The organism is Nonomuraea sp. NPDC004702, from assembly GCF_053601695.1.
In genome coordinates, this window is sequence record NZ_JBSGCE010000001.1 from 499986 (window position 1) to 542792 (window position 42807).

A 42807-nucleotide genomic window follows, 5' to 3' on the forward strand; every position below is an offset into this window, starting at 1 on the left:
GTGTCGGAGCCGACGCCGTTCCGTTGACGCATCGTTAAACGCGGGATGACGGACCGCAGCTAAACCCCATTTAAACTGCACAAAACGCAAGTTACGTGGCATAACTCTTTCGAGGAGGCCGTACATGGCCCTCAGCCCCAAGGGCCGCCGTGGCTACGCTGTCGGCGCGCTCGCCCTGACCGCCGCTCTCGCCCTCAGCGCCTGTGGCAGCGACACCGGAGGCTCCTCCGGCAGCACGACCGGCGCGAGCGCCTCCGCGGCCGGCGGCGTGAAGCTCGTCCAGCCCGGCAAGCTCACGGTCTGCACGAACATCCCGTACGAGCCGTTCCAGTTCAAGGACGACAGCGGCAAGATCGTCGGGTTCGACGTGGACATCGTCGACCTCGCCGCGAAGAAACTCGGCGTGACCCAGAACATCGTGGACATCGACTTCGCGGTGATCAAGAGTGGCGCCGCCATGGCCGCGGGCAAGTGCGACGTGGCCGCCGCCGGTATGACGATCACCGACGAGCGCAAGCAGAACATCGACTTCTCCGAGCCCTACTTCGATGCCACCCAGGCGCTGCTGGCCAAGAAGGGCTCGGGCGCCAAGTCCCTTGAGGACGTCAAGGCCAAGAACCTCAAGCTGGGCGCGCAGGCCAGCACGACCGGCCTCGACTACGTCAAGAAGCAGGGCCTCAACCCCACCGAGTACGCCGACTCGGCCAAGGAGCTGCTGGCCCTGCAGGCCGGGCAGGCCGACGTGATCGTCCAGGACCTTCCCGTGGTGCTGACCTGGCTGAAGAAGCCCGAGATCGCCGAGAAGTTCGAGCTGATCGCCAGCCTGGACACCGGCGAGCAGTACGGCATCGGCCTGAAGAAGGGCGCCGACCCGACCCTGCTCAAGACGATCAACGAAGAGATCACCAAGGCCAAGCAGGACGGGAACTACGAGAAGATCTACGTGAAGTGGTTCGGCAAGAAGCCCGGCGAGCTGGGCTGATCCATGGCCGACCAGCCGAAGACCGCTGAGCCCGGCCGGGCCGGGCTCAGCCCTCGGAAGAAACAGCGGATCACGCGGGCCGTCCAGTACGTCGTGCTGGCCGCCGTGCTCGTCGCTGTCGTCCTGTACGCCGACTGGGCCAGCCTCGCCCAGAACTTCGCCAAGGTCGACGTGGCCAAGCAGGCGCTGCCCGACCTGTTCACGATCGCGCTGCGCAACACGATCATCTACACGGTGGGCGGTTTCGTCTTCGCGTTCGTGCTCGGGCTGCTGCTCGCGCTCATGCGGTTGTCGCAGGTGCGGCCGTACCGGTGGATCGCGACCGTCTACATCGAGATCTTCCGCGGCCTGCCGGCGCTGCTCATCTTCCTGATGATCACCTTCCTGCCGCTCGCGCTGCCCGGGTTCGAGGTGCCGTTCGGCACGTACGGACAGGGCATCCTGGGCCTCGGCCTGGTCGGCGCCGCCTACCAGGCGGAGGTCTTCCGGGCGGGCCTGCAGGCGGTCCCCAAGGGCCAGACGGAGGCCGCCAGGTCGCTCGGCATGTCCGCGACCCGGGCGCAGGTGACGGTGGTCATCCCGCAGGCCATCCGCATGGTGATCCCGCCGACCACCAACCAGTTCGTGTCCCTGCTCAAGGACTCCTCGCTGGTGCTGTTCCTGGGCGTCTCCGGCGAGTACGTCGAGCTGGCCAAGTTCGGCAACGACCTGGCCTCCCAGTACGCCAACGCCACGCCCATCATGGTCGCCGGCGTGACGTACCTGATCGTCACGATCCCGCTGGGCTACCTCGCGTCCCGGCTTGAGGGGCGTAAGCGGAGGAGCCAATGACGCACGCCATCGAGCTACGAGAGCTGCACAAGTACTTCGGCCAGAACGAAGTGCTCAAGGGCATCGACATGACGGTCGAGCCGGGCCAGGTGGTGTGCGTCATCGGGCCGTCCGGCTCGGGCAAGTCCACGCTGCTGCGCTGCGTGAACCTGCTGGAGGAGCCCACCAAGGGCAAGGTCTTCGTGCAGGGCGTGGAGGTGACCGACCCCGACGTGGACATCGACGCCGTACGACGCCGCATCGGGATGGTCTTCCAGCAGTTCAACCTGTTCCCGCACATGACCGCGCTGCAGAACGTCATGATCGCCCAGCAGCGCGTGCTGAAGCGCGGCAGGCGGGAGGCCGAGGTCGTGGCCCGGGAGAACCTGGAGAAGGTGGGCGTCGGCGCCAAGTGCGACTCCTACCCCACCCAGCTCTCCGGCGGTCAGCAGCAGCGGGTGGCCATCGCCAGGGCGCTGGCCATGAACCCCGACCTGATGCTGTTCGACGAGCCCACCTCGGCGCTCGACCCCGAGCTGGTCGGCGACGTGCTCACGGTCATGCGCAAGCTGGCCGAGGAGGGCATGACCATGCTCGTGGTCACCCACGAGATGGGCTTCGCCCGCCAGGTGGCCGACCGGGTGGTCTTCATGGACGGCGGCGTCGTCGTCGAGGACGGCGACCCCGCCCAGGTGATCGGCGACCCGCGGCACGAGCGCACCCGCGCGTTCCTGCACCGGGTGCTGCACCCGGAGGAGTGAGCCGTCCGGGCCCCCGGAGGTGCCGGGGGCCCGGCGACTCGTGTAATACTCCCGCATGGACCTGACCTCTTACGCAGAGTGGGCGGTCCGACTGATCAACGATCCCGCCCCTCCCCCGGAGCTGACCGCCCTGCGCGCCGAGCTGGCCGCCGTGTTCGACGTCGCGGGCGACGCGCGCGCCGTGGCCGAGCGCCTCAACGCCCTGCTCGTGCGCTATCCGGTGCACCCGCGGCTGTCGGACCACGACGGCCAGGGCTGGCACCTCCACCTGGCCGATGACTCCGCCGCCAGCGCGGTGATGGGGCTGGCGGCCGTCGTCGCCGAGGTGGGCGCCGACCGGCTGGGCCGCTGCCACGAGCCGCGCTGCGCCCGCGCCTTCCTCGACACCTCCTCCAACCGCTCCCGCCGCTACTGCTCCCCCCGCTGCGCCACGCGCGCCAACGTGGCGGCCTACCGGCGCCGCAGGAGCGCCCAGGAAGGCTGAGGGGCCTCTGAGGGGTCACCTGCGGCGCACCAGCGGCCAGTAGCGCAGCACGACGCGCCCGACGATCTCCTCGACCGGCCCGAAGTCCCAGCTGTCGCGGCGCCCGCCGGCGCGCTGGTTGTCGCTCTCCAGCCACCAGCCGCCCTCGCCGTGCCACTGGGCGCGTTTCACGATGAGCTGATCGGGGTCCCCGGGCAGCCGGGCCACGACGAGGTCACCCGGACGGACGGCGGCCCCCCGGCGGACGAGGAGCCAGTCCCCAGGGACCAGCGCCGGACGCATCGAATCGCCCTCGACACGCACTCTCATGGGCAGAGACCCCCTACTCCACAGGCGTTGGGACCCGAGTAAGGTCGGTTGTGGACCAAGCTGATTCAGCATCAAGGAAGGACTTTCTGATGCTCGCACGACTGCTACGACCCAAGCATGTCGCTTCCGCCCACTGCGACCTGCCCTGTGGGGTCTACGACCCCGCCCAGGCCCGGATCGAGGCCGAGTCGGTCAAGGCGATCATGGAGAAGTACGAGGCCAGCGACGACCCGGTCTTCCGCACCCGCGCGCTCATCATCAAGGAGCAGCGGGCCGAGCTGGTCAAGCACCACCTGTGGGTGCTCTGGACCGACTACTTCAAGCCGCCGCACCTGGAGCAGTACCCCCAGCTGCACCAGCTCTTCTGGGAGGCCACCAAGCTGGCGGGCGCCGCGGCAGCCAAGGGCACCGTCGACGGCGGCAAGGCCGACGAGCTCCTGGCCAAGATCGACGAGATCTCCAAGATCTTCTGGGAGACCAAGGCCGCCTAAACGGCATAAAAGGCTCTGTGCGGTCCAGACCGCACAGAGCCTTTTCCGTTGATGGCGAGTCTGAATCCGCCAAGGACCTCCCGGGGGCGGTAAGTTGCAGTTGGCGTCGGAAACGCGAGGAGGAACGTGACCGAGGAAACCGAGACGCGTGCGGAGGGTGTAGCGGGCATCCGCGACGTGGTGAGCATCAGGCTCCCCGCCGCGAGTGCTTACCTGTCGGTGCTGCGCACGGCCACCGCCGGCCTGGCCGCCCGGCTTGACTTCACCCTGGACGAGATCGAAGATCTGCGCATCGCGGTCGACGAGGCGTGCGCCATGTTGCTGAGCGAGGCGGTTCCGGGCACCGACCTGACCGCCGAGTTCGAGCTGACCGGCGACGTGATGAAGGTCAGCGTCGAGGTGGCCACCGTCGGCAGCTCCGCCCCCAAGCGCGACGACTTCGCCTGGATGGTGCTGACCGCCCTGGCCGACGACGTCGACGCCGTGACCGACTCCCCCGACCGCATGGCGATCGTCCTGCGTAAGCGCCGAGGCGCAGCGAGGCCGGCGTGACGGAAAGGACTGGAGCCATGGCCACCAGCGAACACGCCGTGCCCGACAGGGTTCGCGCCCGCTTGCTCTTCGCCGAGCTGGCCGAGCTGGGTCCCGAGGAACCGCGACGCCAGCGCATCAGGGACGAGCTGGTCGAGCTTCACCTTCCGCTGGTCGAATACCTGGCCCGCCGCTTCCGCAACCGCGGCGAGTGGCTCGACGACCTCACCCAGGTCGCCACGATCGGCCTGATCAAGTCGATCGACCGGTTCGATCTCAAGCGCGGGGTGGAGTTCTCCACCTACGCCACGCCCACCATCGTCGGCGAGATCAAGCGGCACTTCCGCGACAAGGGCTGGGCGGTCCGGGTGCCGCGCCGCCTGCAGGAGCTGAAGCTCTCGCTGACCAAGGCGATCAGCGACCTGTCGCAGCGCGAGGGCCGCGCGCCCACGGTCGCCGAGCTGGCCGCCTACCTCAAGATGACCGAGGAGGAGGTGCTGGAGGGCCTGGAGTCGGCCAACGCCTACTCCACGGTGTCCCTCGACGCGCCCGACTCCGGCGACGACGACGCCCCCGCGGTGTCCGACTCACTGGGCATCGTGGACGAGTCGCTGGAGGGCGTCGAGTACCGCGAGTCGCTCAAGCCGCTGCTCGAACGGCTGCCGCCGCGCGAGAAGCGCATCCTGCTGCTGCGGTTCTTCGGGAACATGACGCAGTCGCAGATCGCGACCGAGCTCGGCATCTCGCAGATGCACGTGTCCCGGTTGCTGGCCCGTACCCTCGCCCAGTTGCGCGAGGGGCTGACCGCGGAGGACTAACCGTCCCCGTAGAGCGCATGGGTGGTGGGGGGCGCGAACAGCGCCCCCAGCCCGGTCAGGGCCAGCACGACCAGCGGCACGCCGATCAGCGGCTGACCTGACTGGATGAGCGTGCCCCCGACGGGCAGCAGGAAGATCTGCGTCACCACGCCGGGCGACCTCCCCCACCGCTCCGCCCGCAGCAGGCCGCCCCAGGCGACCCAGAGCAGCCCGGCCCCGATCAGCAGCCCGAAGGCCGACTCCGCGATGGCCGTGGTGAGACTGTCAGGGGTGCTCACCACCGTCTCCACCGCGACGTAGATCCCGAGCCCGAGCGCGATGAGCCCCTCCAGGGCCACGACGACGGCGGCGACGAGCAAACTCCACGGACGCTTCGACACAGCCAAACCCTATCCGCCCCCGGGTCCGGTCCCGCCGGGGATGTTCCCCCACCCCGAGCGGTTCGGCGATCAGCGACTACGCTGGCGATATGCGCGCAATGTTGCTGGTCAATCCCAAGGCCACCACCACCAACGCCCGCACGAGGGACGTGTTGATCCGCGCGCTGGGCGCGGCCGTGGAGCTGTCGGTGGAGGAGACCGGCTATCGGGGGCACGCCGCGACGCTGGCGGCCACGGCCCGCGCCAAGGGCTTCGACGTGGTCGCGGTGCTCGGCGGCGACGGCACGATCAATGAGACCGTCAACGGCCTGCTCAACCCGGTCGACGGCCACGACGTCCCGCCGGCCGACGATCCGAGCACCGGCCGCCCCGGCCTCATCGTGATCCCCGGCGGCAGCGCGAACGTGTTCGCCCGTTCCCTCGGGCTGCCGAACGACCCCGTCGAAGCCACCGGCGCGGTCCTGGAGGCGCTGAGAGAGGGCCGGCGCCGGACCGTGGGCCTGGGCCACGCGCTCTGGGAGGGAGAGAGCCGGTACTTCACGTTCTGCGCGGGCATGGGGTACGACGCCGAGGTCGTACGGGCCGTGGAGGGCCTGCGCGGCACCGGGAGGAAGGCCACTCCCGCCCGGTATGTGAACACCGCTCTGCGGCACTATCTGGCCACGGACAAACGGCACGCTCCGATGACCCTGACGGGGCCGGGCATCCCGGCGGCCGACGGCGTGTTCATGGCGATCATCTCCAACACCTCGCCGTGGACGTACCTGGGGGCCAAGCCGGTGACGCCGACGCCGTGGGCGAGCTTCGAGACCGGGCTCGACCTGCTCGGGCTGAGGCGGATGGGGCCCGTCCAGATCGCCGGGCTGATCCGGCAGATCCTCACGGAGAGTGACGCCGTCCCGTCCGGCAAGCACCTCGTCCAGCTGCACGACGAGGCCGAGTTCACCCTCGCCGCCGACCGTCCCGTGGCCTTCCAGCTGGACGGGGACTACCTGGGCGAACGCGAATCCGTAACGTTCCGGTCTACCCCGAACGCGTTACAAGTTCTGGTCTAGCTGGTTACATTCGGTCATTGTGTGACGCATCCGACATCCATAACCGCCAAAACTTCGCCCCAACCCCCTTGCGTGCACTCTGCGTGGCTGGAAGGCTCAAGACTGACGTCGGAACGTAGGACCTTTAACAACCCCAAGGCCCTCCGGCCGTCAGGCGGACAACCCCGGTCCAACACCTGGATCCGGGTAATTGTTCGCGCGAGTTAGTGAAACTCTTCACAAAGTAGTAGCCGCACGGAGCCGACCAAAGGTTCCATCTACTAAGGAGTGGACGCATGGACTGGCGCCACCGAGCTGCCTGCCGTGACGTGGACCCCGAGCTGTTCTTCCCGATCGGCAACACCGGCCCTGCCCTGATGCAGATCGAAGAGGCCAAGCAGGTCTGCCGGTCCTGCCCGGCCGTCGACGCCTGCCTGAAGTGGGCGCTGGAGTCCGGACAGGACGCCGGCGTCTGGGGCGGTCTGAGCGAGGACGAGCGCCGCGCCCTCAAGCGCCGCACCGCCCGCGCCCGCGCCCGCGCCTCGGCCTGATCTGCCCCGCCTGATCTGCTCAGCCTGATCTGCCTCACCTGATCTACCCCGGCCTGATCCACCTCCGATCGACCCTGCCTTCCCCGCAGGATCCGCCCAGCTTGGCGTGATCGACGTTTCCGCCAAGACCCCGTCGCGTCGTGCACGCGGCGGCCAGGCTCGCACGGACCGGGCGCCGCCCTCGACGACGGTCGCCCGGCCCGGCGGACTCTTCAGGCGGACGGCAACGGGATCGACAACCCGACGTGCGTGCCGCCGCCCTCCCGCGGCTCGATCGTCAGCTTGCCCGACAGCTCCCCCTCCACCAGCGTGCGGACGATCTGCAGCCCCAGACTGGTGGACTTGTCGAGGTCGAAGTCCGCGGGAAGGCCGCGCCCGTCGTCCCAGACGGTGACGTTCAGCCGGTCGGGGGCGGGCTCGACCAGCACCTCCATCCGCTTGGGACGCCCGTGCTGCAACGCGTTCTGCAGCAGCTCGGTCAGCGCCATGGCCAGCGGCGTGGCGATGAGCGAGGGCAGCACGCCGAACGCGCCCACCCGGCGCGGCGTGACCGCCGCCTCGGCCGCCGACACCTCGCCCGCCATCGCGATCACCCGGTCGGCGATCTCGTCGAAGTCGACGAACTCCTCCGGCGCGTGCGACAGCGTCTCGTGCACGATGGCGATCGAGCCGACGCGGCGCACGGCCTCCTCCAGCGCCTCACGGCCCTCGGGCACCTGCAGGCGCCGCGCCTGGAGCCGCAGCAGCGCGGCGACCGTCTGGAGGTTGTTCTTCACGCGGTGGTGGATCTCGCGGATCGTGGCGTCCTTGGTCATCAGCTCGCGCTCGCGCCGCCGCAGCTCGGTGACGTCCCTTATGAGGACGAGCGCGCCGATGCGACCGCCGCCGACGATCAGCGGGATGGCTCTGAGCTGCACGATCGTGCCGCCCGACTCGACCTCGGTCTCCTTGGCCGCCCGCCCGCTGGCCACGATCATCAGGTCTTCGTTGATCGGCTCGTCGGAGTAGCACAGCGTCGCCGTCACCCGGCCCAGCTCGGCGCCGACCAGGTCGGCGTGCAGGCCCAGCCGCCGGTAGGCCGACAACGCGTTGGGCGAGGCGTACGTGACCCGCCCGGCCCGGTCGAGCCGCAGCAGGCCGTCGCCGACGCGCGGCGAGCGCACCAGGATCGGCTCCTCCCCCGAGAACGGGAAACGCCCCTCGGCCACCATCTGCGCCAGGTCCGACGCGCTCTGCAGGTAGGTCAGCTCCAGCCGGGACGGGGTGCGCGCCGAGGACAGGTTCGTGGAGCGCTGGATCACCCCGAGGAAGCGGCCCTCGCCGTTGTCGACCGCCCGGCGCACCGGGATCGTCTCCTCGCGCACCGGGACGCCCGTGGACCAGTCGGGATCGCCCTCGCGGCAGATGCGGCGCTCGTTCCAGGCGGTGTCGATGAGGTGGCGCTCGCCCTTGGCGGCCACGCTGCCGACGATGTCGTCGTGGTAGACAGTGGGGCCGGTGGTGGGGCGCATCTGGGCGATGGCGATCCAGCCGTTCCCACCGAGCAGCGGCGCCCACAGGATGAGGTCGGCGAAGGACAGGTCGGCCAGCAGCTGCCAGTCGGAGACCAGCGAGTGCAGCCAGTCGAGGTCCGCCTCGTCGAGTGCGGTGTGGCGGGCGACGAGGTCGCTGAGAGTCGGCACGAGTGCATCATGCGTGCTTTCGCCGCCAACAGCCAAACCGACCCCCTGATCGAATGCGCAGCTCCTGCCCGGTGAGGACGCCGCAGGCGGGCGGCACGGGTGCGTCGCCGTGCACCCGGCGCGACTTTCGGGGAATCTCGTACTGTGAGAACCGTCACACGGCGGGATCGCCCGATCCCCATGACGGGGCTTCGCGGGCATTGCCGGAGGTGATCGACACGGGCGGGTGGCTCCTCGACGACGCGGGCCTGACACCGGCCTCGGTTGCGATCGCGCACGCAGCTGTGGATATCCTTCACAATCAGTCTGAGCTGCCCGGATTCGCGCGTACTTGGCGGTGTGCGCGCTCCGTGCGGATATGCCGTCCTCCCAGGTGGTTGACCGCTCGGGCCGATATGAGTTCCGATGATCTCGCGGTGATCAGACACGCCCTCACCGCCGTGCCAGAAGTGAAGGTGAGAGCGTGACCGACGACGGCCCCCGCGTTCCCAAGTACTACGACGTGAAACGCAGTCTTCTGGAGCTCACCAAGAGCCTGCCCGCGGGCACCGCCCTGCCTCCCGAGCGCACGCTGGCCGTGCGGTTCGAGACCTCGCGCACCACCGTCCGCCAGGCGCTGACCGAGCTGGTCGTGGAGGGCAGGCTGCTGCGCATCCAGGGCAAGGGCACGTTCGTGGCCCAGCCGAAGGTGGCGCAGGTGCTCCAGCTCACCTCCTACATCGGCGACCTGCGCACGGCCGGCCTGGAGCCGGACACGAAAATCCTGGAGATCGGCTACATCACCGCGGACGAGGCCCTGGCGCGGCGGCTGGCCATCAACCCCGGCGGCCGGGTGCTGCGCATCCACCGGCTCCGGCTGGCCAACGGCGAGCCGGTCTCGATCGACACCACCCACCTGTCCGCGCGGCGCTTCCCCCGCCTGCGGCGGGAGCTGGAGGTGCACGCCTCCCTGTACGAGACGCTGCACAACGCCTACAACGTACGGCTCACGGACGCCGAGGAGATCATCGAGACCGTGCTCGCCACCCCGTACGACGCCAAGGCCCTGGGCGTGGACGTCGGCCTGCCGATGCTGCTGCTGACCCGGCACGCCTTCGACGCCGACGGCCACCCGGTGGAGTGGGCGCAGTCCCTCTACCGCGGCGACCGGTACAAGTTCGTCACGCGCCTGCGGCGTCCCTGACCGGGATGGCGGGCGGCGGCTTCTAGGCTGGGACGATGAGCGTTCTCGTCGTGTCCGGCACCGACTTCGGCGTGGGCAAGACCGTCGTGACGGCCGCCGTGGCCGCCCTGGCCAGGGAGCGGGGGGCGTCCGTCGCCGTGGTGAAGCCGGCGCAGACCGGCGGCGGGCGCGACCTCGACGAGGTGATCCGGCTCTCCGGGGTGAGCACCACCTTCGAGCTGGCGCGCTTCGGCGAGCCGCTCTCGCCGGCCGCCGCCGCGCGGGTGGCCGGGGCGCCGCCGGTGTCGCTGACGGCCGCCGCCCGGTTCGTCGAGGAGCTGGCCGAGAGCAACCGGCTGGTCGTCGTGGAGGGCACCGGCGGCCTGCTCGTGCGCTTCGACGAGGACGGCGCGACGATCGCCGACCTGGCCCGGCTGGTGGGCGCGCAGGTACTGGTCGTGGCGGGGGCCGGGATCGGGACGCTCAACCACACGGCGCTGACCCTGGAGGCGCTGGCGCACCGGGGGCTCGACCCGGCGGGCGTGGTGATCGGGCGCTGGCCGCCGGAGACCGGGATCATCGAGCGGAGCAACGTCGCCGACCTGGAGATGCTGGCCGCGCGGCCGCTGGCGGGAGTGCTGCCCGAAGGGGCCGGGCGACTCGGCCGCGAGGCGTTCGCCCGAATGGCGCGCGAGGGGCTGGGCGCCACGCTGGGCGGTTCCTTCGACCCGTCCGCCTTCAAGCGGCGGGTGGGGGTGCTCTAGCAGGCGGCCTCGGGCAGGCGGCAGACCTTGACGGTCATCCGGCGGGCCTGGTCGATCAGCCCGCGGAAGCCCTTGAGCGGCAGGCTCTCGGTGGGCCAGGCCGACTCGCCGGCGATGTAGAGGGCCGCGCCGCGCCTGACCGCGACCGCGTGCTCGCCGCTCTCGAAGAACCGGCCGCCGGCGCGCAGGCCGTCGTCGCCCACGTTCAGGGGCTTGGTGAAGTAGCGATGGCGGTTGACGCCCTTGCCCACGTCGGCGCAGCGCCTGAGGTCCGCGCGCAGGACGCGCATGGCGGCCTTGGCGTGCCGGACGCTCCGGTAGACGACGAGCTGCTCGTACTTCATCTCGTCCTCGCTGGAGTACAGGACGGCCCGCGCCATCAGCCGGCCGCCGTCCCGCCGCCGGTGCGACAGGCACGGGTCGAGCTGGAGCGGCAGCGTGGCGGAGTTCTTGACGGTGTAGGTCTCCCACTGCTTGGCGGGCGGGTGCTTCTCCAAGAACAACATGCCGTGCGGTAACCCGCCCAGGACCGTGGACGCGGCCGCCAGCGCGGCGACCCCTGCTGCGAACATCTGAACCTCCCCTTGGTCTGTTGGGGAGTGAGATGTTCGGTGCGCGGCAATTGTTCGAGGGTGGGGTTAGCTCTACCGTCCACCGGCACACCAGGCCCATTTCGTGGAGGTCTGGTGGGTCAATACCTTTGACGCATGAAAGTCCCCCGTCCCTGGTCGGCGCGTGCCTGGCTCGACACGTCCCACGTGATGATCGGGCTGCCGGTCGCCGTGGTGCTCGGCGGGCTCACGCTGCTGCTGGCCGTGGCGCCGCCGGTGCTGCGGCGCGGCGTCCCGGTGTTCACCCGGGTGCAGCGGTCCAGGTTCGCGGCCTTCCTCGACGTCCGCATCCCGCCCCCGGTGGCGCCGGCCGGCTGGCGCAGGGCGGCCACCTGGCGGCAGATCGCCTACCACCTGCTGTCGCCCTTCGTGGGTGCGGCGGCGGCCTTCCTCGTCGCGCTGGCGTGGGGCGGGGCCGTGGTGGGGCTGCTGTCGTTCGTGCCGCCGCGGGTGCAGGCGCCCCCGCTGGTGTTCCTCGTCGATCTGCGCGATCCGGTCATCGTGGGGATCTCCACGGCGACCGGCCTGGCGCTGCTGCTGCTGGCCCCGGTCCTGGCCAGGGGCATGGCGGCGCTCGACCTGTCGGTGGCGCGCACGCTGCTCGGGCCCAGCCGCACCGAGCTGGGGCAGCGCATCGAGACGCTGACCGAGAGCCGGGCCGGCGTGATCGACGCCGCCGACGCCGAGCGCCGCAGGATCGAGCGCGACCTGCACGACGGCGCCCAGCAGCGCCTGGTCTCGCTCGCCATGAACCTCGGCCTGGCCAGGGCCACCCTCACCGACCTGCCCGCGCCCGCCCGTGAGGCGATCGAGCGGGCCCACGAGGAGGCCAAGCAGGCGCTCAAGGAGCTGCGCGACTTCGTCCGCGGCCTGCATCCGGCCGTGCTCAACGACCAGGGGCTCGACGCGGCGCTGTCCGGCGTCGCGGCCCGCGCCCCTCTCCCCGTACGCCTGCGCGTCGACATCGACCGGCGCGCCTCCCCGACCATCGAGGCGGTGGCCTTCTTCATCGTGTCCGAAGCACTGACCAACATCGCCAAACACGCCGCCGCGACCAGGGCCGAGGTGACCGTCCGGCGCGAGCGCGACCGCCTGCACGTGCTCGTCCACGACGACGGCTGCGGCGGCGCCCGGCTGGACGGCGGCACCGGCCTGCGCGGCCTGGCCCAGCGCATCGACTCCGTGGACGGCACGCTGCGCCTGTCCAGCCCGTTCGGCGGGCCGACCACGATCGAGGTGGAGCTGCCGTGCGAGTAGTGCTGGCCGAGGACTCCGTCCTGCTGCGCGAGGGGCTGATCAGGCTGCTCGACGCGTCCGGCATGCGGGTGGTGGCGGCCGTGGACGAGGCCGAGGGCCTGCTGCGGGCCGTCGAGGAGCACCGGCCGGAGCTGGTGATCACCGACGTCCGGATGCCGCCCACGCACACCGACGAGGGGCTGCGCGCGGCTCTCGTGCTGCGCCGCCAGCATCCCGGCCTGGCCGTGCTGGTGCTGTCCCAGTACGTCGAGGAACGTTACGCCGCCCGCCTGCTGTCCACGGCGGCCGGCGGCGTCGGCTACCTGCTCAAGGATCGGGTGGCCGACGTGGCCGAGTTCATCGACGCCCTGCGCCGGGTCGCCGGCGGCGGCACCGCCCTCGACCCCGAGGTCGTCGCCCAGCTCCTGCTGCGCGGCGACAGCGACCCGCTGGAACGGCTGACACCCCGCGAGCACGAGGTGCTCAAGCTCATGGCCGAGGGCCGCTCGAACGCCGGCATCGGCCAGGCCCTCGTGCTCAGTGAGGGGGCCGTGGGCAAGCACATCGGCAACATCTTCACCAAGCTCGACCTGTCCCCCGCGGAGGGCGATCACCGCCGGGTCCTCGCCGTCCTGCAGTTCCTCAAGATCAGGAGCATGCCGTGAGGGCCATCTGGCTGACGGCGGGAACCGCGGCGACGGTGACCGCCCTGCTGCTGTCCGTCCTGCTGGTCTGGAACGGGTTCGCCCGCGCCACCGCGCCGCAGGAGACGCGGGCCAGGACGGTCCCGTTCGCGCTGGACACGCTGAAGGTCACCACGGGCAGCGGCGAGGTGAACGTCGAGATCGTGCCGGGACCCGCGGGAGAGCTGACGATCTCCCGGTCCGTGAACTGGACCTCGATCGACCGGCCGGTGATCACCGAGGACTGGAACGGCGACACCCTGCGGCTGGACATCCGGTGCGGCACCGCACCCCGTCCGGACGGTCCGGTGTGCCGGGCGGACTACACGCTGCTGGTGCCCTTCGAGACCGGGGTCGAGGCCCGGACGACCGTCGGCGACCTCGGGGTCCACAGCGTGGTCGGCGCCGTGCGGCTGACGACCGTGTCGGGGAACGTGCGGGCCGAGGGGGTCACCGGCGAGGTCTGGGCCAGGTCCGGTTCCGGGTCCGTCTTCGGCGACGCGATGCTCGGCAGCCAGGCCGACGTCGAGACCGGCTCGGGCGACGTACGGCTCGACTTCGCCAACCCGCCGCTCACGGTCAGGGCCGTCGCGCGGGCCACCGGCGACGTCGACCTGCGGCTGCCGCCGGAGACCTACGACGTGACGACCGAGGGCCGCCGCACCGAGGTGGAGGTCGACGCGGTGAAGGGCGCGCCGCGGAAGATCGAGGCGCGGGCGCCGCTGGGCTCGGTACGCGTCTGCTGCGGACAGGGCTAGGACGCGGCCGGACGCAACTCTTGAGATCTGTTTACTCTTATCACTGGTTGGTAAGTTCCCGGCATGGAGTCTGCGAAGCACGCCGGTGACGTCGCCGTCGCCGTGTCCAAGGCCTACGGCGTCGAGACCATGTTCACCCTCTCGGGAGGCCACGTCTTCCCGCTGTACGACGGCGCGGTCCACGAGGGCATGCGCATCCTCGACGTGCGCCACGAACAGAGCGCGGTCTTCGCCGCCGAGGCGACGGCCCGGCTGACCAGGAAGCCCGGCCTGGCCGTGCTGACCGCCGGGCCCGGCATCACCAACGGCGTCAGCGGCATCGCGACCGCGCACTTCAACGGCTCGCCGGTGGTCGTCATGGGCGGCCGCGCGCCGCAGTCGCGCTGGGGCAGCGGCGCCCTCCAGGAGATGGACCACCCGCCGCTGCTCGGCCCGATCACCAAGCTGTCGTTCACCGCCTCCGGCGCCGACTCGATCGGCCAGGACGTCGAGTCGGCCTTCCGCACCGCCGTCGCGCCCCAGCGCGGCCCGGTCTTCCTCGACTTCTACATGGACCACCTGTTCGCCCCCTCGCCCGCCCACGAGGTGCACACGCAGTCGCCCTCGCCGCTGGAGCCCGACCCCGCCGACCTGGCCGCCATCGCCCGGCTGCTGTCCGAGGCCGAGCGCCCGGTGCTGGTCTACGGCTCCGACGTGTGGATGGACCGGGCCGAGGAGGCCGCGCGCGACTTCGCCGAGACCTGGCGGCTGCCGGTCATCCCCAACGGCCAGGGCCGCGGCATCCTGCCCGCCGGGCACGAGCTGCTCGTCACCCGCGCCCGCAGCGTGGCCTTCTCCCAGGCCGACCTGGTCATCGTGATCGGCGCCCCGCTCGACTTCCGGCTCGGCTACGGCTCGTTCGGCGGCAAGGACGGCGCGCCCCTGGCCCGCGTCGTGCACATCGCCGACGCGCCCTCGCAGCTCGCCACCCACATGCAGCCCGCCGCCAAGGCCGCGGGCGACCTGTCGGTGGTGTTGTGGAGCCTCGGCGCGGCCTGCGGCGACGCGGGCGTCAAGCCCAGCTCGTACGCCTCCTGGGCGTCCACGCTGTCCGAGGCCGCCGCCGCGGCGATCGAGGACGACGCCGAGCTGCTGGCCGCCGACACCGACCCGATCCACCCCATGCGCATCTACGGCGAGCTGGCCAAGGTCCTGGCCGACGACGCCGTGGTGATCGGCGACGGCGGCGACTTCGTCTCCTACGCCGGCAAGTACGTCGAGCCGAAGCAGCCGGGCAACTGGCTCGACCCCGGCCCGTACGGATGCCTCGGCACCGGGCTCGGCTACTCCATCGCCGCCCGCCTGGCCCGCCCGTCCTCGCAGGTCGTGCTCCTGCTCGGCGACGGCGCCGCCGGCTTCTCCCTGATGGACGTCGACACCCTCGTCCGCCACCGGCTGCCGGTCGTCATGATCTGCGGCAACAACGGCATGTGGGGCCTGGAGAAGCACCCCATGCGGTTCCTGTACGGCTACGACGTGGCCGCCGACCTCCAGCCGCAGTGCCGCTACGACCAGGTCGTGACGGCGCTGGGCGGCGGCGGCGAGCTGGTCACCAAGCCGTCGGAGATCGGGCCGGCGCTGCGCAGGGCGTTCGACTCCGGCATCCCGTACATGGTGAACATCGCCACCGACCCGCAGATCGCCTATCCCCGCAACACCACGGGGATCTGACCCCCTACGACTTCGGCGTCGCCGTGGGGGACGGCGACGGCGACGGCGTCGTGCAGATGCCGTCGATGACGTAGAGCGTGACCACCTTCGTCTCCGGGACCACCGTGCCGCCGGCCGGCACCGTCTTGGTGATCCTGCGGCAGGCGGGGTCGTCGGTGGTCACGGACGAGTCGCGGACGCGCACCTGCAGCCCCGCCGCCTCGACCATCTCCTGCCCCTTGAGGAAGGGCTGCCCGGCGACCTTGGGCACCGTGATGTTCTTGACCGTCGGCGTCGGCGTGCTCGACGGCGACTTGGTCGGCTCCTTCGTGGTGGTCGGGGTGGTGGTGGGCGTGGTCGTCGGCTCCTCGGTCTCCGTCGGCTCCTCGGTCTCGACGCGCGTGGGCGGCTTGGTGGTGGGCGTCGTGGGCGGCTTCGTGGGGGTCCGCGTTGACTTGGGTGGCTTCGTGGGGCCGGTCTTCGTCGGGCCGGGGATGTCGTCGCTGTTGCCGTCGTGGGTAGCCGTGACGGTCGGCGTCGGCGCGCCGGGCACCATGCCCGTCAGCGCGACCGCCCCCGCCCCCACGCCGAGCACCACCGCGACCGCGAGGCCGACGACCAGGCCGGTCCTGCGCGGCGCCTTGGCGGCGCGGCGGCCGCCCGGCCGGCGCTCGCCGACGGCGGCGGTGGTCTCCTCCGACGACGCGGGCAGGTGCGCCCCGGTCTGGAACCCGCCGGCTCCGGCCGGCGGCTGTCCTCCCGGGTAGGCGGGCGGCTGGCCCGGCTGGTGGGCGCCCGTCGGCTGCGAGTGACCTGCCTGGTAGGCGCCCGTCGGCTGCGAGTGGCCCGCCTGGTAGGCGCCGGTCTGGTACGACTCGGGCGGCGCGGCCATCGTGGCGCCCGTGGCCGGCGGCGCGATCTCGGCCACCGGCGTGATCGCCTGGCCCTGACCGGCCGCGCGGGCCGCCTCGCTCATGGCCTTCGCCGTCGGGAAACGCCGGGCGGGGTCCTTCGACAGCGCCACCTCCACCAGCGTCCGGATCTGCGGCGGGATGTCGGCGGGCAGCGGCGGCGGGGCCTCGCGGATGTGCTTGAGCGCGATCGTGACCGCGCTGTCACCGTCGAACGGCCGCTGTCCCACCAGGCATTCGTAGGCGACCACGCCGAGCGCGTAGATGTCCACGGCCGGGGTGACGGGCGCGCCCTCGGCCTGCTCGGGCGCGCAGTAGGCGGCCGTGCCGAGCACCATGCCGGCGTCGGTCAGCCGGTTGGCCAGGTCGGAACGGGCGATGCCGAAGTCGGTGAGCACCAGCGTGCCGTCGCGCTGGACGAGCAGGTTGCCCGGTTTCACGTCGCGATGCACGATTCCCTGGTCGTGCACCGCCTGCAGGGCCGAGGCGGCCTGCGCGATGAGCTCCATGGCCGCCTGTGGCGGGATCCGGCCGAGCCGGGCCAGCAGCCGGTCGAGCGGCTCCCCGTCCACGAACTTCATCACGAGGTAGACGGTGTCGCCGCTCACCCCGTAGTCGTAGACGTCGACCACGCCGGAATGGTTGATCGTGGCCATCGCCCTGGCTTCCCCCTGGAACCTGGCGACGAACCCCCGATCATCCATGCGGCCTGGGAGCAGCACTTTGACGGCGACGGTGCGGGCGAGCACGATGTCCTCGCCTCGCCACACCTCGCCCATGCCGCCGGCGCCGATGCGGGTATCCAGTCGATACCGCCCCGCCAGCGTCGTGCCTTGGGCCACCATGACTCCCCCGCTACCCCCCTACATCGGTAACCTCGCCCACCCCGCGGTTCTCCAACAAAGCGAACTTTTGTCGCGGTGAGGTAACACAGTGGTCACGGAAACTCCGAGAGTGTACCTGTCTCAGGAGCCCCATATGCCACTCATATGCCGCAAGCCGTACAAACCCTATCCTGGAGCCTTATGGGCGGTGTTGTCCGCGTTTCCAGGAGATCAGAACCGCCCTCGGTAGGCTGACCCCCATGACGCTCTCACCTGGCCTCCGCTCGCAACTGCTCACCATGGTCGAGAGATCCGACACAGCCGAGCGAGCCGGCAGCGGCGACGTGCCCGTGCTGGCCACGCCCAGGCTGCTCGCGCTGGCCGAACGGGCCACCGTCGAAGCCGTGCGCCCGCACCTGGCCGAGGGCGAGACGTCCGTCGGCACCCGGGTCGAGCTCGAACACCTGGCCGCCAGCGCCGTCGGCGACCACGTCCAGCTCACCGCCGAGCTCACCGCCGTGGACGGCCGGCGCCTGGTCTTCGCCTTCGAGGCCCGCGACCGGCAGGGCACGCTCGTGGGCCGCGGCACGGTCGAGCGGACGGTCGTCGACCGCGCCAGGTTCCTGGCCCGCCTCAGTCGATGACGGCGATCAGGTCGCCCTCCTGGATCACGTCGCCCTCGGCCACCTTGAGCTGCGACACCACGCCCGCGTCCTCGGCGAGCACGGGGATCTCCATCTTCATCGACTCAAGGATGACCAGCGTGTCCCCCTCGGAGACCGCCTCGCCCTCCCGGACGACCACTTTCCACACGTTCGCCACCATCTCGGCGCGTACCTCGGCCACCGGCGCTCTCCTCTTCCGACGTCACCAACAATGTCGACCGGGTCAGGCCCGCATTCGCCCGACCAGACCCGTGTCGTAGTCTCCCGCGACGAATGCCGGGTTCTCCAGCAGCTCGGCGCAGAAGGGCAGATTGCTCCTCGGCCCCTCGACGGTGAACTCCGCGACCGCCTTGCGGCCCAGCTCCAGCGCCTCGGTCCGGTCGGCCCCGAGCACGCACAGCTTGGCCATCAGCGGGTCGTAGAACATGGTCACCGTGTCGCCCGCCGCATAGCCGGAGTCGACGCGGATGCCGGCGCCGGCGGGCTCGTCCCAGGTGGTGATGCGGCCGGGACCGGGCAGGAAACGCTTGGGGTCCTCGGCGTAGACCCGGAACTCGATCGCGTGCCCCTGCGGCGCCACCGTGATCTCCGGGCTCTCCCCGGCGGCCACGCGGAGCTGCAGCTCCACCAGGTCGAGGCCGGTGACCAGCTCGGTGACCGGGTGCTCGACCTGCAGCCTGGTGTTCATCTCCAGGAACACGAAGTCCTGGGCGTCGGCGTCGACCAGGCACTCGACCGTGCCCGCGCCGAGATAGCCGACGGCCTCGCCGGCCCGCACGGCCGCGGCCAGCACGCGTTCGCGCAGCGCGGGCCCGATGCCGGGGGACGGCGACTCCTCGACGACCTTCTGGTGGCGGCGCTGCACCGAGCAGTCGCGCTCGCCCAGGGCCAGCACCCGGCCGTCGGGCAGGCCGAGGATCTGCACCTCGACGTGGCGGGCACGTTCGACGTAATGCTCCAGCAGGACCGCGGGCCCGGCCAGCGCGTCGCCCGCGCCGCCCGCCGCGGCCGCCGCGGCGAACCTGGCCGCCGCCCTGGCCGCCTGCTCGAACGCCTTGGCCAGCCCGGCGTCGTCACGGGCCACGCTCATGCCGATCCCGCCACCGCCGCCGGCGGTCTTGACCATGACCGGGTAGCCGATCAGCTCGGCCGCGTCGAGCGCCGCGACCAGGTCGGTGACCGGTTCCCTGGTGCCCGCGGCGACGGGCACGCCCGCCTGCTCCATGAGGTTCCTGGCGTTGATCTTGTCGCCCATGCGGTCGATGGACTCCGGCGACGGCCCGATCCACACGAGCCCGGCCTCGATCACCGCCCGCGCGAACGCGGCGTTCTCCGACAGGAAGCCGTAACCGGGATGAACCGCGCCCGCTCCCGTGGCGCGGGCCGCGTCCAGCAGCCTGGCGGGGTCGAGATAGCTCCGCGCGGGGTCGGCCGGGCCGATCAGCACCGCCTCGTCGGCCTCGCGCACGAACGGCAGCCCGGCGTCGGCCTCGGAGTGCACGGCGACGGCACGCAGGCCCATGCGCCTGACCGTACGGATGATCCGCCGGGCGATCTCCCCCCGGTTGGCGATCAGAACGGGTCCGAGCGTCTCAGCAGTCACGCGGACAACCCTATGACCGGCGTCGGCTCGTCCCTTTTCCCGTGAAGTACCGATCAGCGGAGAATGATCTGTAGGAACCCCACAAAGCCGGGCAATCGGCTACACGCGGCCTCTGCCGACCACCCGGGTCAGGGCGTCGAGCGCGGCGGCGTCGTACGCGCTGCCCGCCGTGAGCCCGATGCGCTCCAGCGCCGCCCCCGACCGGTCGCGATCGGTGGACGGCCCCACCAGATCGTCGTAGGCGTTGGCGACCCTGATGATGCGGCTGGACAGCGGCGGGTCGTCGGCGATCTCGTCGCACTGCCTCCGGACCACCTCGGCCACCCGGTCGAGCACGCCCGTCTGCCTGATCACCTCGGCCCCCAGCTCGGCGATGCGCCGCGCCTGCTCCGGATCGGCCAGCACGGTGGCGCCGCCCGGGATGGGGTCGCGCAGCGAGAGCTGGCCGATGTCGTGCATGAGGGCCGCGTACTCCAGCTCCAGCAGCTCGGGCTCGGCCATGCCCAGCTCCCGGCCGACCGCCACGGCCAGCCGGGACACCCGGCGCGAGTGGCCTGGCTCGACGTAGCCGCCGACCTCGGTGACCCGCGACAGGGCGCGGACGGTCTGCAGGTAGGTGGCGCGGATGCCGGCGTACTTGCGGAAGGCCACCTGCGTGACCAGCAGCGGCGCGGCGAACACCAGCAGCGCCACCAGATCCATGCTGTGCGTGGCGAGCGCGAGCAGCACGCCGGAGGCGGCCACCGCGGCGCCCAGCGGGAACGCCATGTTGATCTCGTCGCGCACCGCCACCCGGAACGCCGTGCGCAGCCGCTCGGCCCGCAGCAGCGCCGCGATCAGCACGTCGACCAGCAGCGTCACCGTGATCAGCGAGACCATCACCACGAGCGCCGGCCACCAGGTGTGGGCGCCCGGCGGCGGCTTGGTGAGCTGGTAGAGCGGGTCGGCCAGCGGGCGGAAGGCGAAGGCCAGCAGCGCGCCGGTGAGCAGGCGGCGGGCCATCGCGTCAAGCCGCGGCGGCCGGCCGACGGCCAGGTGGGGCAGCGCGCCCGCGATCATCCCGGCCGCGATCACGGCCACGACCTGCAGCGCGGAGTGGCGCAACTGGTTCTGGCTGAGGTCGAGCAGCAGGGTGTAGCCGAGCGCCGCGGCGGCGCCGATGGGCGCGACCTCCCTGTTGCCCGGCATGGTCAGCCGGGCCAGCTCGCCGACCGCGATCAACGCGCCGAACCCGATGGCGATCTCGGGACGGTCGAGCCCCACGGCCGCCGTGTGCGCCACGCCCGCGACGGCGACCAGCCCGGCCGCGCAGATCAGCAACAACTGGCCGGAGTCGAGCCGGCGCAGGACGGTGACCGGTGCCCGGTCGGCGCGCCGGACGCGCTCTGTGGTGGTCATGGCCCGCTCACGACCTGGATCGGCATCGTCGGGTCGTCATGGTCCTTGATCGTCGCCTCGGCGGCGTCGGGCGGCGGCGCCTCGACCCGGCGCGGCGGCTGCCAGGGATTGCGTTCCAGCGCCCGGATGAACGCGGCCACCATGACCGGGTCGAAGTGCGTGCCGGAGCACTTGCGCAGCTCCTCCACGGCCACCTCGACCGGGCGCGCCCCCCGGTAGGAACGGTCGGAGGTCATCGAGTCGAACGCGTCGGCCACGGCGATCACCTTGGCGAACTCGGGGATCTCGTCGCCGGCCAGGCCCATCGGGTAGCCGGTGCCGTCGTGGCGCTCGTGGTGGTGCATGATCCCGGCGTAGGCCTCGTCGAGGAAGCCGATGCCGCGGACGATCTCCAGCCCGCGCATCGGGTGGAGCTGGATCGCGGCGAGCTCCCCCTCGGTGAGCGGGCCGTCCTTCTGCAGCACCTTCGTGGGCACGCCCAGCTTGCCGACGTCGTGGAGCATGCCGGCGTAGCGGATGGCGCGCAGGCGTTCGAGCCGCATGCCGATCTCCTCGGCGATCATGCTGGAGGCGAGCGAGACGCGCGTGCAGTGGCCCCGGGTGTAGTAGTCCTTGGTCTCGACGGCCTGGCACAGCGCGGCGATGGTGGCGTCGTACGAGCGCTGCTGGGCGTGGTACTGGCCGAACGCCCACCGGGCCACGAACAGCGGCATCAGCACCAGCACCGCCGAGATCGACTGCACGGTCGCCCACAACCCGGCCACCAGCAGCCCGAACGTGCCGTAACCGAGATAGGACAGCAGGAACTGGACCATGCCGCGCAGCGGCACCTCCGTGGCCCGCACGCTGGTCGCCAGGCTGATCATGGTCAGCGTGAGCACGATGTTGAGCGGCACGAACACGGCGGTCGCGGCGGCGTAGGGGCCGATGAGGCTGTCGAACTCGTTGACCCGCGGCACCCCGACCGTGCCGTGCAGCCACTCGTAGACCCAGCCGGAGGCGTAGCCGCAGACGGCGAACTGCGCGCCGTTGAACAGCCGCTTGATCAGCGGCAGCCCCGGGCGCACGCTGACCGCGGCGGTGAGCCCCACCAGCGCCGCGCCCTCCGGCCCGATCAGCACGACCGCGGCCAGCGACGCAGAGAAGCTCACCGACACCGCGAACTGCTCCACGTTGAGCAGCGTCGGCATCGACTCGCACACCAGGAAGAGCAGCCCGAGCACCAGCAGGATGTCGAGTTTCTCCGGCGCCACGAGCGGGCCGGAGACGATCGCGCTGTGCCCGATGAGCGCGGCCGCCGCCGCGATCACGGCGACCAGGTAGACCCTCGCGGGCCAGGGCAGGTCACGCATTGCGGCCCCCTACGGCGGTCAGGTCCAGGAAACCCCTGGCGGAAGCGCGCCAATGCCGGCCAGGGCCACCATCGAGGTGAGCACGATGACGGCGGCGAGCGACCGGGTGAACCTGTCCTTCAACATCCCACATGCCTCCACGTCGACTTCTGGAGCTCACGCTACAGAAGAGGACGTCACCGTACGGGCCGAGCGGGAAATCGCAAGCAAAGTGTAATCAAGCAACTACCTGGCGCGACTCCGCGCCCAGGCCACGGTGCTCTTCACGCCGGTCGGCAGGTCGGTGCGCGGCTCCCAGCGCAGCCCCTCGTGGGCGGGCACCGGATCGACGGCCATCGCCGGCAGGTCGCCGACGCGCGGCTGCGCGAAGCCCGGCTTGTCCTGGGCCCCGGCCGCGTCGGCGATCAGCGAGTGCAGGCGCCTGTCGGTGGTCTGGATGCCGGTGCCGAGGTTGAAGCGGCGGCCGTTGCCCTCGCTGCCGCAGGCCCGGACGAAGCCGTCGACCACGTCGTCGACGTAGACGTAGTCGCGGGTCTGGGTGCCGTCGCCGTAGAGGACGGTGGGGGTGCCGTTGAGCAGGGCGTCGGTGAAGATCGACACGACGCCGGCCTCGCCGTCGGGCGACTGGCGCGGGCCGTAGACGTTGGAGAGCACCAGCGTGGTGTACTCCAGGCCGTACAGGGCGCGGAAGGTCGCCAGGTAGATCTCGGCGCTCAGCTTGGAGGCCGCGTACGGCGAGCGCGGGTCGGTGGGCGCGTCGCCGGGCACGGGGATCGTGGCGGGCCGGCCGTAGACCGCCACCGACGAGGCGAACACCACCTTGCGCGTGGTGCCCTCCTTGGCCGCCGTCAGCACCGACGCGGTGCCCTCGACGTTGAGCCGGGCGTCGTGGACGGGGTCGGCGACGCTCCTGCGTACGCTGATCTGGGCGGCCAGGTGGCAGATGACCTCGGGCCGCAGCTCGGCCGCCAGCCCGATGATCGCCGGGTCGCGCACGTCGAGGACGTGCAGGCTGAAACGGTCGCTCTCGGCGGCGTTGACCAGGTTGTCCCTGCTGCCGGAGGACAGGTCGTCTACGGCGACGACCTCGTGTCCGTCCGCGAGCAGGCGGTCGACGAGATTCGACCCGATGAAACCGGCACCACCGGTGACTAGGACGCGCATGGCGTGAATCCTAGTCGGCCAGCTCCGACCTCACCTGCTCGATCCGGGCCAGCACCTTGGAACGCAGATCGGCGGGGACGGGGTCGCAGCCGCAGTGCTTGGCCACGAGCGCCTTGACCGCCTTGTCGAGGTCGTACTCCTTCAGGCACGGGCTGCACTCGTCGAGATGCACGCGGATGTCGGAGACGTCACCGTCGGTCAGCTCGCCGTCGAGATAGGCGTAGACCTTGTCCAGCACCTCGCGACAGTCGGTGTCGTGCGGGTTGCCACAGCTCATTTCGATCCCTCCGAGGGGACCAGGCCGCGCTCGCGGGCGTAGTCCTCAAGGAGGCCCCGGAGCTGCCTGCGTCCCCGATGCAGCCTGGACATCACGGTGCCGATGGGAGTGCCCATGATGTCGGCGATCTCCTTGTAGGGGAAGCCTTCGACGTCGGCGAGGTAGACGGCGATCCTGAACTCTTCCGGCAGCGCCGCGAGCGCCTGCTTGATGTCGCCGTCGGGGAGGTGCTCCAGCGCCTCGACCTCGGCCGACTTCAGCCCGCTCGAGGTGTGGGACTCGGCGCGCGCGAGCTGCCAGTCCTCGATCTCCTCGGTGCCGGACTGCTTGGGCTCACGCTGCTTCTTGCGGTAGCTGTTGATGAACGTGTTCGTCAGGATCCGGTAAAGCCACGCCTTGAGGTTCGTGCCCTCCTGGAACTGGTGGAACGACGCGAACGCCTTGGCGAAGGTCTCCTGAAGCAGGTCCTCCGCGTCCGCTGGATTCCGGGTCATCCGGAGCGCGGCGGAGTAGAGCTGTTCGAGATACGGCATGACGTCGCGCTCGAACCGCTCGCTGCGCTGCTCCAGAGTCTCCGCGCCTGTCGCGGGCACCGGACCCACCCCCCTAAGATCACCGGTGGCCGGCTGTGGCGGTACACCGTACTCAGGGGAGAATACCCGCTGGCCGATGACCTCCTGGTCATCGGGGCGCGGTCTTTCCAATGTGAGCATGCTCGTCGCAACACGCCCGCGCCCTTGTCTGTTCCCGCAAGATAGAAGGTACAGAGGACCCGGTGCGGGGAACGTCCATACGTACCGGCTGGTAGCCCTTTTTCCGGAACTCAGGAGTCGCGTGTGCTGCCCATTCCGGCCGAGGAACTGAACGGCTCTGGGACGCTCGGGCCGTACTGGACCTTCTACCGCGCCGTCGCCGCCGAGCAACTGAACCGCTGGCTCCCCGGCGAACCGTCGGTGATCCTCGATCTGTCCGGCGGCCGCGGACGCTGGTCCGGCCAGGCCGCGAGGGCGGGACACCGGGTGATCGAGGTGCTCGACTTCCGCCGGACCGTGGACGCGCAGTCCCGTTTGCGGGACGCCGACCGGGTTCGGCACGTACGCGCCGATGATCTGGCGTTTCTTCCCGATGAGAGCGTCGACGCGGTGGTGGCCGAGGAACGCGCGATGTCGATCGAGCTCATGGCCGAGTCGGCGATGAGCGACGTGGCCAGGGTGCTGCGTCCGGGCGGGCGGGCGCTGGTGTGCGTCGACTCGCTGGTGCTCGGCATGGCGATCCTGGCCGAGCAGGAGCAGTGGCAGCACCTGCGGCAGACCGGCGAGGTCATGCTGGTGCCCTGGCCCGACGGCAGCATCACGCGCTGCTTCAGCAGCGGCCAGCTCCGCGAGCTGCTGATGGGGGCCGGGCTGGAGGTGGAGTGGATGCGGCCGCGCACGGTGTTGTCGCCGTCCACGGTGGACCACGTGCTCGGGTCCGACGGGCGGGCCCTGACCTGGCTCGTGCGCACCGAGCTCGACGCCCATCCCGACGACGACGACACGGTGGGCATCCACCTGGTGGCCAGCGCCCGCAAGAGCTGACCGACCCGCCGACCGGTTTCCGGGGCCGCGGGCCGGTTTCCGGGGCCGCCGGCCGTTCCCAGGGCCGCCGTTCTCCTCGTCCGGCGGCCTCCGGTTCCTCCGCGGGTCAGCGGCGGCGTTCGCGTCTTCCCTGGCACGGCACGCAGCGGGCGGCCTCCGGGCGGGCCTCCAGCCGGCCCTCGGGCACCGGCTCGTCGCAGTCGACGCACCTGCCGTACGCGCCTTCGTCCAGGCGTCTGATCGCCTCGGTCACCGCGCGGCGTTGCGCGGTCGCCACGGTGAGCATGGCCTGCGCGCGGTCGGCGTCGGTGAGGTCGGAGCCCGCGTCGGCCGCCGAATGCTCACGGATCGCGACGGGGTCGCCCTGGAGGACCCCGATCGAGCGGTCCAGCTCCGCGAGCATGTCTTCGAGCCGCTGACGAGCGGTCGTGACGTCCACGAATCCGCACCTCCGGGTGAAAAGGGGGAAGCCCGCGGCTGGGACTCCCCGGTTGTCCCGCCCGGCGCAATTAGGGGCATGTCGTGGCGGTGACACCGAGTGAACGGTCGCATCGCTTTCCTCACCGAATGCCCACTTACCATGCTTCTTACACCTTTAGAAAAGGCCGGCTTCCTCCTCGTCGGGGAGCGGTTTGATGAGATCCGGCCCATTGTTCCGGACATTATTGACATCAGTAGAAACGGGATATGCCGCCAGCCTCCCGGCCTCCGCGGGCACCAGGAGTCGTGAGGCGCGCTCGGTGTCGGTGAGGGCCGGGTCGAGCCAGTCGGCCCAGCGGTCGCGCTCGATCATCATGGGCATCCTGTCGTGGATGCGGCCGAGCTGGTCCTCGGCGTCCGTGGTGATGACCGTGCAGGTCACCAGCCACTTGAGCGGGTCGTCGTCGTCGCGGGTGCGGTCCTTCCAGAACTCGTACAGGCCCGCCATGGCCAGCACGCCGCCGTCGGCCGGGTGGATGAAGTACGGCTGCTTCTTCTTCTCGCCCTCGACGGCCATCCACTCGAAGTAGCCGTCGGCCGGGATCAGGCATCTGCGCTTGGCGAACGCCTGCCGGAACGACGGCTTCTCGGCCAGCGTCTCGGCCCTGGCGTTGATCAGCCGGGAGCCGATCGACGGATCCTTGGCCCAGACGGGCACGAGACCCCACCTGACGATCCTGAGCTGCCGGACCGCGTGCTCGTCCTCCTTGGAGGACCGGCTCATGACCGCGTAGACGTTCTTGGTGGGGGCGACGTTGAAGTCGGCGCCCAGCTCCTTGTCGGGCTCGCCGTCGAGCTCGACCTGGAACTCCTCCAGCAGCTCGTGCTTCTTGCGCGCCGAGGCGTATCTACCGCACATGTCCCCACATTGCCATACGCCGGGGTGTCGCTCGCGGCTTCGCCTCCGGCCGGGGCGGCTCGGCTCGGCTCGGCGGATGAGCCAGGCGTCCGGCCGGGGCGGCTCGGCTCGGCGGAAGGGCGACGCGTCGTCCACAGGCCGTGAACGGGCCGTACCAGGGCCAGTAGGCTTTGGACATGCCCGCTCAGCACTGGCCCGCGCCGACGGCCGACACGCCCGTCAACGCCTCCGTCCGCCTGCCCGGCTCCAAGTCCGTCACCAACCGGGCGCTGCTGCTCGCCGCGCTGGCCGACGGTCCGGGCGTCGTCCGCCAGGCGCTGCGCAGCCGCGATGCCGACCTCATGGTGTCGGCCCTGCGCGCGCTCGGCGCCACGCTGACGGCCGTGCGCGAGACCACCGACGCGGTCGACTGGGAGGTGACGCCGGGCCCGGTCCGCGGCGGCGCGCGCATCGACGCCGGGCTGGCGGGCACGGTCATGCGGTTCGTCCCGCCGATGGCGGCGCTGGCCGACGGCCCGGTCTTCTTCGACGGCGACCCCTACGCCCGCAGGCGTCCGATGGGCCCGATCCTCGACGCCCTGCGCGCGCTCGGGGCGCGCATCGACAACGACGCGCTCCCGTTCACCATCACCGGGCCGCTGACCGGCGGCGAGGTCACGATCGACGCGTCCGGCTCCTCGCAGTTCGTCTCGGGGCTGATGCTGACGGCGGCGCGGTTCGCGAAGGGCGTGACGATCCGGCACGTCGGCCCGCCGGTGCCCTCCCAGCCGCACATCGAGATGACCGTCCACATGCTGCGGGAGGCCGGGGTCAAGGTCGACGACACCGAGCGCGACGTGTGGCGGGTCGAGCCGGGCCCGATCGCGGCCAGGGACATGACGGTCGAGCCCGACCTGTCCAACGCGGCGCCGTTCCTGGCCGCCGCGCTGGTCACGGGCGGCACGGTCACGGTCCCCGGCTGGCCGGCGGAGACCACCCAGCCGGGCGACGCGCTGCGCGGCCTGCTCACCACCATGGGCGCCACGGTGACCCGCGACGGCGACGACCTGGTCGTCACCGGCACGGGCGAGGTCAAGGGCCTCGACGCCGACCTCCATGAGGTGGGCGAGCTGACCCCCACGATCGCCGCGCTGGCCGCCCTGGCCACCACGCCGAGCCGCATCCGCGGGGTCGGGCACCTGCGCGGCCACGAGACCGACCGGCTGGCCGCGCTGGCCACCGAGATCAACGCCCTCGGCGGCGACGCGGAGGAGACGGCCGACGGCCTGCTCATCCGTCCCCGCCCGCTGCACGGCGGCGTGTTCCACAGCTACGACGACCACCGCATGGCCACGGCCGGGGCCGTGATCGGCCTCGCCGTGCCGGGCGTGGAGGTGGAGAACATCGCGACGACCGCCAAGACGTTGCCCGAGTTCGTCCAGATGTGGGCGGCGATGCTGGAGGCCCGATGAGCGGCGATGATCGCGCGTTTCGCGGCAGGCGGCGGGGGCACTTCGCAGGAGGGTCCGGCGTGAGAGGAAGCGAGCGCATGGGAGCGGACCGCTGAGAAAGCGGGAATACGACGAGGACGACGTACGGGTCAGGCCGGGCAAGGGCTCGCGCCCGCGCACCCGCATCCGTCCCGCGCACGAGGACGCCGTGGAGGGCTTCGTGGTCGCCGTCGACCGGGGCCGCTACACCACCCTGGTCGAGCCCGACCGCGGCCACAAGCGCAAGCAGCAGCAGCGCCGGCTCGTGGTCGCCATGAAGGCCCGCGAGCTGGGCCGCAAGGGCATCGTGGTCGGCGACCGGGTGGCCCTGGTCGGCGACGTGTCGGGCCTGCCCGACACGCTGGCCAGGGTGGTCCGGGTGGAGCCGCGCACCTCGATGTTGCGCCGCTCGGCCGACGACACCGACGACACCGACGGCATCGAGCGCCCGGTCGTGGCCAACGCCGACCAGCTCGTGATCGTCACGGCGCTGGCCGACCCGCCGCCCCGGCCCCGGATGATCGACCGGATCCTGGTGGCGGCGTTCGACGCCGAGATCGACGCCCTGCTCTGCCTGACCAAGTCCGACCTCGCCCCACCCGACGAGCTGGTCGCCCTGTACGAGCCGCTGGGCGTGCCGCACATCGTGGTCCACAAGGGCGGCTCCCTCGACGAGCTGCGCGACCACCTGGCCGGCCGCATCAGCGTGCTGGTGGGCCATTCGGGCGTGGGCAAGTCCACCCTGGTCAACGCCCTGGTGCCCGACGCCAACCGCGCGGTCTCGCACGTCAACGCGGTCACCGGCCGCGGCCGGCACACCTCCACCTCGGCCGTCGCGCTGGAGCTGCCCGAGGGCGGCTGGATCATCGACACGCCGGGGGTGCGCAGCTTCGGCCTGGCCCACGTGTCGGTCGAGACCGTGCTGGCCGCCTTCCCCGACCTGGTGGAGGGCACGGTCACCTGCCCGAAGGGCTGCACCCATCTCGGCGACGGCTGCGCGCTCGACGCCTGGGCGGCCGCGGGCAACGCCGACCCGGCCCGCCTGGAGTCGCTGCGCCGCCTGCTGTCCAGCCGCGAGGGCGCCCCCGACGAGCCCGCCGCCTGATCACCGGCCGTTCAGCGGCGGTTGGGGCGCAGCGTCCAGGTGACGGTGAGGCTGGAGACCAGGGTGCCGGCCGCGTCGCGCACGTCGACCAGCACGTCGAAGACGGGCCGCTCGCCGGCGTCCAGCTTGCCGACGACCTCCTCCCTCGATGCGGCCACGCGCGCCTCGGCCCGCACCTCCCCCAGGGCCACCTTCCGGAACTCGATGGTCGCCGTCGTGGGCAGCGGCACGCTGCGGCTGAGCTGGTCGCCGAACCTGGACAGCACCGCCGCGCCCGACGCCGACTCGGCCAGGGTGAACAGCGTGCCCGCGTGCGGCCCGGCCACGTGGTTGTGCAGCTCGGGCCGGTCGGGCAGCCGGCATTCCGCCCGGCCGTCCTCGACCGCGTCGAACACGATCCCCAACGTCCGGGCGAAGGGAACGGTTTCGAGAAGGAAGGCACCTACATCAGTGGACATAGGAGACATGTTACTGGTCAGTAGGTGAAAAGGGAGTTACCAGAAAAGGGTCGCCGGTGACTGATGTCCGGCACGACCGACGCGATAGCGTGGCTGACCGTGCAGGGTTACAACGACGATCTACGCCTCGCTCACGTCATGGCGGACGCCGCCGACGACCTGACCATGCGGCGCTTCAAGGCGGTCGACCTCAAGGTCGAGACCAAGCCCGACCTGACGCCGGTCAGCGACGCCGACCGCGCCGTCGAGGAGGCCATCCGCGGCACGCTGCGCCGGGCCCGGCCGCGCGACGCGGTGGTGGGCGAGGAGTTCGGCAAGACCGGCTGGGGAGCCCGGTCGTGGATCATCGACCCCATCGACGGCACCAAGAACTACGTGCGCGGCGTGCCCGTGTGGGCCACGCTGATCGCGCTCATGGAGTACGGCAAGGTCGTCGTCGGCCTGGTGTCGGCCCCCGCGCTCGGCCGTCGCTGGTGGGCGGCGACCGGCGGCGGCGCCTGGACCGGCAAGAGCCTGGCGAAGGCCACCAGGATGAGCGTCTCCTCGGTCACCGCGCTGGAGGACGCCTCCTTCTCCTACTCCAGCTTCGGCGGCTGGGAGGAGCTCGGCAAGCTGGACAACTTCCTCGACCTCGGCCGCGCCTGCTGGCGCACCCGCGCGTACGGCGACTTCTGGTCGCACATGATGGTCGCCGAGGGCTCGGCCGACATCTCCGCCGAGCCGGAGCTGTCGCCCTGGGACATGGCGGCCCTGACCGTGATCATCGAGGAGGCCGGCGGCGTCTGGACCGACCTCGCCGGCGTGCGCGGCCTGGAGGGCGGCAGCCTGGTCTGCACGAACGGCGCCCTCCACGACGAGGTGCTGAACCGGCTCAACGGCACCACGATCACCTCCTGAGCTCGCTTCAGGCCGTCTCGAAGTCGGTGCACAACCATCGATGGCCGTGCCGCTCCAGCCGTACGGCCAGGACGTGGCTGCGCTCGCCGCAGTGCACCAGCACGCACATCTCGACGGCACCGTCCCTCGGCTCCTTGACGTGCGGGCTCCCGACGAACGGCGGCCGATCGGCGGAGATCATCCGCCCGGCCCTGACGAGGTCGCGGTAGGCCCCGCCGGTGAGCCGGTCGGCCACCGACTCCGGCGGGCGGCGGCCCGTCAGCACCTCGGCCAGCGCCTGCCCGAGCTGACGCAGCCTGCGTTCGTCGGGACGGGCTCCGGGCGGGCCCCAGACGAGCGGGGTCAGGGCCAGTGCGCCGTGCGTGGAGTCGTCCGCCATGCGCCCTCCAATTGACTCAGGGGGAAGAAGGAAACGCCTTAATGAGTTTTCGGCCGGGGCCGCCGGATACGAAATCCGCCAACTTTACCCGGCCGCCGTCCTCTTTCCTCCCCTTGGGCGGAGAAATGCATCGCGCGGCTGGATCCCCTATTTCTTTATCGGTTGTTCAGAGCGACAACACCCGGGCGACCGCATTCATCAACGAGTCGCGGTAGGAGGCTCCGTACAGCACCACGTGCACCAGCAGCGGATGGAGCTGGTGCAGCGGCACCCGCGCCCGCCACCCCGGCGCGAGCGGGAACTCCTCCTCGTACGCCCCCATCACCCGATCCAGGTACGGCAGCCCGAACAGGGCCAGCATGGCCAGATCCGTCTCCCGGTGCCCGCCGTGGGCCGCCGGATCGACCAGCACCCCGGTGCCGCCGGACCACAACACGTTCCCGCTCCACAGATCACCATGGATGCGGGCGGGCGGCTCCGGCGGCCCGGCCACCTCGGCGAACCGCGCCACGGCCCGCTCGACCAGCGTCACGTCCGCGACCGGCAGCCGCGCCCGGCGCAGGAACGGCAACACCCGCCGGGAGGCGTAGAAGGACGGCCAGTCACCGTCGGGCGAGTTGTCCATGGGCAGCTCGGCGATGAACCCCGGCCAGGGCGCGCCGAACCCCGCCGCCCCGGCGCGGTGCAGACGGGCCAGGTCACGGCCGAACCGCACGGCCGCCTCGGCGGTGGGCGCCTCCTGCGGCACCCACGACAACACCAGCCGGTCGGGACCGGCCTCCACGACCTCGGGCACGGTGATCGCCTCGCCCAGCCAGCGCAACCCGGCGGCCTCGGAGGCGAACACGTCGGAGGCGGGACCGATCTTGGCGAACACCTGCCGCCCGTCCTCCAGCACGCCGCGCTGCAACCGCCGGCCGTGGGAGGAGCCGAGGTCCTCAGTCGATCTCATCGGCGATGTGCGCGGCCACGCCCTTGGAGGCCGTCTCCAGCATGGTCAGCACCTCCTCGAAACCCTCGCGGCCACCGTAATAGGGGTCGGGCACCTCGGCGCCGTCCGGCGCGCCGGGGTCGAACGAGCGGAACAGGCGCACCTCGACGCCGGCGGGCGCCAGTCGGCGCAGGTTGGCCGCGTTGTCGCGGTCCATCGCCAGCACCAGGTCGTAGCGGTCGAACCAGTCCCGCGTGAACTGCCTGGCGCGGTGGGCGGCGCCGTCGTAGCCGTGCTCGGCCAGGATGCCCAGCGCCCGCTCGTCCATCGGATCGCCGGCGTGCCAGCCGCCGGTGCCCGCGCTCTCGACGACGACCCGGCCGCCGAGCCCGCGCTCCTCCAGGGTCCGGCGGAGCACCACCTCCGCCATCGGGGAACGGCAGATGTTGCCCATGCACACGAGACACACGCGATAGCTCATGTATCCCATCTTCGCTGGTCACATTGATGGAGACGACCAGGCGCGTTCACCGAACGTTCACCCTTGTTGGGGGGTCTGAGTCACTTTGCCTGCATAGCTTCATGGACGACTAAGGACCAAGTGAGGGGAACCCAACCGTGAAGTATGCAGGCCGGCTCGCCGCCGTCGCCGTCGTCGGCGCGCTCTCGCTCGCTGCGTGCGGCACAGACAACAACAGCTCCGGGAGCACGAACGGCACCAGCTCCGCCGCCGCTCCCGCCGCGGGCAACGACAACGGCCTGAGCGGCACCATCAACGCCGCCGGCTCGTCGGCCCAGGCCAACGCGATCGACCAGTGGAAGAAGGACTTCCAGGCCAAGAACTCGGGCGTGAGCCTGAACTACCAGCCGAGCGGTTCGGGTGCCGGTGTGCAGTCGTTCATCGCGGGCACGGTCGACTTCGCGGGTTCGGACTCCGCTCTCAAGGACGACAAGGGCGAGCCCGCCCAGGCCGACGCCCGGTGCAAGACCGGCAAGGCCATCAACATCCCGATGGTGACCGGCCCCGTCGCGGTGGTCTACAACCTCCCCGGCGTGGACGGCCTGCAGCTGTCGCCCAAGACCATCGGCGGCATCTTCGACAGCAAGATCACCAAGTGGGACGACGCGGCCATCAAGGCCGACAACCCCGACGCCAAGCTCCCGTCCACGCCGATCTCGGCCTTCCACCGCTCGGACGAGTCGGGCACCAGCGACAACTTCACCAAGTTCCTCAAGGCGACCGCCGGCTGGCCGTACGAGCCCGCCAAGGCGTGGCCCGCCGAGGCCAAGGGCCAGGGCGCCAAGGGTTCGGACCAGGTCGCGGCCAGCGTCAAGAGCACCGAGGGCTCCATCGGTTACGTCGAGCTCTCCTTCGCCGAGAACTCCCAGCTCAGCAAGGCCAAGGTGGCCAACGGCTCCGGCGAGTTCGTCGAGCTGACCGCCGACAGCGCGGCCAAGACGGTCGAGACCGCCGAGATCACCGGCACCGGCAACGACCTGAAGCTGAGCATCGACTACGCCACCAAGACGGCGGGCGCGTACCCGATCGTGCTGGTGACGTACGAGATCACCTGCGAGAAGGGCCTCGCGCCCGAGCAGGCCAAGCTCGTCAAGGAGTTCCTCACCTACACCTCCAGCGACGAGGGCCAGGCCGCGCTGAAGGACCTCGGCTACGCCCCGCTCGCGGGCGAGCTGCTCACCAAGGTCCGCACCGCCGTCGGCGCGATCTCCTAGCACAGCATGACGACCAACGTTCGTACCCGTGGGGGCGGGCCGGCCACGCGCCGGTCCGCCTCGCGGCGCAGCCATGGTGAAGGCCCCTTCAAGTTCGTCTCCACCGGTGCCGGCGTCCTGCTGCTGGGGATCATGGCGGCCATCGCCGTGTTCCTCATCAGCGAGGCCGTCCCGGCCCTGCAGGCGAACAAGGGCAACTTCTTCACCGACCTGATCTGGGAGCCCAACGGCAGCCAGGTCTTCGGCATCGGCGCGCTGGCCTTCGGCACCGTCCTCAGCTCGGCGATCGCGCTGGTCATCGCCACCCCCATCGCGGTGGGCGTGGCGCTGTTCATCTCCCACTACGCGCCCCGCCGCCTGGCCGGGCCGCTCGGCTACCTGGTCGACCTGCTGGCCGCCGTGCCCAGCGTCGTCTACGGCCTGTGGGGCGTGACGTTCCTGGTGCCGCTGCTGCGCACGCCGTCGCAGTGGCTCAACGAGCACCTCGGCTGGTTCCCGCTGTTCTCCGGCGAGGGGGCCATCGGCGGCAAGACCATGCTCGCCGGCGGCATCGTCCTGGCGATCATGATCCTGCCGATCATCGCGGCCATCTCGCGCGAGGTCTTCCTCCAGGCCCCGAAGATGAACGAGGAGGCGGCCCTGGCGCTCGGCGCCACCCGCTGGGAGATGATCAGGATGGCCGTGCTGCCGTTCGGCCGGCCCGGCGTCATCAGCGCCGCCATGCTCGGCCTCGGCCGCGCGATGGGCGAGACCATCGCGGTCGCGCTGATCTTCCCCGCCACCTTCGACATCAGCTTCGAGATCCTCACCCCGCACGCCAACAGCATCGCGGCCAACATCGCCAACGGCTTCGGCGAGGCCACGCAGGTCGGCCGGGGCGCGCTGATCGCCTCCGGTCTGGTGCTGTTCGTCATCACGCTGCTGGTCAACATGGGCGCACGCATGGTGATCAACCGGCGCAAGGAGTTCAGGGCGGTGGGGGCATGACCATCCAGCACATCTCGACCGGCCGCCGGATCAAGGACAGGTTCGTCCAGGGGCTGGTCTACCTGGCGTTCGCGCTGGCCGTGGTGCCGCTCATCTCGGTCCTCTGGCTGGTGATCTCGAACGGCCTGGCCCGCTTCGACCTGGAGTTCCTCACCCACTCGATGCGGAACATCGGCGCCCGCGACGTCGGCGGCGGCGCCTACCACGCCATCGTCGGCACCTTGGAGCAGGTCCTGCTGGCCTCGCTCATCTCGGTCCCGATCGGCCTGTTCACCGCCATCTACCTGGTCGAGTACGGCCACGGCGGCCGCCTGAGCCGGGCCATCAGCTTCTTCGTGGACGTCATGACCGGCGTCCCTTCAGTCGTTTCCGGCCTGTTCATCCTCGCCTTCTGGGTGCTCTTCCTGGGCAACCCGTTCTCCGGCTTCGCCGGCGCGCTGGCGCTGTCGATCCTGATGATGCCGACCGTGGTCAGATCGGCCGAGGAAATGCTCCGGCTGGTGCCCAACGACCTGCGCGAAGCCTCGTACGCGCTGGGCGTGGCCAAGTGGCGCACGATCCTGAAGGTCGTGCTGCCGACCGCGTTCACCGGCATCGTCACCGGCGTCATGCTGGCCGTCGCCCGCGTGGCCGGCGAGACCGCGCCGCTGCTGCTCACGGTGTTCTTCACCGACTCCATCAACAACGATCCGTTCAGCGGGCCGCAGATGGGCCTTCCGCTCTTCGTCTTCGACCAGGCGGCCCGTCCCAACGACACCGCCATCGACCGCGCCTGGGCCGGAGCCCTCACGCTGATCCTGATCGTCATGCTGCTCAACCTGGTGGCGCGCCTGATCGCCTGGTGGCGCAGGCCCGCCAGGGGCCGATAGGGGGTAACCGCCACAATGTCCAAGCAGATCCAGGTCTCGGGCCTCGACGCGTACTACGGGTCGCACAAGGCGATCGAGGACGTGTCGATGACCATCGAGCCGCGCTCGATCACCGCGTTCATCGGCCCGTCCGGATGCGGCAAGTCGACGTTCCTGCGCACGCTCAACCGCATGCACGAGGTGATCCCCGGCGCCCGCGTCGAGGGCAAGGTCATGCTCGACGGCGAAGACCTGTACGCCCCCACCGTCGAGCCCGTCTCGGTCCGGCGCATGGTCGGCATGGTCTTCCAACGCCCCAACCCGTTCCCCACGATGTCGATCTACGAGAACGTGGCCGCCGGGCTCCGCCTCAACGGCCGGGTCGGCAAGTCCACCCTCGACGGCATCGTGGAGGAGTCGCTGAAGGGCGCCAACCTCTGGAACGAGGTCAAGGACCGGCTGAACAAGCCCGGCGCCGGCCTGTCCGGCGGTCAGCAGCAGCGTCTGTGCATCGCCCGCGCGATCGCGGTCAAGCCGCAGGTCCTGCTCATGGACGAGCCGTGCTCGGCGCTCGACCCGATCTCGACGCTGGCCATCGAGGACCTGATGGCCCAGCTCAAGGAAGAGTTCACGATCGTGATCGTGACCCACAACATGCAGCAGGCCGCCCGGGTCAGCGACCGGACCGCGTTCTTCAACCTGGCCGCCCAGGGCAAGCCCGGCAAGGTCATCGAGATGGACGAGACCTCCCGCATGTTCACCAACCCTTCGGAGAAGGCAACAGAGGACTACATCACGGGACGCTTCGGCTGATGACCCCACAGCAGGCGGCATCCACGATGAACGGGGACACGCGGACCAAGCCCGTACTGCTCATCGCCGACCCCGACGACGCCGTGGTCGACGACCTGGCCACGGCGCTGGAGCGCGAGGGCGTGGCCGTCACCGGCGCGCCGGACGGCGCCCAAGGGCTGCTCCAGGCGGGAGCGCTGCAGCCGGACGTGGTGCTCGTGTCGGCCACGCTCCCGGTCATCGACGCGGTCGACTTCGTCCGCGCGGTTCGGCTCGCGCGAGCCGTGCCCGTCCTGCTCGGCGTCGGCGAGGGGAACGCCGAGCAGGCCGTACGCGCGCTCGCGGCGGGGGCGGCGGCCTGCGTGGCCCGGCCGTACCGGGTGCCGGAACTGCTGCCGTTCATCCAGGCGTCCTCCCCCGAGTCCCGCAAGGTCCTGGCCGTCGGCGGCGTCGAACTGGACGTCCAGGCCTACCAGGTACGCGTCGAGGGCCGCGCCGTGCACCTCCCGCTGCGCGAGTTCGAGCTGCTGCAGTACCTGATGCGCAACGCCGACCGCACGGTCACCCGCGAGCAGATCATGCGGCACGTGTGGCACGCCGCCGCGACCACGTCCACGAACACGATCGCGGTGCACGTCAAACGGCTGCGCGCGCGCCTCGGCGACAACGACGACCAGCTCATCCAGACCGTGCGCGGCGTCGGCTACCGGCTGGTCACGCCCGGCACCTCCGGAAGTCCCGCATGATCCGCGCGGCGACGCCCTCGACGGTCGCGATGCCGTCCCCCACCTCGGCGCTGCCCTCGGTGAGGACGGCGACCGCGTAGTCGTGGCCGCGGCCCCGGATCAGCCCCACGCTGACCGTGGCCCAGCGCCCGTTGGAGACGCGCTTCAGCCAGCCGTTCTTCAGACGCACGCGCTCGCCCGCGCAGGCCGCGGCGGAGACGCCCCAGTCCTGGCCCCGGACGACCGCGCCCATCAGTTCGAGCACCTGCGCGCGCTCCTTCGCCTTGAGCGGGCTCTTCCCGGACACCAGCGCCTTCATCAGGCGGACCTGGTCATCCACCGACGTCTCGGTAATGCCCCAGCAGTAGAGGTCGACGCAGTCCCCAGGGACGCCCCTGGTGTGCCTGAGCCCGAACCTCCTGCCGGCCTCGGTGAAGCCCGCCGCGCCGCCGATGCGCAACCACAGGCGGTCGGCCGCGTGGTTGTCGCTGTAGCGGATCATGAGCTCGGCGTCGCGCCTGACGGACTCGGGCAGCCTGCGCCACGGCTTCCCGAGCAGCAGCGCCATCAGGATCTGGACCTTGGCCGTGCTGGCGGTGATCAGCCGTTCGCCCGGGTGGTAGCGGTAGACGCGGCCGGTCGTCAGATCCTTGACCATGGCCGTGACCGGCCCCGGCCGGCCCGCCAGGAAGCGGTCGAGCCGCTCGGTGATCTTCTTGGCCGGGACGGGCTTCACGGCCTCCGTCTTGGCCTGGACGGTTTTCAAGGCCTTCGCCTTCTTGGCCGGGACCGTCACGGCGATCGCCGGGGGGCCGAGGTGGTGCGGCATGCGTACCGGCCCGGGCGCGGCGCGCAGGGTCCCCGGCTCCGGGGCGCTCACCTGCCCTGGCACCGCCACGTGTGCGCTCACCGTCCCCGGCGCCGCGCGCGTCGGCAGTGCCGTCCCCGCGGCTGTGCCCGGGGCGAGGAGCGGCGGCAGGAGGGCGAGCGCGATGGCCAGCCGTGGAAGCGTCCTCACGCTGCCCGCGATCATGCGGTGAATTATCACGAAAAATGGCAACACCGCGCTACGAGTCGCCGGAAAACATCTTCACCTACTCACCACTCCACAAAGAACCCGACCACCCCGAAGACTCGCGATGTGGCCACTGGTACGATTCCCCTCTTTCGGGGTTTGTCAGCACTCTCGGGGCAAAAGTGACAACGGGGCCGAGTTTTCCGCAGTATCAGGGGCAACAGCAGCAGCAACAGTGGCCGGCCATGCAGCCGCCGCCACCACCACCTCCATCCAATCCTCCTTCTCCGCCCAGGCGCCGGACCGGCTTCTGGGTCACCATGGGCATCGTCTCGCTCGTGGTGGCGATCGCCGTGGGCGCCGGCGTCGGCCTCGTCCTGCGCGGCCGCATCAACGGCGTCCAGGACCCGTTACGCCGCCAGGAGGCGTCGGGCAAGAGCGACCCGAACGCCGTGATCGTCACCGACCAGGAGATCGAGAAGCTGGTCTACGAGCACGGCAAGGCGCTGAGCAGCGGGAACGCCGACGCCTTCACCTCGATCTTCGACAAGGGCAACGCGGCGCTCGTCCGCGACCAGCGCAAGGTGTTCACGAACCTGCGCAAGGTGCCGCTCAGCGAGGCGTCGTACAAGGTGATGCGTCGCGAGGGCCGCGCCGAGGACAGCTTCGGGCGGGCCCTGAAGTTCACCCAGGACGTCGCGTTCGTCCACCGGTTCGCCGGCATCGACCTGCGGCCGGTCTCGGAGTGGTACCGCTGGACGCTGGAGAAGGCGTCCAAGGATGCGCCACTGGTCGTCACCAAGGTGGACGGCGCGCCGCCACCCATGGTGAGCGAGGGCAGCAAGTCCGTGTACTACCCGGGCCCGTGGGACATCTGGCCCGACATCACCGTTGTCCGCGCCGGCGCCAGCATCGTCCTGTCCCGTCCCCAGGACGCGGCCATGGCCAGGCGCGTCGCCCCGGTGGTCGCCAACGCGGCGAAGAAGAACCTGGACTTCTGGAAACGCAACGGCGACGCCACCGCGCCCGTGCCGGCCGGGTTCGCGGTCGCGCTGGTCGAGGGGCAGAACCAGCTCGGCAACCTGTTCCGCAAGGAGAAGGCGCACGAAGCGGGCGTGTCCATCCCCATGCTCGCCTGGGCCTCCCTGGGCGACGACGTCAAGGTCGGCGGCACCCGGGTGGTCATGGACACCACCACGTCCTTCTTCCGGTCGTCCGAGGGCATCCTGGAGATCAGCACGCACGAGCTGGCCCACTCCCTGCTGGCCGGGCTGGACAGCGCCGACTTCTCCCTCTTCGGCAAGCCCAACTGGGTCATCGAGGGCTTCGCCGAGTACTCCGCCAACCGCGGCCACCCCATCAACCAGAACATCCGCTTCCAGGAAGGCCGCGCGTACCTGGCCGGCCGCCTCAGCACCCGCTTCTCGGGCCAGCTCCCCGACAACCCGTCGTGGGACGCCAACGGCATGACGAACGTGCACTACCTGATGGGACACCTGGCCATGCGCTACATCGCCCAGCGGTACGGCGAGCAGAAGCTGACCAGCGCGGTGATCGCGGCCTACCGGGCCAAGGGCGACGACAGCGAGGCGGCACTGTTCAAGGTGCTGGGCGTGAGCAAGGCGGACTTCGAACGGCAGTGGGCGTCGTACGTCCGCGGGCAGCTGGCCTGAACGGGGAGCAACCATGACCGACCACTCCAACACCCCACCCGGCCCGTACGGCTCCCCACCCCCCAACCCGTACGGCCAGCCGGCTCCCAACGCCGGCTCCTATCCTCCGCCCGCGCAGCCGTGGCCCCAGAGCCCGGCCGCGTACCCCCCGCAGGGCACGGACCCGGCCGCCTACCCACCCGCGGGCTACCCGCAACCACCCGCCAATCCTTACGCTCCTTCTCCCGGCGCGTATGCCCCGCCAACGGGCAACCCAGCCGCATACCCACCGCCACCAGGCAACCAACCCACCTACCCACCCCCCACGGGCAACCAGCCCACCTACCCACCATCCATGGGCAACCAGCCCACATACCCGCCGAACCCTCCCTCCCCCGGCGCACCCTCGCCCTACGGGCAACCCCCGCAGCCCCCCGCACCCGGCAGCGGCACACCGTACGGCGGCCAGCCCGCGCCCCCGCAGCAGAGCCCCCGGCCCAAGTGGAAGACCGCCCTGCTGGCCACCGGCGCGGCCGTGGTCCTCCTCTCCGTCAGCACGGGCACCGCCTGGTTCGTCGCCACCACCGGGACGACCGGCGGCGGCATCACCGCATTCGGCGACGGGGGCGGCGACGGGGCAGAATGGGACGTCCCCCTGCCCAACGCCGGAAGCTGGGACTTCACCACCGCCCTGGCCTTCGGCAGCTGGCTGACCGACAAGGTCGTCATCCGCGCCCAGAAGGACGGCGTCCTCGCCTACGACCTGGCGTCCGGAAAACGTTCCTGGGGCATCCCCTCGCCGGGCGCCCAGCTCTGCGGCGCCACCCCGGACCTGTCCGGCGGCAAGGCCGCCATCGCGTACGGCAGCAGCAACTCGTGCGACCACCTGGCCGGCATCGACGCCACCACGGGCAAGCTCACCTGGAAGATCAAGATCCCGGCCGAGAAGTCCACCCTCGCCAACTCCATCAACGTCCCCCGCATCATGAGCGCCGACGGCGTGGCCGTCACCGAGCTGGACGACGCGGTGGTCGCCTACCGCCTCTCCGACGGCCACAAACTGTGGAGCGCCGCCGCGTCCGCCGACGACGGCTGCCACATCAAGGACATCAACACCGCCCCCACCCGGGTCGCCGTCATCCTCGACTGCACCTTCCGAGGCGGCACCCGCCTCCAGTACCTCGACCCGAAGACCGGCAAGATCACCAAGCAGGCCACGCTGGGCGAGCTCAGCCTCATGACCAGCCTTCTGTCAGCCTCACCTGCCATCATCCGCAGCGAGTCCGGCGGCCAGAACAACTTCACGGTCTACTCCGACGCCGCGACCAAGGTGACCGAGTTCAAGACCCCCGAGGTGGACATGCTCGCCATGAACACCGTGGCCATGGTCAACGGCCTGTTCGAACAACACCGCTACACCATCCACGGCGACCGCCTCTACCTGGCCACGTTCCCGGAGAACGTCCCGCAGAGCATGCGCTCCCGTAACAAGGCCCTCGCCTACGACCTGAAGACCGGCAAGCAGCTGTGGGAATCGTCCGGCACCCATGACACGATCCTCACCTACGTCCGCGCCGACGACCAGGGCCTGCTGGCCGTCGAAACGGGCGACCGCCGCGACCTGGCCCCCCGCCTCATCCGCCTGGACGCCGCCACCGGCAAAGCCACCGAACTGGCCACCCTCCCCCAGAAGTACGGCACCGAGGCCGAAAAGGCCCGCGTCTTCGAACGCAACGGCGTAGTGATCACCGTCCCCTGGACCTCCGTAGCCACCAGATACGCCGTCACCTACGTCAACACCAAATCCTGACCCCCAAAAGTCCTGACCCCAACAACAGAAGGGCCCCACGCACCCGGCGTGAGGCCCTTCTCCCGTCTTCCCACCTTCACAACCACACCCTCAGCCCTGCACCGCGTCAGGTGGCGGGGTGCGTGTGTGAGGCGCGGTTGGTGGGCCTGTGAGTGACTCTGCTGGGAAGATCGATCCAGGGCGCCCCAACCCACTGCTCCCATCAGCAGCGCCACCCAGCGCCACTCCATGAATCGACGGCGCATCAAGGCCAGCCAGCCTCCTGGCCGGGCGCCTGACCAGGAGGCCGAGAGATCCCGAGAGCCCGGGGAGCCTGGGACGCGGTGACAGTCCGGGGCATTCCTGGCGTATGCCGGAGATACATCAGGTGCCGGAGGGCATGACGCCCCCACACTCGCCTCAATACCTCCGCCCCGTCCCCATCGGCTCTAGGTAGGCGCGGACCGGTCTGAAACGCGGAGATGTGCTGGGCCTGCGGGCTCATGACACCTGAAGTCTGTCTGCGGTTGCGGGATCAGCGCCACCGCACGCAGGCGGTTGACGGCCGGCACTCAGCGCAGGCATAGGGCCGCCCCCAAGGACGGCCCTTGAGGAACGTCAGCTCAGGGGCCGGATACGAGCCCTTGGGTCTCCGGCGAGGCCGGGCCGGATACGCCCCTCGATCTCCTACGAAATGGGGTGGGACACGAACCCTAAGTCTCCCAAACGGGCCGGCTCGGACTGAGCAGAGGCGGAACCGACTGGATCCACCGAAAGCGCCACCTGCCCCTTGCGACAGTGCACCTCCAAGCGGCCCACCGGCCCACTGGCGCACCGGCCCAGGGGTCCGGGTCCGGGGGTCCACTGGACCCGCCACGAGCAGGCCCCCTGAACCAGCCCCCCGCCATCACACCACCACACCCGGAATGGAAGAAACACCCCGGAAATACAGAAAGGGCCCCGACCGAAGTCGGAGCCCTTCCCAAAAAATTGTCCGGCGGTGACCTACTCTCCCACACCCTCCCGAGTGCAGTACCATCGGCGCAGAGAAGCTTAACTTCCGGGTTCGGAATGTAACCGGGTGTTTCCTTCCCGCCATAACCGCCGTAACCCTATGAAACTGTCAAACGAACAACGCCGTTTGCTGTCTCAGAATTGCCTAGTGGACGCGAGCAAGAAA

Annotated in this window: 46 protein-coding genes and 1 rRNA gene; 27 read left to right on the forward strand and 20 right to left on the reverse strand. The window is 70.7% G+C overall.

The window, feature by feature from the left end:
* The first annotated feature begins 124 nt into the window (after positions 1 to 124).
* Genes ACWEJ6_RS02390 through ACWEJ6_RS02405 form a run of 4 tightly spaced genes read left to right on the forward strand, consistent with a single transcriptional unit; the run spans position 125 to position 3037 of the window.
* On the forward strand, positions 125 to 982 hold the full coding sequence (locus tag ACWEJ6_RS02390) for an ABC transporter substrate-binding protein (protein ID WP_397164402.1): 858 nt from the start codon (positions 125 to 127) through the stop codon (positions 980 to 982).
* A gap of 3 nt (positions 983 to 985) precedes the next feature.
* Positions 986 to 1813 (forward strand): amino acid ABC transporter permease, encoded by an 828-nt coding sequence (locus tag ACWEJ6_RS02395; RefSeq protein WP_358288969.1) that lies wholly within the window; start codon positions 986 to 988, stop codon positions 1811 to 1813.
* The gene (locus ACWEJ6_RS02400; protein WP_352352340.1) at positions 1810 to 2553 is read left to right on the forward strand and encodes an amino acid ABC transporter ATP-binding protein; all 744 of its coding nucleotides are present in this window, start codon (positions 1810 to 1812) and stop codon (positions 2551 to 2553) included. The genes ACWEJ6_RS02395 and ACWEJ6_RS02400 overlap by 4 nt, the downstream gene beginning before the upstream one ends.
* Positions 2554 to 2608: 55 nt before the next feature.
* Positions 2609 to 3037, forward strand: a complete 429-nt coding sequence (locus tag ACWEJ6_RS02405) for a CGNR zinc finger domain-containing protein (RefSeq protein WP_452420686.1) — start codon at positions 2609 to 2611, stop codon at positions 3035 to 3037.
* 15 nt (positions 3038 to 3052) lie between these two features.
* Here the strand turns inward: ACWEJ6_RS02405 and ACWEJ6_RS02410 are convergent, their stop codons facing one another.
* Positions 3053 to 3346 (reverse strand): S24 family peptidase, encoded by a 294-nt coding sequence (locus ACWEJ6_RS02410; protein WP_387671253.1) that lies wholly within the window; start codon positions 3344 to 3346, stop codon positions 3053 to 3055.
* 89 nt (positions 3347 to 3435) lie between these two features.
* On the opposite strand from ACWEJ6_RS02410, the gene sodN reads away from it, so the two are divergent.
* The 3 genes from sodN to ACWEJ6_RS02425 all read left to right on the forward strand — a co-directional run bounded on the left by sodN (position 3436) and on the right by ACWEJ6_RS02425 (position 5186).
* Positions 3436 to 3837 (forward strand): superoxide dismutase, Ni, encoded by a 402-nt coding sequence (gene sodN / locus ACWEJ6_RS02415; RefSeq protein WP_352331376.1) that lies wholly within the window; start codon positions 3436 to 3438, stop codon positions 3835 to 3837.
* 126 nt (positions 3838 to 3963) lie between these two features.
* Positions 3964 to 4389 carry an ATP-binding protein gene (locus ACWEJ6_RS02420; protein WP_352352342.1) on the forward strand — a complete coding sequence of 142 codons (426 nt, stop codon included), beginning with the start codon at positions 3964 to 3966 and terminating at the stop codon, positions 4387 to 4389.
* A 17-nt stretch (positions 4390 to 4406) separates the two neighbouring features.
* Complete coding sequence (locus tag ACWEJ6_RS02425) at positions 4407 to 5186, forward strand: RNA polymerase sigma factor SigF (protein ID WP_352352343.1); 780 nt, start codon at positions 4407 to 4409, stop codon at positions 5184 to 5186.
* Here the strand turns inward: ACWEJ6_RS02425 and ACWEJ6_RS02430 are convergent.
* Complete coding sequence (locus ACWEJ6_RS02430) at positions 5183 to 5566, reverse strand: hypothetical protein (protein WP_452420689.1); 384 nt, start codon at positions 5564 to 5566, stop codon at positions 5183 to 5185. The genes ACWEJ6_RS02425 and ACWEJ6_RS02430 overlap by 4 nt on opposite strands.
* A gap of 89 nt (positions 5567 to 5655) precedes the next feature.
* Between ACWEJ6_RS02430 and ACWEJ6_RS02435 the strand changes: the two genes are divergently transcribed.
* Both ACWEJ6_RS02435 and ACWEJ6_RS02440 read left to right on the forward strand, forming a co-directional pair.
* Entirely contained in the window at positions 5656 to 6621 is a 966-nt protein-coding gene (locus tag ACWEJ6_RS02435) for a diacylglycerol/lipid kinase family protein (protein ID WP_452420691.1), read from the forward strand.
* Between the two features lie 275 nt (positions 6622 to 6896).
* Complete coding sequence (locus ACWEJ6_RS02440; protein ID WP_113705541.1) at positions 6897 to 7151, forward strand: WhiB family transcriptional regulator; 255 nt, start codon at positions 6897 to 6899, stop codon at positions 7149 to 7151.
* Between the two features lie 212 nt (positions 7152 to 7363).
* On the opposite strand, the gene ACWEJ6_RS02445 is transcribed toward ACWEJ6_RS02440, so the two are convergent.
* A complete protein-coding gene (locus tag ACWEJ6_RS02445) occupies positions 7364 to 8833 on the reverse strand; it encodes a histidine kinase N-terminal domain-containing protein (protein ID WP_387671259.1) in 1470 nt (489 codons plus the stop codon).
* Positions 8834 to 9296: 463 nt separating this feature from the next.
* On the opposite strand from ACWEJ6_RS02445, the gene ACWEJ6_RS02450 reads away from it, so the two are divergent.
* Both ACWEJ6_RS02450 and bioD read left to right on the forward strand, forming a co-directional pair.
* Positions 9297 to 10016, forward strand: coding sequence for a GntR family transcriptional regulator (locus ACWEJ6_RS02450; protein ID WP_125648113.1), 720 nt, complete (start codon positions 9297 to 9299; stop codon positions 10014 to 10016).
* 35 nt (positions 10017 to 10051) lie between these two features.
* The gene (gene bioD, locus ACWEJ6_RS02455) at positions 10052 to 10759 is read left to right on the forward strand and encodes a dethiobiotin synthase (RefSeq protein ID WP_452420694.1); all 708 of its coding nucleotides are present in this window, start codon (positions 10052 to 10054) and stop codon (positions 10757 to 10759) included.
* On the opposite strand, the gene ACWEJ6_RS02460 is transcribed toward bioD, so the two are convergent.
* Complete coding sequence (locus tag ACWEJ6_RS02460; protein WP_452420696.1) at positions 10756 to 11331, reverse strand: hypothetical protein; 576 nt, start codon at positions 11329 to 11331, stop codon at positions 10756 to 10758. The two genes, bioD and ACWEJ6_RS02460, sit on opposite strands and share 4 nt — an antisense overlap.
* Positions 11332 to 11466: 135 nt before the next feature.
* On the opposite strand from ACWEJ6_RS02460, the gene ACWEJ6_RS02465 reads away from it, so the two are divergent.
* From ACWEJ6_RS02465 to ACWEJ6_RS02480, 4 genes are all read left to right on the forward strand, one after another.
* Positions 11467 to 12627: a histidine kinase gene (locus tag ACWEJ6_RS02465; RefSeq protein ID WP_452420698.1), complete on the forward strand. Its 1161-nt coding sequence runs from the start codon at positions 11467 to 11469 to the stop codon at positions 12625 to 12627.
* The gene (locus ACWEJ6_RS02470) at positions 12618 to 13271 is read left to right on the forward strand and encodes a response regulator transcription factor (RefSeq protein WP_352366075.1); all 654 of its coding nucleotides are present in this window, start codon (positions 12618 to 12620) and stop codon (positions 13269 to 13271) included. The genes ACWEJ6_RS02465 and ACWEJ6_RS02470 overlap by 10 nt, the downstream gene beginning before the upstream one ends.
* Positions 13268 to 14047: a DUF4097 family beta strand repeat-containing protein gene (locus ACWEJ6_RS02475; RefSeq protein WP_452420700.1), complete on the forward strand. Its 780-nt coding sequence runs from the start codon at positions 13268 to 13270 to the stop codon at positions 14045 to 14047. The genes ACWEJ6_RS02470 and ACWEJ6_RS02475 overlap by 4 nt, the downstream gene beginning before the upstream one ends.
* A 63-nt stretch (positions 14048 to 14110) precedes the next feature.
* On the forward strand, positions 14111 to 15757 hold the full coding sequence (locus tag ACWEJ6_RS02480; RefSeq protein ID WP_452420702.1) for an acetolactate synthase: 1647 nt from the start codon (positions 14111 to 14113) through the stop codon (positions 15755 to 15757).
* 4 nt (positions 15758 to 15761) lie between these two features.
* Here ACWEJ6_RS02480 and ACWEJ6_RS02485 read toward each other — a convergent pair whose 3' ends face one another.
* Positions 15762 to 17492 carry a serine/threonine protein kinase gene (locus tag ACWEJ6_RS02485; protein ID WP_452420704.1) on the reverse strand — a complete coding sequence of 577 codons (1731 nt, stop codon included), beginning with the start codon at positions 17490 to 17492 and terminating at the stop codon, positions 15762 to 15764.
* A gap of 239 nt (positions 17493 to 17731) precedes the next feature.
* Between ACWEJ6_RS02485 and ACWEJ6_RS02490 the strand changes: the two genes are divergently transcribed.
* Complete coding sequence (locus ACWEJ6_RS02490) at positions 17732 to 18115, forward strand: thioesterase family protein (protein WP_358288998.1); 384 nt, start codon at positions 17732 to 17734, stop codon at positions 18113 to 18115.
* On the opposite strand, the gene ACWEJ6_RS02495 is transcribed toward ACWEJ6_RS02490, so the two are convergent.
* The 7 genes from ACWEJ6_RS02495 to ACWEJ6_RS02525 form a co-directional block, all read right to left on the reverse strand.
* Positions 18105 to 18317: a biotin/lipoyl-binding carrier protein gene (locus tag ACWEJ6_RS02495; protein ID WP_358289001.1), complete on the reverse strand. Its 213-nt coding sequence runs from the start codon at positions 18315 to 18317 to the stop codon at positions 18105 to 18107. The genes ACWEJ6_RS02490 and ACWEJ6_RS02495 overlap by 11 nt on opposite strands.
* A gap of 42 nt (positions 18318 to 18359) precedes the next feature.
* The gene (locus tag ACWEJ6_RS02500) at positions 18360 to 19739 is read right to left on the reverse strand and encodes an acetyl-CoA carboxylase biotin carboxylase subunit (protein ID WP_452420706.1); all 1380 of its coding nucleotides are present in this window, start codon (positions 19737 to 19739) and stop codon (positions 18360 to 18362) included.
* Between the two features lie 99 nt (positions 19740 to 19838).
* Positions 19839 to 21137, reverse strand: coding sequence for an HD-GYP domain-containing protein (locus tag ACWEJ6_RS02505; RefSeq protein WP_452420708.1), 1299 nt, complete (start codon positions 21135 to 21137; stop codon positions 19839 to 19841).
* Complete coding sequence (locus tag ACWEJ6_RS02510; protein WP_452420710.1) at positions 21134 to 22489, reverse strand: HD-GYP domain-containing protein; 1356 nt, start codon at positions 22487 to 22489, stop codon at positions 21134 to 21136. The genes ACWEJ6_RS02505 and ACWEJ6_RS02510 overlap by 4 nt, the downstream gene beginning before the upstream one ends.
* Positions 22490 to 22714: 225 nt before the next feature.
* A complete protein-coding gene (locus tag ACWEJ6_RS02515; protein ID WP_358289007.1) occupies positions 22715 to 23653 on the reverse strand; it encodes an NAD-dependent epimerase/dehydratase family protein in 939 nt (312 codons plus the stop codon).
* Between the two features lie 10 nt (positions 23654 to 23663).
* Positions 23664 to 23930: a mycothiol system anti-sigma-R factor gene (gene rsrA, locus ACWEJ6_RS02520; RefSeq protein ID WP_352322878.1), complete on the reverse strand. Its 267-nt coding sequence runs from the start codon at positions 23928 to 23930 to the stop codon at positions 23664 to 23666.
* Positions 23927 to 24532, reverse strand: coding sequence for a sigma-70 family RNA polymerase sigma factor (locus ACWEJ6_RS02525; RefSeq protein ID WP_125648071.1), 606 nt, complete (start codon positions 24530 to 24532; stop codon positions 23927 to 23929). The genes rsrA and ACWEJ6_RS02525 overlap by 4 nt, the downstream gene beginning before the upstream one ends.
* 234 nt (positions 24533 to 24766) lie before the next feature.
* Here ACWEJ6_RS02525 and ACWEJ6_RS02530 point away from each other — a divergent pair, with 234 nt between their 5' ends.
* Positions 24767 to 25507 (forward strand): class I SAM-dependent methyltransferase, encoded by a 741-nt coding sequence (locus tag ACWEJ6_RS02530; RefSeq protein WP_352322877.1) that lies wholly within the window; start codon positions 24767 to 24769, stop codon positions 25505 to 25507.
* 106 nt (positions 25508 to 25613) lie between these two features.
* Here the strand turns inward: ACWEJ6_RS02530 and ACWEJ6_RS02535 are convergent, their stop codons facing one another.
* Complete coding sequence (locus tag ACWEJ6_RS02535; RefSeq protein ID WP_364330906.1) at positions 25614 to 25946, reverse strand: TraR/DksA family transcriptional regulator; 333 nt, start codon at positions 25944 to 25946, stop codon at positions 25614 to 25616.
* A gap of 156 nt (positions 25947 to 26102) precedes the next feature.
* Complete coding sequence (locus tag ACWEJ6_RS02540) at positions 26103 to 26846, reverse strand: SOS response-associated peptidase (protein ID WP_358289013.1); 744 nt, start codon at positions 26844 to 26846, stop codon at positions 26103 to 26105.
* Positions 26847 to 27022: 176 nt separating this feature from the next.
* Between ACWEJ6_RS02540 and aroA the strand changes: the two genes are divergently transcribed.
* A complete protein-coding gene (aroA, locus tag ACWEJ6_RS02545) occupies positions 27023 to 28297 on the forward strand; it encodes a 3-phosphoshikimate 1-carboxyvinyltransferase (protein ID WP_358289015.1) in 1275 nt (424 codons plus the stop codon).
* A gap of 91 nt (positions 28298 to 28388) precedes the next feature.
* Positions 28389 to 29420, forward strand: coding sequence for a ribosome small subunit-dependent GTPase A (gene rsgA, locus ACWEJ6_RS02550; RefSeq protein ID WP_358289078.1), 1032 nt, complete (start codon positions 28389 to 28391; stop codon positions 29418 to 29420).
* A gap of 11 nt (positions 29421 to 29431) precedes the next feature.
* Here the strand turns inward: rsgA and ACWEJ6_RS02555 are convergent, their stop codons facing one another.
* Positions 29432 to 29887: a DUF4442 domain-containing protein gene (locus tag ACWEJ6_RS02555; RefSeq protein ID WP_452420714.1), complete on the reverse strand. Its 456-nt coding sequence runs from the start codon at positions 29885 to 29887 to the stop codon at positions 29432 to 29434.
* Positions 29888 to 29941: 54 nt separating this feature from the next.
* Between ACWEJ6_RS02555 and hisN the strand changes: the two genes are divergently transcribed.
* Positions 29942 to 30775 carry a histidinol-phosphatase gene (gene hisN / locus ACWEJ6_RS02560; protein ID WP_452420716.1) on the forward strand — a complete coding sequence of 278 codons (834 nt, stop codon included), beginning with the start codon at positions 29942 to 29944 and terminating at the stop codon, positions 30773 to 30775.
* A gap of 7 nt (positions 30776 to 30782) precedes the next feature.
* Here the strand turns inward: hisN and ACWEJ6_RS02565 are convergent, their stop codons facing one another.
* The 3 genes from ACWEJ6_RS02565 to ACWEJ6_RS02575 all read right to left on the reverse strand — a co-directional run bounded on the left by ACWEJ6_RS02565 (position 30783) and on the right by ACWEJ6_RS02575 (position 32566).
* Positions 30783 to 31154, reverse strand: coding sequence for an Rv3235 family protein (locus ACWEJ6_RS02565; RefSeq protein WP_352366048.1), 372 nt, complete (start codon positions 31152 to 31154; stop codon positions 30783 to 30785).
* A gap of 166 nt (positions 31155 to 31320) precedes the next feature.
* On the reverse strand, positions 31321 to 32106 hold the full coding sequence (locus ACWEJ6_RS02570; RefSeq protein WP_452420718.1) for a fructosamine kinase family protein: 786 nt from the start codon (positions 32104 to 32106) through the stop codon (positions 31321 to 31323).
* Positions 32093 to 32566, reverse strand: a complete 474-nt coding sequence (locus tag ACWEJ6_RS02575) for a low molecular weight protein-tyrosine-phosphatase (RefSeq protein WP_387671284.1) — start codon at positions 32564 to 32566, stop codon at positions 32093 to 32095. Before ACWEJ6_RS02575 ends, ACWEJ6_RS02570 begins: the two co-directional genes overlap by 14 nt.
* Positions 32567 to 32703: 137 nt before the next feature.
* Between ACWEJ6_RS02575 and pstS the strand changes: the two genes are divergently transcribed.
* Genes pstS through ACWEJ6_RS02600 form a run of 5 tightly spaced genes read left to right on the forward strand, consistent with a single transcriptional unit; the run spans position 32704 to position 37192 of the window.
* A complete protein-coding gene (gene pstS, locus ACWEJ6_RS02580) occupies positions 32704 to 33819 on the forward strand; it encodes a phosphate ABC transporter substrate-binding protein PstS (RefSeq protein ID WP_452420721.1) in 1116 nt (371 codons plus the stop codon).
* A gap of 6 nt (positions 33820 to 33825) precedes the next feature.
* On the forward strand, positions 33826 to 34806 hold the full coding sequence (gene pstC / locus ACWEJ6_RS02585; protein ID WP_352322868.1) for a phosphate ABC transporter permease subunit PstC: 981 nt from the start codon (positions 33826 to 33828) through the stop codon (positions 34804 to 34806).
* Positions 34803 to 35675 (forward strand): phosphate ABC transporter permease PstA, encoded by an 873-nt coding sequence (gene pstA / locus ACWEJ6_RS02590; RefSeq protein ID WP_387671288.1) that lies wholly within the window; start codon positions 34803 to 34805, stop codon positions 35673 to 35675. Before pstC ends, pstA begins: the two co-directional genes overlap by 4 nt.
* 15 nt (positions 35676 to 35690) lie before the next feature.
* Positions 35691 to 36467: a phosphate ABC transporter ATP-binding protein PstB gene (gene pstB / locus ACWEJ6_RS02595; protein WP_352322866.1), complete on the forward strand. Its 777-nt coding sequence runs from the start codon at positions 35691 to 35693 to the stop codon at positions 36465 to 36467.
* The gene (locus ACWEJ6_RS02600; protein WP_358289033.1) at positions 36467 to 37192 is read left to right on the forward strand and encodes a winged helix-turn-helix transcriptional regulator; all 726 of its coding nucleotides are present in this window, start codon (positions 36467 to 36469) and stop codon (positions 37190 to 37192) included. Before pstB ends, ACWEJ6_RS02600 begins: the two co-directional genes overlap by 1 nt.
* Here ACWEJ6_RS02600 and ACWEJ6_RS02605 read toward each other — a convergent pair.
* Positions 37161 to 38189 carry a serine hydrolase gene (locus tag ACWEJ6_RS02605; RefSeq protein WP_452420724.1) on the reverse strand — a complete coding sequence of 343 codons (1029 nt, stop codon included), beginning with the start codon at positions 38187 to 38189 and terminating at the stop codon, positions 37161 to 37163. The two genes, ACWEJ6_RS02600 and ACWEJ6_RS02605, sit on opposite strands and share 32 nt — an antisense overlap.
* A 317-nt stretch (positions 38190 to 38506) precedes the next feature.
* Here ACWEJ6_RS02605 and ACWEJ6_RS02610 point away from each other — a divergent pair, with 317 nt between their 5' ends.
* A complete protein-coding gene (locus ACWEJ6_RS02610; protein ID WP_452420726.1) occupies positions 38507 to 39859 on the forward strand; it encodes a hypothetical protein in 1353 nt (450 codons plus the stop codon).
* A gap of 334 nt (positions 39860 to 40193) precedes the next feature.
* Positions 40194 to 41648 (forward strand): outer membrane protein assembly factor BamB family protein, encoded by a 1455-nt coding sequence (locus tag ACWEJ6_RS02615; RefSeq protein WP_452420728.1) that lies wholly within the window; start codon positions 40194 to 40196, stop codon positions 41646 to 41648.
* Between the two features lie 971 nt (positions 41649 to 42619).
* On the opposite strand, the gene rrf is transcribed toward ACWEJ6_RS02615, so the two are convergent.
* Positions 42620 to 42736 (reverse strand): 5S ribosomal RNA (gene rrf / locus ACWEJ6_RS02620).
* Positions 42737 to 42807: the final 71 nt, after the last annotated feature.

Bases quoted from the DNA above. Each gene is read 5' to 3' on its own strand.
- ACWEJ6_RS02390 (WP_397164402.1), top strand. From the start codon at position 125: ATGGCCCTCAGCCCCAAGGGCCGCCGTGGCTACGCTGTCGGCGCGCTC.
- ACWEJ6_RS02395 (WP_358288969.1), top strand. From the start codon at position 986: ATGGCCGACCAGCCGAAGACCGCTGAGCCCGGCCGGGCCGGGCTCAGC.
- ACWEJ6_RS02400 (WP_352352340.1), top strand. From the start codon at position 1,810: ATGACGCACGCCATCGAGCTACGAGAGCTGCACAAGTACTTCGGCCAG.
- ACWEJ6_RS02405 (WP_452420686.1), top strand. From the start codon at position 2,609: ATGGACCTGACCTCTTACGCAGAGTGGGCGGTCCGACTGATCAACGAT.
- ACWEJ6_RS02410 (WP_387671253.1), bottom strand. From the start codon at position 3,346: ATGAGAGTGCGTGTCGAGGGCGATTCGATGCGTCCGGCGCTGGTCCCT.
- sodN (WP_352331376.1), top strand. From the start codon at position 3,436: ATGCTCGCACGACTGCTACGACCCAAGCATGTCGCTTCCGCCCACTGC.
- ACWEJ6_RS02425 (WP_352352343.1), top strand. From the start codon at position 4,407: ATGGCCACCAGCGAACACGCCGTGCCCGACAGGGTTCGCGCCCGCTTG.
- ACWEJ6_RS02435 (WP_452420691.1), top strand. From the start codon at position 5,656: ATGCGCGCAATGTTGCTGGTCAATCCCAAGGCCACCACCACCAACGCC.
- ACWEJ6_RS02440 (WP_113705541.1), top strand. From the start codon at position 6,897: ATGGACTGGCGCCACCGAGCTGCCTGCCGTGACGTGGACCCCGAGCTG.
- bioD (WP_452420694.1), top strand. From the start codon at position 10,052: ATGAGCGTTCTCGTCGTGTCCGGCACCGACTTCGGCGTGGGCAAGACC.
- ACWEJ6_RS02460 (WP_452420696.1), bottom strand. From the start codon at position 11,331: ATGTTCGCAGCAGGGGTCGCCGCGCTGGCGGCCGCGTCCACGGTCCTG.
- ACWEJ6_RS02465 (WP_452420698.1), top strand. From the start codon at position 11,467: ATGAAAGTCCCCCGTCCCTGGTCGGCGCGTGCCTGGCTCGACACGTCC.
- ACWEJ6_RS02480 (WP_452420702.1), top strand. From the start codon at position 14,111: ATGGAGTCTGCGAAGCACGCCGGTGACGTCGCCGTCGCCGTGTCCAAG.
- ACWEJ6_RS02485 (WP_452420704.1), bottom strand. From the start codon at position 17,492: ATGGTGGCCCAAGGCACGACGCTGGCGGGGCGGTATCGACTGGATACC.
- ACWEJ6_RS02490 (WP_358288998.1), top strand. From the start codon at position 17,732: ATGACGCTCTCACCTGGCCTCCGCTCGCAACTGCTCACCATGGTCGAG.
- ACWEJ6_RS02505 (WP_452420708.1), bottom strand. From the start codon at position 21,137: ATGACCACCACAGAGCGCGTCCGGCGCGCCGACCGGGCACCGGTCACC.
- ACWEJ6_RS02510 (WP_452420710.1), bottom strand. From the start codon at position 22,489: ATGCGTGACCTGCCCTGGCCCGCGAGGGTCTACCTGGTCGCCGTGATC.
- ACWEJ6_RS02515 (WP_358289007.1), bottom strand. From the start codon at position 23,653: ATGCGCGTCCTAGTCACCGGTGGTGCCGGTTTCATCGGGTCGAATCTC.
- rsrA (WP_352322878.1), bottom strand. From the start codon at position 23,930: ATGAGCTGTGGCAACCCGCACGACACCGACTGTCGCGAGGTGCTGGAC.
- ACWEJ6_RS02540 (WP_358289013.1), bottom strand. From the start codon at position 26,846: ATGTGCGGTAGATACGCCTCGGCGCGCAAGAAGCACGAGCTGCTGGAG.
- aroA (WP_358289015.1), top strand. From the start codon at position 27,023: ATGCCCGCTCAGCACTGGCCCGCGCCGACGGCCGACACGCCCGTCAAC.
- ACWEJ6_RS02555 (WP_452420714.1), bottom strand. From the start codon at position 29,887: ATGTCTCCTATGTCCACTGATGTAGGTGCCTTCCTTCTCGAAACCGTT.
- hisN (WP_452420716.1), top strand. From the start codon at position 29,942: ATGTCCGGCACGACCGACGCGATAGCGTGGCTGACCGTGCAGGGTTAC.
- ACWEJ6_RS02565 (WP_352366048.1), bottom strand. From the start codon at position 31,154: ATGGCGGACGACTCCACGCACGGCGCACTGGCCCTGACCCCGCTCGTC.
- ACWEJ6_RS02570 (WP_452420718.1), bottom strand. From the start codon at position 32,106: ATGAGATCGACTGAGGACCTCGGCTCCTCCCACGGCCGGCGGTTGCAG.
- ACWEJ6_RS02575 (WP_387671284.1), bottom strand. From the start codon at position 32,566: ATGAGCTATCGCGTGTGTCTCGTGTGCATGGGCAACATCTGCCGTTCC.
- pstC (WP_352322868.1), top strand. From the start codon at position 33,826: ATGACGACCAACGTTCGTACCCGTGGGGGCGGGCCGGCCACGCGCCGG.
- pstA (WP_387671288.1), top strand. From the start codon at position 34,803: ATGACCATCCAGCACATCTCGACCGGCCGCCGGATCAAGGACAGGTTC.
- pstB (WP_352322866.1), top strand. From the start codon at position 35,691: ATGTCCAAGCAGATCCAGGTCTCGGGCCTCGACGCGTACTACGGGTCG.
- ACWEJ6_RS02600 (WP_358289033.1), top strand. From the start codon at position 36,467: ATGACCCCACAGCAGGCGGCATCCACGATGAACGGGGACACGCGGACC.
- ACWEJ6_RS02610 (WP_452420726.1), top strand. From the start codon at position 38,507: ATGGGCATCGTCTCGCTCGTGGTGGCGATCGCCGTGGGCGCCGGCGTC.
- ACWEJ6_RS02615 (WP_452420728.1), top strand. From the start codon at position 40,194: ATGGGCAACCAGCCCACATACCCGCCGAACCCTCCCTCCCCCGGCGCA.